This window comes from Zwartia sp., assembly GCF_049655405.1.
Classification (GTDB): domain Bacteria; phylum Pseudomonadota; class Gammaproteobacteria; order Burkholderiales; family Burkholderiaceae_B; genus Zwartia.
This window is the reverse complement of the sequence record NZ_JBASJR010000005.1, coordinates 1-57,671: the sequence shown is the minus strand read 5'-3', so window position 1 is coordinate 57,671 and position 57,671 is coordinate 1. Positions and strand designations below refer to the sequence as shown.

Annotated in this window: 50 protein-coding genes, 1 tRNA gene and 1 pseudogene (1 of these 52 running past the window's edge); 32 read left to right on the top strand and 20 right to left on the bottom strand. The window is 50.0% G+C overall.

Translation table 11 applies throughout. The features are described 5' to 3' along the window. Positions 1-435, top strand: partial view of a quinone oxidoreductase family protein gene (locus tag WBJ47_RS03075; protein ID WP_422245354.1) — the final stretch only. It extends 552 nt beyond the left edge of the window; only the last 435 of its 987 coding nucleotides appear in the window; its start codon lies off the left edge, out of view; it ends in the stop codon at positions 433-435. Between the two features lie 119 nt (positions 436-554). On the opposite strand, the gene WBJ47_RS03070 is transcribed toward WBJ47_RS03075, so the two are convergent. After that, on the bottom strand, positions 555-1,571 hold the full coding sequence (locus WBJ47_RS03070) for a class 1 fructose-bisphosphatase (protein WP_422245353.1): 1,017 nt from the start codon (positions 1,569-1,571) through the stop codon (positions 555-557). A 50-nt stretch (positions 1,572-1,621) separates the two neighbouring features. Further along, a complete protein-coding gene (pepN, locus tag WBJ47_RS03065) occupies positions 1,622-4,330 on the bottom strand; it encodes an aminopeptidase N (RefSeq protein WP_422245352.1) in 2,709 nt (902 codons plus the stop codon). A 126-nt stretch (positions 4,331-4,456) separates the two neighbouring features. On the opposite strand from pepN, the gene WBJ47_RS03060 reads away from it, so the two are divergent. Together WBJ47_RS03060 and WBJ47_RS03055 are read left to right on the top strand one after the other, a co-directional pair. Beyond that, positions 4,457-5,293 carry a TauD/TfdA dioxygenase family protein gene (locus tag WBJ47_RS03060; protein ID WP_422245351.1) on the top strand — a complete coding sequence of 279 codons (837 nt, stop codon included), beginning with the start codon at positions 4,457-4,459 and terminating at the stop codon, positions 5,291-5,293. Positions 5,294-5,372: 79 nt separating this feature from the next. Further along, positions 5,373-6,362, top strand: a complete 990-nt coding sequence (locus tag WBJ47_RS03055) for a Bug family tripartite tricarboxylate transporter substrate binding protein (protein WP_422245350.1) — start codon at positions 5,373-5,375, stop codon at positions 6,360-6,362. Positions 6,363-6,519: 157 nt separating this feature from the next. Here WBJ47_RS03055 and WBJ47_RS03050 read toward each other — a convergent pair whose 3' ends face one another. Continuing rightward, positions 6,520-6,891, bottom strand: a complete 372-nt coding sequence (locus WBJ47_RS03050; protein ID WP_422245348.1) for an H-NS family nucleoid-associated regulatory protein — start codon at positions 6,889-6,891, stop codon at positions 6,520-6,522. Between the two features lie 248 nt (positions 6,892-7,139). Between WBJ47_RS03050 and WBJ47_RS03045 the strand changes: the two genes are divergently transcribed. From WBJ47_RS03045 to glcF, 7 genes are all read left to right on the top strand, one after another. Next, a complete protein-coding gene (locus WBJ47_RS03045) occupies positions 7,140-8,000 on the top strand; it encodes a carbon-nitrogen hydrolase family protein (RefSeq protein ID WP_422245346.1) in 861 nt (286 codons plus the stop codon). Continuing rightward, on the top strand, positions 7,997-9,454 hold the full coding sequence (gene tldD / locus WBJ47_RS03040; protein ID WP_422245344.1) for a metalloprotease TldD: 1,458 nt from the start codon (positions 7,997-7,999) through the stop codon (positions 9,452-9,454). Before WBJ47_RS03045 ends, tldD begins: the two co-directional genes overlap by 4 nt. Before the next feature lie 81 nt (positions 9,455-9,535). Then, on the top strand, positions 9,536-10,609 hold the full coding sequence (aroG, locus tag WBJ47_RS03035; RefSeq protein ID WP_422245342.1) for a 3-deoxy-7-phosphoheptulonate synthase AroG: 1,074 nt from the start codon (positions 9,536-9,538) through the stop codon (positions 10,607-10,609). 5 nt (positions 10,610-10,614) lie between these two features. Next, a complete protein-coding gene (locus WBJ47_RS03030) occupies positions 10,615-12,030 on the top strand; it encodes an FAD-binding oxidoreductase (protein WP_422245340.1) in 1,416 nt (471 codons plus the stop codon). Positions 12,031-12,090: 60 nt separating this feature from the next. Then, the gene (locus tag WBJ47_RS03025; RefSeq protein ID WP_422245338.1) at positions 12,091-13,587 is read left to right on the top strand and encodes an FAD-linked oxidase C-terminal domain-containing protein; all 1,497 of its coding nucleotides are present in this window, start codon (positions 12,091-12,093) and stop codon (positions 13,585-13,587) included. 3 nt (positions 13,588-13,590) lie between these two features. After that, a complete protein-coding gene (gene glcE, locus WBJ47_RS03020; RefSeq protein WP_422245337.1) occupies positions 13,591-14,691 on the top strand; it encodes a glycolate oxidase subunit GlcE in 1,101 nt (366 codons plus the stop codon). Between the two features lie 10 nt (positions 14,692-14,701). Then, positions 14,702-15,931 (top strand): glycolate oxidase subunit GlcF, encoded by a 1,230-nt coding sequence (glcF, locus tag WBJ47_RS03015; protein WP_422245336.1) that lies wholly within the window; start codon positions 14,702-14,704, stop codon positions 15,929-15,931. A 45-nt stretch (positions 15,932-15,976) separates the two neighbouring features. Here the strand turns inward: glcF and WBJ47_RS03010 are convergent, their stop codons facing one another. From WBJ47_RS03010 to WBJ47_RS03000, 3 genes are read right to left on the bottom strand one after another with little or no spacing between them, the layout of a single operon-like run. Then, entirely contained in the window at positions 15,977-17,425 is a 1,449-nt protein-coding gene (locus WBJ47_RS03010; RefSeq protein ID WP_424585279.1) for an NAD(P)(+) transhydrogenase (Re/Si-specific) subunit beta, read from the bottom strand. Next, on the bottom strand, positions 17,422-17,763 hold the full coding sequence (locus WBJ47_RS03005; protein ID WP_424585278.1) for an NAD(P) transhydrogenase subunit alpha: 342 nt from the start codon (positions 17,761-17,763) through the stop codon (positions 17,422-17,424). The genes WBJ47_RS03010 and WBJ47_RS03005 overlap by 4 nt, the downstream gene beginning before the upstream one ends. Further along, complete coding sequence (locus WBJ47_RS03000) at positions 17,763-18,881, bottom strand: Re/Si-specific NAD(P)(+) transhydrogenase subunit alpha (RefSeq protein WP_422243279.1); 1,119 nt, start codon at positions 18,879-18,881, stop codon at positions 17,763-17,765. The genes WBJ47_RS03005 and WBJ47_RS03000 overlap by 1 nt, the downstream gene beginning before the upstream one ends. Before the next feature lie 133 nt (positions 18,882-19,014). Here WBJ47_RS03000 and mnmA point away from each other — a divergent pair, with 133 nt between their 5' ends. Then, positions 19,015-20,112: a tRNA 2-thiouridine(34) synthase MnmA gene (gene mnmA / locus WBJ47_RS02995; protein WP_422243278.1), complete on the top strand. Its 1,098-nt coding sequence runs from the start codon at positions 19,015-19,017 to the stop codon at positions 20,110-20,112. Here the strand turns inward: mnmA and WBJ47_RS02990 are convergent. Then, complete coding sequence (locus WBJ47_RS02990; protein WP_422243277.1) at positions 20,102-20,713, bottom strand: glutathione S-transferase; 612 nt, start codon at positions 20,711-20,713, stop codon at positions 20,102-20,104. The two genes, mnmA and WBJ47_RS02990, sit on opposite strands and share 11 nt — an antisense overlap. A gap of 240 nt (positions 20,714-20,953) precedes the next feature. Here WBJ47_RS02990 and purB point away from each other — a divergent pair, with 240 nt between their 5' ends. Together purB and WBJ47_RS02980 are read left to right on the top strand one after the other, a co-directional pair. Beyond that, complete coding sequence (gene purB / locus WBJ47_RS02985; protein WP_422243276.1) at positions 20,954-22,330, top strand: adenylosuccinate lyase; 1,377 nt, start codon at positions 20,954-20,956, stop codon at positions 22,328-22,330. An 86-nt stretch (positions 22,331-22,416) separates the two neighbouring features. Then, complete coding sequence (locus WBJ47_RS02980) at positions 22,417-22,821, top strand: c-type cytochrome (RefSeq protein ID WP_422243275.1); 405 nt, start codon at positions 22,417-22,419, stop codon at positions 22,819-22,821. Here WBJ47_RS02980 and pcaD read toward each other — a convergent pair. Then, positions 22,811-23,584: a 3-oxoadipate enol-lactonase gene (pcaD, locus tag WBJ47_RS02975; protein ID WP_422243274.1), complete on the bottom strand. Its 774-nt coding sequence runs from the start codon at positions 23,582-23,584 to the stop codon at positions 22,811-22,813. The two genes, WBJ47_RS02980 and pcaD, sit on opposite strands and share 11 nt — an antisense overlap. A gap of 78 nt (positions 23,585-23,662) precedes the next feature. Next, positions 23,663-24,382 (bottom strand): cytochrome b/b6 domain-containing protein, encoded by a 720-nt coding sequence (locus WBJ47_RS02970; RefSeq protein WP_422243273.1) that lies wholly within the window; start codon positions 24,380-24,382, stop codon positions 23,663-23,665. 152 nt (positions 24,383-24,534) lie between these two features. Here WBJ47_RS02970 and WBJ47_RS02965 point away from each other — a divergent pair, with 152 nt between their 5' ends. From WBJ47_RS02965 to WBJ47_RS02915, 11 genes and pseudogenes are all read left to right on the top strand, one after another. Continuing rightward, entirely contained in the window at positions 24,535-25,554 is a 1,020-nt protein-coding gene (locus tag WBJ47_RS02965; RefSeq protein ID WP_422243272.1) for an ABC transporter ATP-binding protein, read from the top strand. A 44-nt stretch (positions 25,555-25,598) separates the two neighbouring features. After that, a complete protein-coding gene (locus WBJ47_RS02960; RefSeq protein ID WP_422243271.1) occupies positions 25,599-26,879 on the top strand; it encodes an ABC transporter substrate-binding protein in 1,281 nt (426 codons plus the stop codon). A gap of 68 nt (positions 26,880-26,947) precedes the next feature. After that, complete coding sequence (locus tag WBJ47_RS02955; protein ID WP_422243270.1) at positions 26,948-27,823, top strand: carbohydrate ABC transporter permease; 876 nt, start codon at positions 26,948-26,950, stop codon at positions 27,821-27,823. A gap of 77 nt (positions 27,824-27,900) precedes the next feature. Next, positions 27,901-28,680 (top strand): carbohydrate ABC transporter permease, encoded by a 780-nt coding sequence (locus WBJ47_RS02950; RefSeq protein ID WP_422243281.1) that lies wholly within the window; start codon positions 27,901-27,903, stop codon positions 28,678-28,680. Beyond that, positions 28,677-29,531: an endonuclease/exonuclease/phosphatase family protein gene (locus WBJ47_RS02945; RefSeq protein WP_422243269.1), complete on the top strand. Its 855-nt coding sequence runs from the start codon at positions 28,677-28,679 to the stop codon at positions 29,529-29,531. The genes WBJ47_RS02950 and WBJ47_RS02945 overlap by 4 nt, the downstream gene beginning before the upstream one ends. Before the next feature lie 219 nt (positions 29,532-29,750). Then, positions 29,751-31,124, top strand: a complete 1,374-nt coding sequence (locus WBJ47_RS02940; protein ID WP_422243268.1) for a CmpA/NrtA family ABC transporter substrate-binding protein — start codon at positions 29,751-29,753, stop codon at positions 31,122-31,124. Positions 31,125-31,126: 2 nt separating this feature from the next. Continuing rightward, positions 31,127-31,969, top strand: a complete 843-nt coding sequence (gene ntrB, locus WBJ47_RS02935; protein ID WP_422243267.1) for a nitrate ABC transporter permease — start codon at positions 31,127-31,129, stop codon at positions 31,967-31,969. A 20-nt stretch (positions 31,970-31,989) separates the two neighbouring features. Next, a complete protein-coding gene (locus tag WBJ47_RS02930; RefSeq protein WP_422243266.1) occupies positions 31,990-32,787 on the top strand; it encodes an ABC transporter ATP-binding protein in 798 nt (265 codons plus the stop codon). A 65-nt stretch (positions 32,788-32,852) separates the two neighbouring features. Further along, positions 32,853-33,296, top strand: coding sequence for a cyanase (cynS, locus tag WBJ47_RS02925; protein ID WP_422243280.1), 444 nt, complete (start codon positions 32,853-32,855; stop codon positions 33,294-33,296). A 102-nt stretch (positions 33,297-33,398) separates the two neighbouring features. Further along, positions 33,399-34,634: pseudogene (locus tag WBJ47_RS02920) on the top strand (hydantoinase/carbamoylase family amidase); the annotation flags it as partial. A gap of 15 nt (positions 34,635-34,649) precedes the next feature. Beyond that, positions 34,650-35,897 (top strand): ArgE/DapE family deacylase, encoded by a 1,248-nt coding sequence (locus tag WBJ47_RS02915; protein ID WP_422243265.1) that lies wholly within the window; start codon positions 34,650-34,652, stop codon positions 35,895-35,897. On the opposite strand, the gene WBJ47_RS02910 is transcribed toward WBJ47_RS02915, so the two are convergent. Continuing rightward, positions 35,894-36,760 (bottom strand): amidohydrolase family protein, encoded by an 867-nt coding sequence (locus tag WBJ47_RS02910; RefSeq protein WP_422243264.1) that lies wholly within the window; start codon positions 36,758-36,760, stop codon positions 35,894-35,896. The two genes, WBJ47_RS02915 and WBJ47_RS02910, sit on opposite strands and share 4 nt — an antisense overlap. Positions 36,761-36,944: 184 nt before the next feature. Between WBJ47_RS02910 and WBJ47_RS02905 the strand changes: the two genes are divergently transcribed. Further along, positions 36,945-37,021, top strand: a tRNA-Met gene (locus tag WBJ47_RS02905). A gap of 144 nt (positions 37,022-37,165) precedes the next feature. On the opposite strand, the gene WBJ47_RS02900 is transcribed toward WBJ47_RS02905, so the two are convergent. The 5 genes from WBJ47_RS02900 to WBJ47_RS02880 all read right to left on the bottom strand — a co-directional run bounded on the left by WBJ47_RS02900 (position 37,166) and on the right by WBJ47_RS02880 (position 40,561). Further along, positions 37,166-37,741, bottom strand: coding sequence for a hypothetical protein (locus WBJ47_RS02900; protein ID WP_422243263.1), 576 nt, complete (start codon positions 37,739-37,741; stop codon positions 37,166-37,168). After that, the gene (locus WBJ47_RS02895; protein ID WP_422243262.1) at positions 37,698-38,198 is read right to left on the bottom strand and encodes a hypothetical protein; all 501 of its coding nucleotides are present in this window, start codon (positions 38,196-38,198) and stop codon (positions 37,698-37,700) included. Before WBJ47_RS02895 ends, WBJ47_RS02900 begins: the two co-directional genes overlap by 44 nt. A gap of 258 nt (positions 38,199-38,456) precedes the next feature. Beyond that, positions 38,457-38,693, bottom strand: coding sequence for a helix-turn-helix domain-containing protein (locus WBJ47_RS02890; protein WP_422243261.1), 237 nt, complete (start codon positions 38,691-38,693; stop codon positions 38,457-38,459). A gap of 90 nt (positions 38,694-38,783) precedes the next feature. Continuing rightward, positions 38,784-39,299: a hypothetical protein gene (locus WBJ47_RS02885; protein ID WP_422243260.1), complete on the bottom strand. Its 516-nt coding sequence runs from the start codon at positions 39,297-39,299 to the stop codon at positions 38,784-38,786. Continuing rightward, positions 39,296-40,561, bottom strand: a complete 1,266-nt coding sequence (locus WBJ47_RS02880; RefSeq protein ID WP_422243259.1) for a tyrosine-type recombinase/integrase — start codon at positions 40,559-40,561, stop codon at positions 39,296-39,298. The genes WBJ47_RS02885 and WBJ47_RS02880 overlap by 4 nt, the downstream gene beginning before the upstream one ends. A 535-nt stretch (positions 40,562-41,096) precedes the next feature. Between WBJ47_RS02880 and WBJ47_RS02875 the strand changes: the two genes are divergently transcribed. Together WBJ47_RS02875 and WBJ47_RS02870 are read left to right on the top strand one after the other, a co-directional pair. Next, the gene (locus WBJ47_RS02875) at positions 41,097-41,834 is read left to right on the top strand and encodes a Crp/Fnr family transcriptional regulator (RefSeq protein ID WP_422243258.1); all 738 of its coding nucleotides are present in this window, start codon (positions 41,097-41,099) and stop codon (positions 41,832-41,834) included. 123 nt (positions 41,835-41,957) lie between these two features. Beyond that, complete coding sequence (locus tag WBJ47_RS02870; protein WP_422243257.1) at positions 41,958-42,632, top strand: Crp/Fnr family transcriptional regulator; 675 nt, start codon at positions 41,958-41,960, stop codon at positions 42,630-42,632. Between the two features lie 199 nt (positions 42,633-42,831). Here WBJ47_RS02870 and WBJ47_RS02865 read toward each other — a convergent pair whose 3' ends face one another. From WBJ47_RS02865 to WBJ47_RS02855, 3 genes are all read right to left on the bottom strand, one after another. Then, positions 42,832-43,119, bottom strand: a complete 288-nt coding sequence (locus tag WBJ47_RS02865) for a hypothetical protein (RefSeq protein ID WP_422243256.1) — start codon at positions 43,117-43,119, stop codon at positions 42,832-42,834. 3 nt (positions 43,120-43,122) lie between these two features. Next, positions 43,123-45,363: a TonB-dependent receptor gene (locus tag WBJ47_RS02860; protein ID WP_424585277.1), complete on the bottom strand. Its 2,241-nt coding sequence runs from the start codon at positions 45,361-45,363 to the stop codon at positions 43,123-43,125. A gap of 135 nt (positions 45,364-45,498) precedes the next feature. Beyond that, on the bottom strand, positions 45,499-46,413 hold the full coding sequence (locus tag WBJ47_RS02855) for a LysR family transcriptional regulator (protein ID WP_424585276.1): 915 nt from the start codon (positions 46,411-46,413) through the stop codon (positions 45,499-45,501). 139 nt (positions 46,414-46,552) lie between these two features. Between WBJ47_RS02855 and WBJ47_RS02850 the strand changes: the two genes are divergently transcribed. The 3 genes from WBJ47_RS02850 to WBJ47_RS02840 are packed head-to-tail and all read left to right on the top strand — an operon-like array spanning position 46,553 to position 49,058. After that, a complete protein-coding gene (locus WBJ47_RS02850) occupies positions 46,553-47,620 on the top strand; it encodes an Ldh family oxidoreductase (RefSeq protein ID WP_422245734.1) in 1,068 nt (355 codons plus the stop codon). A gap of 19 nt (positions 47,621-47,639) precedes the next feature. Further along, on the top strand, positions 47,640-48,620 hold the full coding sequence (locus WBJ47_RS02845; RefSeq protein WP_422245735.1) for a Bug family tripartite tricarboxylate transporter substrate binding protein: 981 nt from the start codon (positions 47,640-47,642) through the stop codon (positions 48,618-48,620). Between the two features lie 27 nt (positions 48,621-48,647). Then, the gene (locus tag WBJ47_RS02840; RefSeq protein WP_422245737.1) at positions 48,648-49,058 is read left to right on the top strand and encodes a cupin domain-containing protein; all 411 of its coding nucleotides are present in this window, start codon (positions 48,648-48,650) and stop codon (positions 49,056-49,058) included. Between the two features lie 10 nt (positions 49,059-49,068). On the opposite strand, the gene WBJ47_RS02835 is transcribed toward WBJ47_RS02840, so the two are convergent. Both WBJ47_RS02835 and WBJ47_RS02830 read right to left on the bottom strand, forming a co-directional pair. Further along, on the bottom strand, positions 49,069-50,547 hold the full coding sequence (locus WBJ47_RS02835; protein WP_422245739.1) for a M81 family metallopeptidase: 1,479 nt from the start codon (positions 50,545-50,547) through the stop codon (positions 49,069-49,071). A gap of 1 nt (position 50,548) precedes the next feature. Then, positions 50,549-51,310: a TSUP family transporter gene (locus WBJ47_RS02830; RefSeq protein ID WP_422245741.1), complete on the bottom strand. Its 762-nt coding sequence runs from the start codon at positions 51,308-51,310 to the stop codon at positions 50,549-50,551. Positions 51,311-51,494: 184 nt separating this feature from the next. On the opposite strand from WBJ47_RS02830, the gene WBJ47_RS02825 reads away from it, so the two are divergent. Both WBJ47_RS02825 and WBJ47_RS02820 read left to right on the top strand, forming a co-directional pair. Continuing rightward, positions 51,495-52,787, top strand: a complete 1,293-nt coding sequence (locus WBJ47_RS02825) for an O-acetylhomoserine aminocarboxypropyltransferase/cysteine synthase family protein (protein ID WP_422245743.1) — start codon at positions 51,495-51,497, stop codon at positions 52,785-52,787. Positions 52,788-53,188: 401 nt separating this feature from the next. Further along, on the top strand, positions 53,189-57,671 hold a 4,483-nt coding region (locus WBJ47_RS02820), incomplete at its 3' end, for a DUF5801 repeats-in-toxin domain-containing protein (protein ID WP_424585275.1).

Genomic DNA, 57,671 nt, shown 5'->3' with positions numbered 1-57,671 from the left:
GCCCATGGTGCTTGGGAAGTCATTGATTACTCAAAGGAAAATGTCGCTGAACGTGTGTTGGAACTGACGGGTGGCAAGAAAGTCCCCGTGGTCTATGACGGCGTAGGCAAAGACACCTGGATGACTTCACTTGATAGCTTGCAGCCACGCGGTTTAATGGTGAGCTATGGCAATGCTTCAGGTCCCGTTGAAGGCGTCGCCTTGGGTATTTTGGCGGCCAAAGGCTCTCTGTATGTGACACGTCCTACTCTGGCCGTGCACGTCAACACACCTGAAAAAATGCAGGCTGCGGCTGACGAGTTATTTGAAATGGTCTTGGCCAAAAAGATCAAGATCCGTATTGATCAGCGTTATCCACTCGAGCAAGCTGGTGAGGCGCAAGCGGCCTTGGCCTCACGCAAGACAACAGGTGCGACCATTTTTACCTTGAACTAATCACGCACTCACTCGCGTCGCCAGACCCGAGTGTTGCGTAAAAAAGCCTGCCGGGATGTTCCTCCGGCAGGTTTTTTTACTGGTTAACACTTTGATTGGCGAAGTAGTCCCTTTTGGAGTTACTTGTTAGCCTCATGGTGGTAGCGGGTTACAAGCTCGACTTCATTTTTTGAACCCAAGACCACACCGACTCGCTGATGCAGGCTCGTCGGTTGAATATCCAGGATGCGCTGTGTGCCATCCGTCGAGGCACCGCCAGCTTGCTCGACCAACATACTCATTGGGTTGGCTTCGTACATCAAGCGGAGCTTGCCTGGTTTGCCTGGCTCGCGAGCATCCCAGGGATACATGAAAATGCCGCCCCGCGTAATGAGTCTGTGCACATCCGCCACCATCGCCGCAATCCAGCGCATGTTGAAATCTTTACCGCGCACGCCTGTTTTTCCAGCCAAGCACTCGTCAATATAGCGACGCACAGGCGCAGCCCAGTGGCGCATATTGGACATATTGATCGAAAACTCTTTGGTGTCTGCCGGGATCGTCATGTTTTCGTGGGTCAGAATCCATGAGCCCATTTCGCGATCAAGCGTAAAGCCGACGACGCCTTGGCCGATCGTCAGAACCAACATAGTTTGGGGACCATAAATCGCATAGCCTGCCACCACCTGGGTACTGCCAGGCTGAAGGAAATCTTCTTCAGTGATTTCGCGTCCCGAGGCGCTTGCAGGGGCGCGCAGGACAGAAAAAATTGTACCGATTGAGACGTTGACATCAATATTGGAGGAGCCATCCAAGGGGTCGAATAGCAATAAAAATTCGCCTTTAGGGTAGCGATTGGGGATCAGATGGATGGTTTCCATTTCCTCTGATGCCATCGCAGCGAGGTGGCCGCCCCACTCATTGGCCTCAAGCAATACTTCGTTAGAGATCACATCAAGCTTTTTTTGAACTTCGCCCTGAACGTTCTCACTTTCAAGGCTGCCTAGTACGCCGCCAAGTGCGCCTTTGCTGACAGCATGACTGATTGTTTTACAGGCTCTGGAGACAATTTCAATCAGCAAGCGGACTTCTGATCCTAGTGCGTGTTCTGCACGCTGCTGCTCAACGAGGTACTGGGTGAGTGTTTTGCGTTTCATGTTGTGATGTCGAAATGATGAAATGAGAGTGTAGGCTAGGTAGAAAAAGATTACAGCGCCAAGGCTTTGGAAACGATTTCAAGCGTATTGCGCGATAAGTGAGGATGCGAGGCCACGCGTTGAAGCTCGCGCTGCATTTGTTCTCGAACAGTGGGGACAAAGCGGGCCCAGTGATCAAAGGCACGCGCCAAGCGTGCGGCGATTTCTGGATTGAGCGCATCTAGCGCGAGCACCTGGTCTGCCCAAAAACGGTAACCACTGCCATCTTCGGCATGGAGACCCAAGACATTGGCGATGCAAAATTGAAAAATCACGGATCTTGCGCGATTTGGGTTGCGCAACGTAAAGGCCGGATGCGCCATCAGACCAAGCATGCCCTCGGCCGTGGCCAGAGGTGAAGAGGCCTGGACGGCAAACCACTTGTCGATCACAAGCGGGTCATGCTGCCAGTTTTCGTAAAACTGAATGATGGCGTCGCTAGTGCGCGCGCTGTGGGTCTCGTGTGTGAGCGCACTGAACGCGGCCATACGATCTGTCATGTTGGTGGCGTGATTGAATTGCTGAAACGCACAATCAATGGCTGCCGAGTCTTGGGCTGCGATCAGAAAAGATAAGGCGAGATTTTTGAGTGCTCTTTTGCCTGCGGGTCCTGGTGCCGGAGAATAGCCTCCGGGAGTGACTTGCTTTTGATAGGTCTCAAAAAGAGCCGCGCTGTAGTGTTGAGCGAGGATGCGTTTAAGTGCAGTTCGCGCATGTGATACGGCGACAGGATCCATCGCACTCATCCGCTCTAGGACGGTTTTTTCAGAGGGTAGGCTGAGGGCACGCGCTTGATAGCCTGCGTCGACCGAATCGTCGTGAAGCATGGCTCCCCACGCCTCGATCATGATGGGGTCTGGCGTGCAGACTTGACCCGTCTCTCGCCAGGCTGTGGCCATATTCAAAATTTGTCGCGTCGCAAGTTCTTGGCCAGATTCCCAACGGGCGAAAGCATTACTGTCATGCGCAGAAAGTCTGGCTAGCTCTTGATTGGTGTAGGGGTAGATGAGATTGACGGGGGCTGAAAAATCTCTCAACAGTGAAGGGGTTGGACGGCTTAAGACTTTCTCAAATATCCAGCTTTGTGAGGCCTGGGTGAGCTCAAGCATCCTCTCGGTCGGTGCGAGGCCCGCCTGATTCTGGTGCACAAGAGGCAGGGCGCATCCTTGGGCATCCAGTAAACCAATCGTGATTGGAATATGAAATGGAAGCTTGTTGGTGTGTGATTGCTTTTCAACGCCCACCGAGGGGCACTGCTGGGTCAAGGTAAGCGTACAGCGCTCTGCAGTCGCGTCATAATCCAACGTGGCTGTCACGCGCGGCGTACCCGCTTGGCTGTACCAGCGTTTAAATTGGGTCAGGTTTTTGTCAGGATGTTGACGCTGCAACGCCCAATCCATGGCATCAACAAAATCATCACACGTCACCGCTTGTCCGTCATGTCGCCGAAAGTACTCGTCCATCCCCGCACGAAAGGTGTGCTCACCGAGCAGGGTATGCATCATGCGAATGACCTCCGCTCCTTTTTCGTAAACGGTTGCGGTATAAAAATTACCAATCTCTTGATAGCTTTCGGGACGGATGGGATGCGCCATGGGGCCGCTATCTTCTGGAAACTGGGCCGATCTCAAGGTGACAACATCATCAATGCGCTTGATCGCACGGGCACTTTGAGCCGCAGATTCGCTCAGGCCTTGCGCCATCATGTCGGCAGTGAATTCCTGATCGCGAAAGACGGTGAGGCCTTCCTTTAAGCTCAGTTCGAACCAGTCTCGGCAGGTGACGCGGTTGCCTGTCCAGTTGTGAAAATACTCGTGCCCGATCACCGCTTCGATCGCTTGGTAGTTCGAGTCGGTCGCAGTGTTGGGATTGGCCAAAACGTAGGCTGCGTTGAAAATGTTCAGCCCTTTGTTCTCCATCGCACCCATGTTGAAGTCTCTGGCTGCCACAATCATGAAGCGATCTAAGTCAAGCTCCAGACCAAAGCGCTGCTCATCCCAGCGCAGTGAGCGCTCGAGCGACTCCATGGCCCATTCTGTTTGGTTTTCAGAACCAGGATCACTGTAGACCTGCAATAAAACTTTGCGACCACTTTTTGTTGTGGTTTGGTGCTCTCTGCAAGCGAAATCGCCGGCGACGAGTGCAAACAGGTAACTCGGTTTGACAAAAGGATCATGCCATTGCACTTCGTGGCGCTGATCCTCTAACTCTTTTTTGAGGACAAGATTGCCGTTTGAGAGCAGCAAAGGGTAGGTCGCCCGATGACCGCGCAGGGTAACGTGATATTCGGACATCACATCAGGGCGGTCTGGAAACCAAGTGATTTTTCTAAAACCTTGGGCTTCGCATTGCGTAAACAGGCTGTTTCCAGACACGTAAAGACCTGAAAGACTTGTATTTTTTGCAGGTTGGCAGGTGCTCACGATGACGAGTTCTGCTTGATCGGGAAAATTAAGCACCGTGAGGTGTGATTCAGTCAGGGTGTATCGGGCGCTCTCGAGCATCTCCCCATTGAGATGGATCGAAATTAATGCAAGGTCCTCACCATCCAAGACCAGGTCGCCATTACTTGAAATATCTTTTCGGCGTTCGACCAGCATTTGAGCGCGCACCCAGGTCAAGTCAGCCTCTAACTCGAACTCAAGGTGAACAGATGGAATACGAAAGCCGAAGGGGCGGTAGTCTTCGCGTCGAATGGTGGTGCCGGTCTCTGTGCGCATGCTGTCGTCCATAATGAATCTCTTACATTGTATGAGTCTTGCGGAGAAAAACCTGACAATCTCAGCGATGAAACATTGATTCTGTCCTATGATTGAGGTTCGTTTGTTTCAAATGACTTAGACGCTATGAATTCAAAACTAGAAGTGAGACCGCTATCGGGTGCCGTAGGTGCAGAAATCCACGGTATTGATCTGCAAGGCAATGTCAGTGATGATCAAATCGCACAGATCCGTGAAATTTGGCTGAAATACGGTGTGATCTTTTTTCGTGATCAGCCACTTGATTGCGCAACCTTTCAAAATTTTGCGATGCGCTTTGGTGAGGTCGTGGAATATCCGTTTGTCAAAGGGTTACCGGATTTTCCTTTGATTATTCCCGTGCTGAAATTGCCACATGAAAAGCATAATTTTGGCGGGGTCTGGCATACGGACACCACTTATTTGAAAGAGCCGCCAATGGCGACGATGTTGATTGCGCGTGAGATCCCGCCCTATGGTGGTGATACTTTATTTTCTAGTAATTACTCGGCGTTTGAGTCTCTTTCGCCAGCTTTGCAAGAAACGCTTAGCGGTATGTATGCGGTTAACTCCTCCGCAAAAGCTGCCGTCACAAAAACGCGTGAAGATCGTCTGGCTGACTCAGCTAAGACCTCTGAGCGCGAAGATTTGAGTGCTGAGCATCCTGTTGTTCGTGTTCATCCAGAAACAGGTCGTCGCGCGCTCTACGCCAACCCGGGTCACACTACGCGCTTTGTGGGTTGGACCGAAGAGGAAAGCGAGCCGCTTCTTAAGTATTTGTTTGCTCACCAAGTCAGACCGGAATTTACCTGCCGTTTTGCTTGGAAAGTGGGGTCAATCGCCTTGTGGGATAACCGCTGTGTCTTACATAACCCGATTAATGATTATCACGGGCACAAGCGTTTGCTGCATCGCATCACCTTAAAGGGTGATAAACCAAAATGAGTATTAATAAATAATTAAAAGTAATATGCATTACAAGTATTGAAAATAATCGCTATTCATTGAGTGTAAAGAGAACATAATGAAAAAAAACTTCCGCCAGCTGACGACATCGATTTTTGGTATGTTGGCCTTATCGCTGTCATTAAACGCTTTGGCTCAAATCCCATCAGAGCTCGTGGGTAAATCAATCAAAATTATCGTCCCACAGGCTGCAGGGGGAGCGTCTGATGCCATTTCGCGTCTGATGGCCGCAGAATTAAGCCAGCGCTGGAACACCACCATTGTGGTTGAGAATCGTCCGGGTGCGGGCGGCAATATCGGTAGCGAGGCTGTTGCAAAATCTCCAGGTGATGGTGCGACATGGTTGATGAGTTATTCAGGTACCCACGCGATTAATCCTTCTCTTTACAAAAAAATGTCTTTTGACATGGTCAAGGATTTAGCTCCGATTGCCTCGCTTGCCACTTTGCCTTTTGTTTTAGTCGTGAATCCCGCTTTGCCGGTTAAAAATATTGCTGAATACGTTGCGTATGCAAAAGCGAATCCAGGCAAAATTAATATCGCCTCGTCCGGTAATGGTTCAGTCAATCATTTGTTGAATGAAATGTTAGGTTTGGCTGCTGATATTAAAACCACGCACGTTCCTTATAAAGGTGTTGCGCCAGCGTTAACTGATGTGATGGGTGGGCAGGTGCAGGGCGTGTATGCAAGCGCCCCATCCGTGATGAGCCAGATTAAGAGCGGTGCGGTAAGACCCTTGGCGGCTTCTGCGACTCGCCGCTCTGAGGCATTGCCTGATCTGCCGACCTTTGGCGAGGCGGGTTATCCTGCTTTGGCGCTAGATTCTTGGTTTGCCTTTTTTGTCAGTAGTGCAACGCCGATGGCATTACGCGAAAAGATTCATGCAGAAATTAATAAAGTCTTGGCGGAGCCCAAAGTCGTGGACCAGTTGCGTGCACGGGGTGCCTCAACGCTAATCACAACGCTGCCTGAGTTTCAGAAAGTGATTAATAACGACTTGGAGCAATGGGGCAAGGCAGTGCGTGCCTCAGGTGCCACCATTGACTAAGTAATACTATTTATACAAATGAAAATGGCCGAGAGTTTTAAATTCTCGGCCATTTTTTTAACCAAACAGATATGTTTGATTAAAAGTGTTTTTGATTAAAAGTCGGATTAAAACTAGATTAAAACTAGATTAAAACTAGATTAAAACTAGATTAAAACTAGATTAAAAACTGCTGGCGTGTTTGCCCGTTTTTCTCGGCTTCAACGATCCAAAGAGGTGCTTTGCCTCGGCCAGTCCAGGTGGCTGAGGTTGCAGGGTGGCGATACTTTGGGGCGACAGGCTTTTTAGTGCCCGAGGCTTTTGCCACCTTAGGTGCCTTGCTCAGGCCTGATGCGTGTGCTTTTGCACCTGGTTTGCCGTAGGCGGCTGAAATTTCCTCAGGGGTAATGCCATATTCTTTCATGGAGCGCAAAATACTTGAGATGACGGGTTTGCGCTGCTTGCTTTGCAAAAGCTGAGCCTGTTTGTTGAGGCGTTCGATTTCTTTTTGAATTTTTGCTTGCTGGTTTGCGTAATTTTGTCGTGTCATATCCTGCCCTGATGAAAAAAATGATAGGTAATTTTAAATAAACAAATAGCTTAAACATAATAAACTTAATATTGAACATATGGTAAACGATTATGTTTGCGGTCAGGTTTAATTAAAAATATTTTTGTCATATCCTGATGTTTATTTATAAAACCAAATGGCGATAACTGACATATCTGTATTATTTATTTTTGTAAAGACTTGAAGAAGATATTCAAGATTTATTTATTGTGAAATTGGAAATTAATATGTTGCATTCAGTTTCTCTCAAAGCGCCCTTTTCAGATTGCTTGCCTTCACCATTTAAAGTCGCAGCGATTCAGATGGTGTCTGCATCGACCGTTGAGCGCAATTTAGAAACAGCAGGCAAGTGGATTGCACGCGCAGCCGCGCAGGGTGCGAGATTGGTAGTTTTACCCGAGTATTTTTGCTTGATGGGTCGTCAAGAAACCGACAAGCTGTCGGTCGCTGAGCCAGAGGGCAGTGGCCCCATTCAAACGTTTTTGTCAGCTGCGGCTGCGCAATATGGCATTTATTTGTCTTCGGGGAGTATTCCGCTGGTTTCCCCAGATGCAGGTCGAGTATTTAATACTCAACTTGTTTATGGCCCTGATGGCAAACAGCTCGCACGTTACGACAAAATACATTTATTTAGTTTTGCGCGCGGAGAGGAAAGCTATGACGAGTCACGCGCGATTTTGGCGGGGGACCGTATCTCTCGTTTAGAGACGCCGGATATTACGCTTGGCTTATCTATTTGCTATGACTTAAGATTTCCTGAGCTTTATCGGTCGATGGGTCAGGTGGACTTAATTTTGGTGCCTTCGGCTTTTACCTACACAACCGGTCAGGCGCATTGGGAGCTTTTGTTGCGGACTCGTGCGGTTGAAAACCAGTGCTATGTGTTGGCACCCGCTCAGGGAGGCTTTCATGAGAATGGTCGTCGAACCTGGGGGCATTCGATGTTGATTGACCCATGGGGGGATATCCTAGAGGTGTTACCCGAGCATGAGGGTATCGTAAGCGGTACGATAGAGCCTAGTCGTTTAAAGGAAGTGCGGCAATCCTTGCCTGCACTGATGCACCGAACATTATTTACCGATAAATGAAACTGATTGATCCTGCCATTGCATCACTCTCCACAGCTAAATCACTGCTGCTGGATCCCTGGGGCTTGAACGAGTCTGACCTCAATCGTGCCATTGGTGAAATATTCACGCACAAGGTGGATTACGCCGACTTGTATTTTCAATATACGCGCAGCGAAGGCTGGAGTCTCGAAGAAGGTATTGTCAAAACAGGTAGTTTTTCTATTAGTCAGGGTGTTGGCGTCCGTGCGGTAGCAGGCGAAAAAACAGCTTTTGCTTATTCAGACACCTTATCTGCAGAGGCTCTTCTGTCCTCGGCCCATGCTGTTCGCAGCATCGCGCGCCAGGGTGCTGGTAAGGCACGCGTGCAGGCAGCCAAGGGCGAACGCAATCTTAGTCTCTACCAGCCAGTCGATCCATTGTCGACGATGGCCGCCCCTGAAAAGGTGGGACTGCTCGAGCGGGTGGAAAAAATGGCGCGCGCGAAAGACCCGCACGTCAAACAAGTCATGGCCAGTCTCGGCATGGAGTATGACGTTGTCATGATTGCCGGTAGCGATGGTCGGTTGACTGCCGATGTGCGTCCCTTGGTGCGTTTATCCCTTTCGGTCGTGGTTGAGAGGGGCGGGCGCAGAGAGACGGGTCATTCTGGAGGCGGGGGGCGCTCTGGACTTGAGTATTTCTCTGATGAAAGGCTTCGGCAATATGTTGATTTAGCTGTCCACGAAGCCATGGTTAATCTGGATGCGCGTCCTGCGCCCGCAGGTGAGATGACGGTTGTGCTTGCTGCGGGATGGCCGGGGATTTTGTTGCACGAAGCCGTTGGTCACGGACTTGAGGGTGATTTCAATCGCAAGGGTTCGAGCGTGTTTTCTGGCAAAGTGGGCCAGCGTGTCGCGTCCAAAGGTGTGACCGTGGTGGACGATGGCACGATTGAAGGCCGACGCGGCTCCCTCAATGTCGACGACGAGGGCAATCCCACTCAACGCAATGTTCTGATCGAAGATGGTATTTTGCGTGGTTATCTACAAGACACGCTCAACGCTCGATTGATGAAAACAGGTGTGACTGGCAATGGTCGTCGCGAGTCGTTTGCGCATTTGCCGATGCCCCGCATGACCAATACCTTTATGCTGTCTGGCAAAGAAGATCCGGAAGAGATGATTGGATCAGTCAAAAAAGGGATTTATGCCGCCAATTTTGGTGGTGGTCAGGTGGATATTACTAGCGGAAAATTTGTGTTTTCAGCCTCTGAGGCCTATATGATCGAAAACGGCCGCATCACGTATCCGATCAAAGGTGCCACTCTGATTGGTAGTGGGCCAGAGGCAATGAATCGTGTCAGTATGATTGGTAACAATATGAAACTCGACAGCGGTGTGGGAACGTGTGGCAAAGAGGGACAGAGCGTACCAGTCGGTGTAGGTATGCCCACGATCAAGATGGAAGGCTTGACTGTCGGCGGTACTGCATAGATTCCACAAAAAAGTAAGCGCTGAGCGATTCGGCGGTGATTAAATTTTCAATTTATACGTTTATTGTTTTAGGAGTGAGTTGTGCCACACAATACCGATGACCTGCGTATCCGCGAAATCAAGGAGCTAGCGCCTCCTTCGCACGCCATGAGTGAGAATCCCTGCACGCCAGAAGTGTCGTCACTTGTATTTGAAACGCGGCAAGCGCTGCATCGTATTTTGCACGGCATGGATGATCGCTTGGTCGTCGTCATTGGACCTTGCTCGATTCACGATACGAAAGCCGCGATTGAATATGCCAACAAACTCAAAGCGCAGCGTGATCGTTTGAGTGGTGAGCTTGAGATTGTGATGCGTGTGTATTTTGAAAAGCCACGCACAACGGTGGGTTGGAAAGGTCTGATCAATGACCCAGAGCTTGACGGTAGCTTTAACATCAACAAAGGTCTGAGAACTGCGCGAAGCCTTTTGCTCGAAATCAATGCGATGGGCTTGCCTGCCGGTTGTGAGTTTTTGGACATGATTACCCCGCAGTACATTGCTGACTTGGTGTCTTGGGGCGCCATCGGCGCGCGCACGACGGAGAGTCAAGTCCACCGTGAACTGGCCTCTGGTTTGTCGTGCCCCGTGGGCTTCAAAAACGGTACAGACGGAAATGTCCGCATTGCTGTCGATGCAATGAAAGCAGCTTCGCAGCCGCACCACTTTTTGTCAGTGACTAAAGCAGGGCATTCCGCCATCGTGTCAACCTTGGGGAATGAAGATTGTCACGTGATTTTGCGCGGTGGCAAAGCGCCCAATTACGATGCGGCGAGTGTTCAGGCTGCCTGCGAGGAAATGGCCAAGGCTGGTCTGGCGCAGCGTGTGATGATTGATGCAAGTCATGCCAACAGTAATAAAAAACCTGAAAACCAACCTGCGGTCTGTGCAGAAGTGGGCGCGCAAATTGCTCAAGGCGAAACTCGCGTCATGGGTTTGATGATCGAGAGTCATCTGGTGGCCGGTCGTCAGGATTTGGTGGCAGGACAGCCACTTGTTTATGGACAAAGTGTGACGGATGGCTGCATTGACTGGGATAGCTCCTTAAAGGTGCTGGAGTCACTCGCAGAGTCTGTGCGCGAACGTCGTCGCAGTCTGCTTAAGAACGAGCAATAAGTCACATGAACGCACCACACGATATTCAGTCTTTGCGCTGTCCACTTCCAGAGGAGATGATCCTCGAGTTGAAAGCTCAGTTTGGTGAGCGGTTCTCTATGGCCAATGCCGTTAGAGATCATCATGGTCGCGATGAGTCACCTTATCCGTCGATGTTGCCTGACGGCGTGGTGTTCGCTGAAAGCACTGAAGAGGTCGTTGTCGTGGTGCGTTTGTGCGACAAGCACGGTATTCCGCTGATTCCTTATGGTTCCGGCTCCTCTTTAGAGGGGCATATTTTGGCAGTGCAAGGTGGTATCAGCCTGGATTTAACCAGAATGAACAAAATAGTTGCTTTGCACGCAGAGGACCAAACGGTCACAGTTCAGGCTGGCTTGACGCGTAAACAACTGAACGAGCAAATTCGCGACACGGGTTTGTTTTTCCCGATTGATCCGGGGGCAGATGCCTCGCTGGGCGGAATGTCGGCGACACGCGCTTCTGGGACCAATGCTGTGCGTTACGGCACAATGCGCGAAAACGTGGTGTCTCTCACGGTAGTGACCGCTCAGGGCAAGGTGATTCGGACGTCGCGTCGCGCAAGAAAGTCCTCGGCAGGGTATGACTTGACAAGACTGTTTGTAGGTAGCGAGGGAACTCTTGGCGTCATTACTGAAGTGACGGTCAAGTTATATCCTCAGCCCGAAGCCGTCAGTGCTGCAGTCTGCAATTTCCCCAGCGTGCACGAGGCGGTAGCGTGTGTGATTCAAACCATTCAGCTGGGCGTGCCAGTTGCACGGGTGGAGCTGATGAATGCAGATGCTGTGCGTGCGGGTAATCTCTACAGCAAGCTGACATTGCGCGAAACGCCTCTGCTGTTGTTTGAATTTCACGGCAGTGAGGCGAGTGTCAAGGAACAAGCTCAAACGGTGCAAGAGCTCGCTCGTGATTGCGGTGGCATGGATTTTGAGTGGGCTGAGCGTCCCGAGGACCGCAATCGCTTATGGACAGCGCGTCACAATGCCTATTTTGCGGGCTTGCAATTGCGTCCGGGTTGTAAGGCGAGCACGACTGACGTCTGTGTGCCAATTTCTCGCTTGGCCGAGTGTATTGATGCGGCCACCGATGCGCTTTCCAAGGTGAGCTTTCCCAGCACGATCGTGGGGCATGTGGGAGATGGTAATTTTCACGTGCTGATGTTGCTGGATCCCAACAGCGAAAGTGAGTGGCAAGAGTCAGAGCAGCTGAACTATCAACTCGTGACACAAGCGATTGATGCAGACGGCACCTGTACCGGAGAGCACGGTATTGGTTTGCATAAAAAGCAATTTATGGCGCGTGAGCATGGAGAGGACGCGCTGGACTTGATGCGTGTGCTCAAGCTTGCTTTCGATCCGAACAATATCCTCAACCCTGGAAAGGTCATTGACCCCAGATCTTAGGGCAAACATCGGGTAAGTCCTGTCCTGCGCAAAGTTGTCTTCCGCGCTATTGTTTGCCCTATGAATGCGATCATCGATACTGGCTTGTCTCCTTTAATCGTTCCACCCAAAGAAGAGGTGGTACTTGCTCTGCGGGCGGTGGTTCCGCCGCATTGCGTTCTGAGCCGCGAAGAAGATACGCGCCCTTATGAGTGTGACGGTTTATCCCTGTATCGGTCGTTGCCGATGGCGGTGGTGTTACCTGAAACTGAAGCGCAAATCCAAAATATTTTAAAGGTGTGCAAGCGACTCAATGTGCCGGTAGTCGCCCGCGGAGCCGGCACAGGTCTCTCGGGGGGGGCGATGCCTCACGCTCAAGGTGTTTTGCTTGGACTGGCCAAATTTAATCAGATCAAACATATTGATGCGATGGCTGCGACAGCTGTGGTTCAGCCTGGCGTTCGCAATTTAGCGGTCTCTGAGGCTGCGGCCCCTTATGGTTTGTACTATGCACCCGATCCCTCGAGTCAGATTGCTTGCACGATCGGAGGAAACGTCGCTGAAAACTCTGGTGGTGTGCACTGTCTGAAATATGGTTTGACCATTCATAACGTCCTCAAGGTCAGAATGGTCACTATGGACGGCGACGTGGTGGAGCTCGGCTCTCTTGCGCCCGATAGTCCTGGTCCTGACCTACTCTCTGTTTTTGTTGGCTCTGAGGGCATGCTGGGTGTCGTCACCGAGGTGACCTTGCGTCTCACCCCCAAACCCGCCTTGGCAAGCGTGATCATGGCGAGCTTTGACGACGTTGAGAAAGCAAGTGATGCGGTCGGCAAGATCATTGGCGCAGGCATCATTCCCGCCGGACTCGAAATGATGGATAAACAGGCGACTCAAATGGTGGAGCCTTTTGTCAAAGCAGGGTACGACATGAATGCAGAGGCAATTTTATTGTGCGAGTCTGACGGCACGGTAGAAGAGGTTGCCGAAGAGTTGCAGCGCATGGAGCAGGTGTTCCAGCGTGCAGGTGCTACGCGTCTGCAAGTATCAACAAGTGAAGCGGAGCGCTTGCGTTTTTGGGCGGGTCGAAAAAATGCCTTTCCTGCTGCAGGTCGAGTGTCACCCGATTATTACTGCATGGATGGCACGATCCCGAGGAGACGCCTAGGTGATGTGCTCAAAGCGATTCAAACCATGGAAACGCAATTCGGACTTCGTTGTGCAAACGTTTTTCATGCAGGCGATGGCAATCTGCACCCTCTGATTTTGTTTAATTCCAATATCGAAGATGAAGTGCGTCGTGCCGAGGATTTTGGGGCAGCGATTCTTGAGTTGTGTGTCGAAGTCGGTGGAACCATCACGGGCGAGCATGGTGTTGGGATGGAGAAAATTAATCAGATGTGTGTGCAGTTCAGTCGAGATGAGCTTGATGTGTTCATGGCAGTCAAGCGCGCGTTTGATCCTGCCTGTCTGCTTAATCCTGAAAAAGTCATCCCAACCTTGGCCCGTTGTGCCGAATACGGCAAGATGCATGTGCATGGCGGAGCGATTGCGTTTCCAGATCTGCCGAGATTCTGACACATGACAAACTACGAAATTTCACAGTTGATTGATCAAGTGCTCGCTGCACGGGCAAGTTTTAAGCCCGTGTTGATTCGCGGAGGCGGTACAAAGTCCTTTTACGGCAATCCTTTCGATCGTCGGGGGGATGCCCCGGTGACGCTTGATATGCGCAGTGTGCGAGGGATCGTCAACTATCACCCTTCTGAACTTGTGATCACAGCCTTGGCGGGTACACCCCTTCATGAAATTGTGGAGACCTTAGACGCTGCAGGACAAATGCTGGCATTTGATCCTCCCGCCTTTGGTATTGAAGCGACGATAGGCGGCTGTGTCTCTGCAGGACTAGCCGGGCCTGGTCGACTGGGTGCGGGGCCCGTCAAAGATTACGTGCTTGGTGCGCATCTGTTGGATGCTCAGGGCAGGGTCTTGAAGTTTGGTGGGGAGGTCATGAAAAACGTAGCGGGCTATGACGTTTCTCGGTTGTTGACGGGCGCGATGGGGATGTTTGGCGCCTTGACACAAGTGTCTGTCAAAGTTGCCCCTAAACCATTTGAGGTGTGTACGCTTGAATGGGAGTTGGATGAAGCTGCGGCCTTGGCTCAATGTTTAAGTTGGCGTGCAAAACCACTACCCATTTCAGCAACCTCTTGGGAGTCTGTCGGCGGTGCAGGTCGTTTGCGTGTACGTTTGGCGGGTTCCGCCGCTGCACTGTTAGCGGCTCGTCACTCAATGGCTGGAGATGTGGTTGATCTTGCTGAAGCGACCAAGTACTGGGTTGCTCTACGCGAACATTCGCTTGATTTTTTTGCGACTCCTTTGTTGTGGAGAGTGGCATGCGCGCCGGGAACGCCTGTGCTGGAGTTGGGGCCCACGCTGACGGAATGGGCTGGCGGTCAACGTTGGATTGCCGCAGATTGTGATCCTCAGCACATTCGTAATGTCGCTGAGAGAGCGGGTGGGCACGCAACTTTGTTTAGACAGTTGACGGAGCAGCCGCTGCCTCCTCAAGGTGTTTTTCATCCTCTGAATCAAGGTGCGGCGACCATCGTCAGGCGACTTAAATTAGAGTTTGATCCAAAGTCGGTCTTTAATCCTGGTCGCTTGATTGCCGATCTATAACGAGATAATCATGCAGACCAATTTGGCGCAGTGGGCACGTGAATCGAAACTCGGGCAAGAGGCCGACGACATTTTGCGTCGTTGTGTGCATTGTGGGTTTTGTACCGCGACCTGCCCAACCTACCAAGTGCTTGGAGATGAACTCGATGGTCCCAGGGGACGCATTTATCTGATCAAAGAGGTCCTAGAGGGCAAGGAACCTACTCAGGCGACACAGCAACATCTTGACCGTTGTTTGACGTGCCGTAACTGTGAAACGACGTGTCCTTCTGGTGTGGAGTATGGTCATCTGGTCGACATCGGTCGCCAACTCGTCGAGGAAAAGGTCAAGCGGCCTTTGGCTCAGCGTGTGCAGCGTGCGCTTTTGCGAGAGGGGCTGACATCGCGTTTTTTTGCGCCTGCTTACAAGCTCGGTCAATCCTTACGCGAATGGTTGCCTGAAACCTTGCAGCGCAAAGTGATCGCGCCCCGTCCGGTTGGTCCACGTCCCGTGACTTCTGGTCATGCACGGCAGATTTTATTGTTATCTGGTTGTGTCCAGCCGACCATGATGCCTTCAATTGATGCTGCGACGATTCGCGTATTGGATCGTTTGGGCATTGGTACGCAAGTCGTGGCGGGTGCGGGCTGCTGTGGTGCCCTGAGTTTTCATTTGGATGACCAGGAGCGCGCACGGGCCCAGATGCGTTTAAATATTGATGCGTGGTTGCCGTATGTTGAGTCAGGCAAGATCGAGGCAATTGTCATGAATGCAACGGGGTGCGGTGCGATGGTGGCAGAGTATGCCCATCATTTGCGCGATGATCCTGTTTATCTCCCAAAAGCCGAAAAGATAGTTTCTTTTGTGAGAGATGTCGCACAGGTAGTGTCTCCCTATGCCCAAGAGCTCGTCAAACACGTAGATGCCTCAAAGCTTCCAAAGAGGCCGGTTTTTCATCCTCCTTGCACGCTGCAACACTGGCAAGGCTTGCGCCCTGAAAGCGAGCAACTCTTGACTGCACTCGGAATGTCTTTACAAGCGTTCAACGAAAGTCATTTGTGCTGCGGCTCAGGAGGCGCTTACTCCGTTCTTCAGCCAGAGATTTCGACTGCCTTGCGCGACCGTAAGCTTGAACATCTCAATGCCTCCGAACCAGACATGATGCTGTCGTCAAATATTGGTTGTATCGGCCATCTGCAAAGTGGTACTGATACGCCTGTGCGTCATTGGATCGAAGTTGTAGATGCTGCTTTGAAATAAGCCGTGACAAGCTAAGTTGTCACGGCTTTAGTTTTGTTGCAGTGATCAAGAGTTCTCGACTGCTTTCACCAAATCTTCGATGACTTTTTTAGCATCGCCAAACACCATCATGGTTTTGTCGAGATAAAAAAGCTCGTTGTCCAAGCCTGCATAGCCGGAGGCCATGGAGCGTTTGTTGACGATGATGGTTTTAGCTTTGTAAGCCTCAAGGATGGGCATGCCAGCGATGGGCGACTTTGGGTCATTTTTAGCTGCTGGGTTGACCACATCATTCGCACCTAACACCAAGACAACGTCTGTCTGCGCAAACTCGCTGTTGATGTCTTCCATCTCGAACACTTGATCGTAGGGGACCTCTGCCTCGGCTAACAAAACGTTCATGTGTCCTGGCATACGACCTGCGACAGGATGAATGGCGTATTTGACGGTCACGCCATGCTCAGTGAGTTTTTCTGCTAGCTCCTTGAGCGCATGCTGCGCGCGCGCCACGGCCAAGCCATAGCCAGGCACGATCGTGACGGTTTCCGCGTTGGTGAGCAAGAATGCTGCATCATCCGGACTGCCTGAGCGCACATTCCGCTGTACGCCTGAGCCAGCGGCTGGGCCAGCATCTGTCGCACCGCCAAAGCCACCCAAAATCACATTAAAGAAAGACCGGTTCATGGCCTTGCACATAATGTAGGACAGAATAGCGCCAGAGGAGCCGACCAATGAGCCCGCAATGATCAGCATTGGATTGTTGAGTGAAAAGCCAATACCTGCCGCAGCCCAGCCCGAATAGCTGTTGAGCATGGATACAACCACGGGCATGTCTGCGCCACCAATCGGAATGATGATCAGCACGCCCAAAATAAAGGCGATGATGGTCATGATGACAAAAGGCGTCCAGTCCTGTGTCAGCATGAACCAGATGCCGCAGCCGAGCATGGCAAGTGCCAGTGCAAGGTTGACCATGTGCTGACCAGAAAATACAACGGGTGCGCCTTGAAACAAGCGGAATTTGTATTTACCAGAAAGCTTGCCAAAGGCAATGACGGAGCCTGAAAAGGTAATCGCGCCCACAAAGGTGCCGATAAACAGCTCAAGGCGATTGCCGACAGGAATCGGTTCACCTTTGGCCGCGACAATACTGAATGCTTGGGGCTCAGCAACAATTGCAACGGCGATGGCTACTGCGGCTAGACCAATCATGCTGTGCATGAAGGCAACAAGCTCCGGCATTTTGGTCATTTCAACGCGTTTGGCCATCACGGTGCCGATTGAGCCTCCGATCAACAAGCCCAGTAACACCCAGCCTAGACCCACTCCAGCTTGGGCCTCTCGGGACAGGCTCACGATGAGCGCCGCAGTCGTGAGAACCGCAATCACCATACCTGCCATTCCGAAGGCGTTGCCTAGGCGTGAGGTAGTGGGGTGAGAGAGACCTTTAAGGGCTTGAATAAAGCACACCGAAGCGACCAGATATAAAAGCGTGACAACATTAATGGAAATCATGCATGGCTCCCACTCTTGGTGGCTTTATCTTTTTCCGCTTTGTCTTTTGGCGGTTTCTTTTTAAACATCTCTAGCATTCGTCGCGTCACCAAAAAGCCACCAAAGACGTTGACGGCGGCAAGTGCGACGGCAAACACACCCATGCCGCGAGCCAAGCCACCTTCAGTGAGTGCCGCAGCCAGCATGGCGCCGACGATCACGATCGCAGAGATCGCATTCGTGACAGCCATGAGTGGGGTGTGAAGTGCTGGCGTGACGTTCCAGACGACGTGGTAGCCGACGTAGATTGCGAGCACAAAAATGATCAGGTTAACAAGGGTAGGGCTAATCGCATCCATTATTTTTTCCTTAGATTTTTGCCATCTTCACAGACGAGGCAAGCCACAACAATGTCATCATCTCGCGCAACGGCCAGCTTGGCTTCTTTGTCGATAATGAGCTTGAGAAAATCCAAGACGTTGCGGGCATAAAGCGCAGAGGCATCTGTTGCTAACATGCCGGGTAAGTTGGTGAGTCCGACTAGCGCCACACCGTTTTCGTAGACCACGAGGCCTTTTTGCGAAAGTGGACAATTTCCTCCACGTTCAACGGCGAGATCGACGATGACGGAGCCTGGCTTCATCGCGCGAACTGTCTCAGCTGAAATCAACGTTGGAGCAGGACGTCCAGGGATCAGCGCGGTTGAAATCACGAGGTCAGCTTGTTTGCAGCGTTCTGAGACTAACACCGCTTGACGTTGCATCCAGCTTGCCGGCATGGGACGTGCATAGCCGCCGACACCCTGAGCAATTTCACGCTCCTCGTCAGTTTCAAAAGGCACATCAATGAATTTTGCACCGAGTGACTCCACTTGCTCTTTGGCAGCAGGGCGGACATCAGAGGCCTCGACTACCGCGCCGAGACGTTTGGCCGTGGCAATGGCTTGTAAGCCCGCGACACCAGTGCCCAGAATCACGACACGTGCGGCTTTGATCGTGCCTGCAGCGGTCATCATCATGGGAAACATGCGGCCGTAATAATGAGCGCCAAGTAAAACGGCTTTGTAGCCGGCTAAGTTGGCCTGTGAGGACAAGACATCCAGGCTTTGTGCACGCGTGGTACGTGGGGCCGCCTCCAGCGCAAAAGCGGTCAGACCCGCTTGTGCCATCGCATCAAGTCCTGCTTCGTCAAAGGGGTCGAGCATGCCCACCAGGGTGCTTCCTGCCTGAATACCCAAAAGCTCTGAGGTACTCGGGGCTCTAACCTTAAGGATGAGCGCAGAGGCAAGTGTCTGTGCCGCATCGACGATCTTGGCACCCGCCTGCTCGTAGGCCTGATCACTAAAGTGCGCGGCTAAGCCAGCGTCTTTTTCGACGAGCACCTCGTGTCCTGCGGCGACGTATTTTTTGACTGTTTCCGGTGTTGCGGCAACACGTGTTTCGCTATCGCGAGTCTCGCGCGGAATTCCGATTCGCATCGAGCGCTCCATTGGTAAGATGATGAATCCCTAGGTTATACACCACCTGCGGGGCTTAATACTCGAGATTTGACTGTTGCAGAAGCTGTATGCACTCCGGTTGTTGCCTGAGAGCGACTACAATTTGAATAATATGAATACATCCAAAAAGCGTGTGGTAGTGGGCATGTCAGGTGGCGTTGACTCATCGGTCACCGCTTGGCTGCTAAAAGAGCAGGGTTACGAGGTCATTGGCCTGTTTATGAAGAACTGGGAAGATGATGATGACTCTGAGTACTGCTCGACGCGTCAAGATTGGCTAGATGCAGCAAGCGTCGCGGATGTCGTGGGTGTGGATATCGAAGCGGTTAATTTTGCCGCCGAATATAAAGACCGTGTGTTTGCAGATTTCTTGCGAGAGTATTCGGCAGGCCGGACACCCAACCCGGATGTGCTTTGCAACGCTGAAATTAAATTTAAAGCTTTTCTTGATCATGCAATGACGCTTGGGGCAGACCATATTGCGACCGGTCATTATGCGCGTGTGCGTCAGGCAGGTGATCGTTTTGAGTTACTCAAAGCACTCGACCACACCAAAGATCAGAGCTATTTTCTGCACCGTCTCAATCAGGCCCAGTTGTCGCATACCTTGTTTCCTTTGGGGGAGATCAATAAAACCGAGGTTCGGCGCATTGCGCTTGAGCTTGGCTTGCCCAATGCCACCAAGAAAGACTCGACCGGGATCTGTTTTATTGGCGAACGTCCCTTCAGAGAGTTTTTAAACCGCTACTTGCCCACCCAGCCAGGACCGATTTTGACGGAAACAGGTAAAAAAGTAGGGGAGCATCATGGGCTTTCTTTCTATACCTTGGGTCAGCGCAAAGGACTTGGGATTGGCGGCGTCAAAGGCCATCAGCACGCAGACGGTACGGGGCCGGTCTGGTATGTGGCGCGCAAGGACATGACGACCAATACGCTCTATGTTGTGGAAGGTCACGATCATCCGTGGTTACTCTCTCAGCAACTGTCCGCGGATCAGGTGAGCTGGGTGAGTGGTCATGCCCCCGGAGCCGGTCAATATGCAGCAAAGACGAGGTACCGCCAGCAGGACTCCGTGTGTACGCTATTGCCAGAGTCGGAGGCGAGCGGCTTTGGAATGAGTTTTGAACAGCCTCAATGGGCCGTAACTCCCGGTCAGTCCGCCGTTTTATATGACGGGGACATATGTCTAGGGGGAGGGATTATTGCTTAGGCGGCTCAGTGTCCAGGAAACTCTGGCGCTGGCTAAGTTTGGTATAGAGTCGATCTAGATTGTGCGACTCTGCGCGCCAATCAATGTGTGGAAAACGAAAATCCAGATATCCCAGCACGCAGCCTACCGCTACATCTGCAAGGCTAAAGTTCACGCCCATACAAAAGCTTTTTGTACCTAAGTCAGCTTCCATGGCTTTGATGGCAGCATGAATTTTGCCGTATTGGCGGTCAATCCATTCTTGGCTTTGTTGCGCTGCGGGCCGCTGCAATTCTTTGACGATGGTGATAGCTGCGTCTAATGTGCCGTCAGCCAAGGCTTCCCAGCATTTTGCAGCCGCGCGATCACGACCGGTTTTTGGAATGAGCTGGCTGACTGGGGATAAGGTATCGACATACTCGGCAATGACGCGCGAATCGAACAGTCGGTTGTCATCTTCGGTAATGAGGCAGGGAACCTTGCCTAGAGGGTTGAACTCTTGCATCACCGTGTCAGCGGCCCAGACATTCTCTATTTGCATCTGATAGTCGAGTTTTTTCTCAGCCATCACGATTCGGACTTTGCGGACATAGGGACTGGTGAGTGATGCGATGAGTTTCATGTGCTTTTTGACTTTACGACAATGCTTAATTTACAACAATGCTCAAATTGTATTAGTTTTGCTAATCAACTCTTAAGATCTGAGGCAAGCGGTTCTTAGCTCCGCAAGCTAATGGGCGTACTAATCAGTACTTCGTTACCATACCCTGATAAGCGATAGAAAGGGAGTTATTACTCTTGAAACGGGGGTGATAAACTCAATCCAATCCATTTTGTCGTTTTTTTGTCAGCTTTCTCTCCTATGCAAACAAATCCTGCTTTGACTGTATTAAATGCCGTTTCCCCTTTGGACGGCCGTTATGCCTCGCGTTGCGATGCGCTCAGACCCTTACTTTCCGAAGCGGGCTTTATGGCGCATCGTGTTGAGGTTGAAATTGCCTGGCTGATTGGTTTGTCTCAAGCAGGTTTGTCCGAACTTCCTGCTTTTTCACCCGCAGCGACTCAGTTGTTACGCGGTTTAGTGACAAACTTTTCTGAGGCGGATGCAGATCGGATCAAGCAGATTGAGCGTACGACCAACCATGATGTAAAAGCGGTCGAGTATTGGCTCAAAGAAAAGGTCGCAGGTTCGCCAGAGCTTGAAAAAGCAGGTGAGTTTATCCATTTCGCCTGTACGTCTGAGGATATCAACAACACTTCTCATGCTCTGATGCTAGGTCGCGCACGCGAGCAGGTTGTCGTACCCCAGTTGCAAAAGGTGTTGGTTTCGCTTCAGCAAATGGCTCAGTCGCAGGCTGCACAGCCTATGTTGGCACGTACGCACGGTCAACCGGCCACACCCACGACCCTCGGTAAAGAGTTCGCCAACGTGGCGGCACGGTTGCGTGACGCGATTACGCATATTCAGGCGGTCGTACCTCTCGCAAAAATGAACGGCGCCACAGGTAACTACAACGCGCATTTGTCTGCGTATCCAGAGTTGAATTGGCCTGCTTTTAGTGCGGGAGTACTCAAGGAGCTTGGTCTCAAGCAAAACCCACATACGATCCAGATTGAACCGCATGACTGGATGGCGGGTCTGTTTGATGCGATTGCGCGCGCCAATACTATTTTGATCGACTTAAATCGCGACATCTGGGGTTATATCGCTCTAGGTTATTTCAAACAGCGCCTTAAGGACGGTGAGGTTGGTTCGTCAACCATGCCACACAAGGTCAATCCGATTGATTTTGAAAATGCCGAAGGCAATCTCGGACTGGCCAATGCCGTATTGCGTCATTTATCCGAAAAATTACCTATTTCCCGCTGGCAGCGTGATCTGACTGACTCGACTGTCCTGCGTAACTTGGGCGTGGCACTTGGTTACTGTTTGGTTGCCTATGATGCGTGTTTGCGTGGTTTAGGCAAGCTAGAGGTCAATGCCGCCGCGATTGATGCGGATATTGACAGTAGCTGGGAAGTGCTTGCTGAGCCCATCCAGACGGTGATGCGTCGCTATGGTTTGCCTCAGCCTTATGAGCAACTCAAAGCGTTGACGCGTGGTAAGGGCATCACCGAGCAGGCTTTAAGAGAGTTTATTAGTGGCCTGGATCTACCGGCAGAGGTACGCGCACGCATGCTCGCCATGACACCGCGTAGCTATATTGGTTTGGCGCAAGACCTCGCAAAGACGGTATAGTGAACTGATTAATCTCTAAAAGGAGTACGACCATGAAAAAGCTTTCGATTCTGTTGGTATCTGGTGCTTTGTAGTCTCCATTGTGGATGTCTACGGCAAGCGCCCAGTTTGCAAAGCCTGAGGATGCGATCAAATATCGTCAGTCCGCCCTCGTGGTCTTGGCGTCTCAGTTTGGACGGATGCAGCCAACGATCAAGGGACAAGTTCCCTATGATGCGGCTGCTATCAAGGCCAACGTCGCATTGGTACAAACCTTGTCGACGTTGCCTTGGAGCGCTTTCGGAGCAGGCACACAAGGCAATAGTTCAGCCAAGGCAGAGGTCTGGTCCGATGCGGCAGGCTTTAAAGCCGCACAGACCAAATTTGAAGGCGCAGTGGTCAAACTCTCGGCTGCAGCCGATGCAGGTGATTTAGATAAGCTGCGTGCAGCTTTTGGAGACGTGGGCGCGAGCTGTAAGGCGTGCCACGACTCCTATCGCGTCAAGAAATAAAGGGCAATACCGCCGCCAGGTATTCTGTTGGAACTTCTGGCGGTGCGATGTGCGCACTTTTGACTTGAACCATGCGCGCGTCTTTGATGCGATCCACCAAGGCTTGGCCACGGGCTTGTGGTGTCGAGAGATCAAAATCTCCTACGACGACGAGCGTTGGAACTTGGATGCGCTCCAGGCGCGGGTAAAGATCCATATCTCGAATGGCACCGCAGCAGGCCGCGTAGCCCTGGGGTGCTTGAGAAAGAGCAATGTTGCGAATGCGTTTGAGGTTGACATTGTTTTTAGCAACAAAGTCAGGCGTAAAGAAACGGCCAATCACGCCGTCAATAATTGCCGCCATGCCACCGTTTTTTAATGCTGCGATGCGTTGGTCCCAGATGCCGGGGTCAAACTCCGCTGCTGTATGGCTCAGTACAAGCTTTTTAAGACCTGTTGCCCGTCGTGCAGCGAGCTCCATCCCGACCATGCCGCCCAAAGAAATCCCCCAGTAGTGGTAATTGGAGAGGCGAGCAGCCGCGATGACGGCTTGGGCATCGTCGGCCAGCTGGTTGATCGAGTATGGCCCGGGAGGCGCCTCAGACCCGCCATGTCCGCGTGCGTCAAAGCGCACGACGTAAAAATGGCGCATCAGCTCTTCGAGCATGGGATCCCACAGCGTCAGGTCTGTTCCAAGCGAGTTACCCAGCACCAACGCAGGCAGTTGGGTATCCCCATCACCGCGCCAATATATCTTGCAGTCACCGTTGTTTAGGATAGGCATGTTGTTGTTCCCCAAGTCATTTTTTATATTTAGTGGTGCAGCATTATTCACTAAAAGTGAGCAATTGAGTGAGGTCTCTCAGCTAAAACTCATGGGGGCATTAAAAGCAAGATCCCAGAGCCACCAGGCCAAGGCGCCAAGCGCGAGTGCCAAGACGAGCGCGCCGAGTCTGACACGCCAGTCATCACGGGCGCTTTGGGTGCCTGAGGGGAGTGTGTGTTTAGGCACATCACCGGTCACCATCGGCTGAATTAACGCCTCACCTCGTAGGCTATAAAAGGCGATCGCGCCCAAATGGAGAGCGAGGATGGCATACAGCAAATATTCGCTAAAACTATGTATGCGGGTGAGTAATGCGACGGTGTCATTACTGACAAACTGTGCCAGAGGTCCTTGAGTCATCACGTCGTCGTTGGCAAAAAGACCTGTCGAGCTTTGAAATAAAAATAAAAATAACATCGCCAAAACGGACCATGCGCCGAGGGGGTTATGGCCCGCGTGTCGAGAGCCAGCGTCGCGACGAAGATAAGCGATTGTTTTGGCAGGGGTCGTGACGAACTGGCTAAAACGGGCATAGCGCGGACCAATCAGGCCCCACACCACACGAAAGAGTAGCAACACAAAGCTCGCAATGCCGAATCTGACATGCCATTCCATCCACCCACCGCCGAGATTGATCGTGATGAGTGCACCGGTAATGCTTACAGCGAGCAGCCAATGAAAGAGGCGGGTAGGCAGATCCCAAATGCGAAGCGTGGGAGCTGTTTTGTTGGGTGGTCGTACTTGATAAGAGGACATTCTGTGTGACCTAGGGTGATCCATTTTTCAATTTATCACCCTTTTACAAAAGACAGGCGTTGTTTGAAAAGGATAGGTTGTCATCGAACTTAAATAAAGTTAAGTTAATGTGAGAGACAAACAAAAAAACAAATAAGCGAGTTCCCTAAGATATGAACGCTGTGCAATTTGATCAGGCCGGTAAAAGCTGGGGCGCCACAGCTGCGCTTCACCCGACGGACTTGCAACTCGAGCAAGGGCAGTTTTCTGTATTGCTCGGACCTTCTGGTTGTGGCAAGACCACAACCTTGCGTTTGATTGCTGGACTGGAGATGCCCACGTCAGGACGGATCCATATCTTTGGCCGTGACGTGACCCATACGCAGCCTGCTCAGCGGGGCGTATCGATGGTATTTCAGAACTATGCCTTGTTTCCTCATCTGTCGGTTGCTGAAAATGTAGTGTTTGGCTTAAAGGTCAGGCGCGTGCCAAGGGCAGAGATCAATGAGCGTTTGCGTAAAACACTCGATCTTTTGAGCTTGTCGCAGCTTTCCGACCGAAAGCCTGGCGAGCTGTCAGGTGGTCAACAACAGCGTGTGGCGCTCGCGCGTGCATTGGTGGCAGATAGTCAACTTTGTCTGATGGATGAGCCTTTGTCGAATTTGGACGCACAGCTTCGCCAAGAAATGCGCCACGAACTGCGTGCTTTGCAGCGCAAGCTGGGCTTGTCTGTTGTCTACGTGACGCATGATCAGACAGAAGCGATGAGCATGGCGGATCGTGTGATTTTGCTCAAAGGGGGGCGCGTTGAGCAGGTGGCGACGCCCACCGAAATCTATCAACAGCCTCGCACACTCTTTGCCGCGCAGTTTATTGGGAGTGCGAGAATGAATGTGCTGGAACTAGAGGGCTCACGCATTGCCGGCACGAATATTATTTTAGAAGCACCTGCAGGCGCAGTGCGCGTGGGACTTCGGCCAGAGGATGTGCGCTTGGGTGGTGCGCATCGCTTGCCATTGCTTAGAACCGACTTTACAGGCGCAGATCTGATGCTGCACGTGGCAGTTAGTACCCAGGTATTGGTCGTTCGCGCCGAAGGTAAGCATGCGCGTGAGGTGCAGGGTGAGATTGCGTTGGGTTGGGAGCCGTCAAGCCTGCATTGGTTTGATCAAAATGGTCTGCGTATCAATTAAACCGCTTAATTAAACCGATTACTTAAACCGTTAAGGAGAAGTGCATGAATAAACTCTTGAGTCGCGCAGCGTTGGTGGCTGCAGGTGTTTGTCTGAGTGCGACTGCATTCAGCAAAACCGAGGTGTCGTTTTATTTTCCAATCGCTGTAGGCGGGCCGATCACAAAGATCATTGATCAGTATGCAACAGATTTCAACAAAGCCTATCCTGACTATAAAGTCACGCCTGTTTACTCTGGCACCTATCAGGAGACCATTGTCAAAGCCTTGACGGCGCACAAGGCAGGCAAGCCGCCTACCGCGGCGATTTTGTTGTCAACGGATACCTTTACGCTTGCCGATGAAGGCGCCATCACGCCGATCGACAAGTTTGTTAAAACAGATGAAGACCGCGCTTGGATGAAAAGCTTTTTCCCAGCTTTTCTTTTAAATGGTCAGTTCGACAACAAGACTTGGGGTATTCCGTTTCAGCGTTCTACAGTTGTCTTGTATTGGAATAAAGAGCTGTTCAAAGAAGCGGGTTTAGACCCAAATACCCCGCCTAAAAACTGGGCTGAAACGATCAGCATGGGACAAAAGCTCACTAAAAAAGATGCCAGTGGAAATGTCACGCAATGGGGCATTCAGGTGCCTTCAAGTGGCTTCCCCTACTGGTTATTTCAGGGCTTCAGCACACAGAACGATGCGATCCTTGCAAATGCATCAGGCAATCAGGTCAAGTATGACGATCCTAAGGCTGTAGAAGCTTTGCAATATTGGGTCGATCTGTCCAAAAAATACGGTATCCATCCACCCGGTGTGGTGCAGTGGGGCACGACTCCCCGCGACTTTATGGAAAAGAAAGCCGCTATGATCTGGACGACGACAGGGAATTTGACCAACATCCGTAGCAATGCAAAGTTTGACTTCGGTGTAGCCATGTTGCCTGAAGGCAAGCGCCGTGGTTCGCCTACTGGTGGTGGAAATTTCTTTATTTTTTCCAAAGCCTCGTCTGCTGAGCAAGAGGGCGCTTACAAGTTTGCGAAATGGCTCACACAGCCAGAGCGTGCCGCTCAGTGGAGTATTGACACTGGCTATGTGGCAGTTTCTCCTGCAGCCTATGAAACACCAGCATTGAAAAAATATGCTGCTGAGTTTCCACCTGCGCTGGTGGCGCGTGATCAACTGCCGTTTGCCGTCGCTGAGTTGTCGACTCACGACAATCAGCGGGTGACTAAAGCACTGAACGATGGCTTGCAAGCGGCATTGACCGGAGCCAAAACGCCTGCACAAGCACTTAAGGACGCTCAGGCTGAAGCAGATCGTTTGCTGCGTAAATATAAGTAATAAAAAAAGGGGGGCGATCATCATGTGCGCACGATGATCGCCTGAGCCGCCTCAGCAAAATTTTAAATATGACTATTTCCTCACGTCACATTCACGCGTATTTATTGTTATTGCCTGCCTTCGTTTTTTTGGTGGGCTTTACGCATTACCCAGCAATCGGGACCTTGATCGATAGTCTGATGTCGACACCGCGTGCGGGGCGAGCGGCAGTTTTTGTGGGAATCGAAAACTACCAGGTGATGATGGAGGATCCTAATTTTTGGAAGTCTTTATTCAACAATCTTTGGTTTGCAATGGCCACCATTCCTGTGTCGATGGGGCTTTCGATTGCAATGGCGTTATGGGTCAATGAAAAAATTGCCGGACGTCAGTTTTTACGCTTGTCATTTTTTCTACCTACGATATTACCCATGATTGCCGTGGCGAATATTTGGATATTTTTTTATACGCCCGGATATGGATTGATCAATCAAGTCCTGGGACTGTTTGGCTTTGCCAGTCAAAATTGGCTCGGAGATCCGCAGTTAGCACTTGGTTCAGTGATTGTTGTCGCCATCTGGAAGGAAGCCGGATTTTTTATGATTTTCTATTTGGCTGCTTTGCAGACCTTGAGCCCAAGCTACCAAGAGGCTGCTCAAATCGAAGGGGCGAGTCGGTGGTATTTCTTTCGCAGAATACAGTGGCCGTTATTGATGCCCACCACAATCTTTGTCTTGGTTAATGCTTTGATCAATGCGTTTCGAATGGTCGACCATATTATCGTGATGACTAAGGGTGGTCCGGATAATGCGACCTCATTATTGTTGTTTTACTTGTACGAGGTAGGATTTAGTTTTTGGGATCGTGGTTACGCATCTGCACTGACTGCAGTGCTGCTACTGATTCTTGCGGTGGTGGGGTTGCTGCAGTTTTTCTTACTTGATCGTCGGGCGCATTACAGATGAACGCAATGACTTCACCCGCTATACAAAGCCGACAGACAACGACTGCGCTGGGGCAGCCTGCCGGTTTCCTCTCGACGATGGGGGCATGGATACTGGCAATCTGTTGGATTTCGCCGTTGCTTTATGCGTGTTGGGCCGCATTTCATCCTTCAGAGTTTGCGACTAAATTAATCTGGGACGCACCGTTGACCCTTCATAATTTTGTTGCTGCTTGGGAGGCAGCACCTTTTGCGCGATATTTTTTAAATACGACCTTGCTTGTCACGCTGATCTTGTTGATTCAGTTAGTGTTGTGCACCCTCGCAGCGTATGCTTTTGCTCGGTATGAGTTTTTTGGAAAAAATATTCTTTTTTCGCTGATGCTTGTTCAGCTCATGGTGATGCCTGAAATCTTGATCGTGAGAAATTACCAGACGCTCTCTCAGCTAGGGTTGGTTGATACGTTGTTTGGTATTGGATTGCCATACTTTGCCTCAGCCTTTGCAATTTTTTTACTGCGTCAGACGTTCAAGACAATTCCTAAAGAGTTGATTGAGGCCGCTCAGATGGAGGGGGCCACTGCACTGCAGGTGCTACGCCATGTTTATATACCTTTGGCTAAACCGACCTATCTCGCATTTGCACTCGTATCCGTCAGCTATCACTGGAATAATTTCCTCTGGCCATTGGTGGTGAGCAACTCCGTCGAGTCACGTCCTCTGACTGTAGGTTTGCAGGTGTTTTCTTCTACCGATCAGGGAATCGACTGGTCCATCATTACTGCGGCAACTTTGCTGACCTCTGCGCCACTTTTGTTGGGATTTTTAATTTTCCAGCGCCAGTTTGTCCAATCTTTTATGCGGGCGGGTATTAAATGAAAATCCTAACATGGAACGTCCAGTGGTTTAAGGGGCTTGACGGAGTGGTCGATATCGAGCGTGTTTTGGAAAAAGCACGTGAAATTGGAGACTTTGATGTGCTGTGCCTGCAGGAGGTCAGCGTCAATTACAACGCACTGACGGGTGAAACGCCTGCAGATCAAGTGGCGCGAGTGCGTGCGTTGATGCCAGGTTATGAAGTGTTCTTTGGTGCCGCAGTCGATGAGTTATCCGCCTGCGGGACTTATCGTCAGCAATTTGGCAATCTCATTGCCTCCAGGCTGCCTGTTCGCTTGGTGGAGCAGATTTTATTGCCTGATCCTGTTCACATGGGTGAGACAAATACGCCGAGTATGCGACGGATATGCTTGGTGTGTACCGTGCAAGCTGCATGGGGTCCCGTGCGCGTGATGACCTCTCATCTTGAGTACTACAACGCGACTGCGCGCCTCGCTCAGGTGAGTGCCTGTCGTGCAATTCATCTCGATGCCTGCGCGCTGGCATCGCATCCCCCTGAAGTCATCGCAGGTAGTCCATATCAGGCCAAGCCCCACACCATGGACGCAGTCCTATGTGGGGACTTTAACTTTGAATCTTCGAGTGTTGAGCACGCGACGATGACAGCGCCTAGCGAAGTGGGGCGCTTTATCAATGCTTGGAGTGTTTTGGATTCCTCAAAGCCTTATCCTGCAACGTTTAGAATTTTTGATCGCACGTACGGGCCTGAGCCGGTGGGGTGTGATTTCTTTTTCTTAAGCCCGACTCTTTCAACTCGGGTGCAAGCGTTGATCGTCGATCAATTGACACAGGTATCTGATCATCAGCCTGTTTTGTTAACTCTGAAAGACTGATTGAGTGAACCCGATCCCATGTTTCAGCACTAGATTGGCGTTTTAGCGCCATTGCGGTGCTTCACCTTGCCTTGTGTCGGGCCTGCGCACTGTCCTGGTGCCAGGGCAACGAGTCATTGAGTCAATGTTGCGCGAAAGCGCTCTTTTTTAAGAGCGTGAGTGCTTGGCACGCATCTTGCTTGAGTCCCTGTACCGAGTTTCTACACAGGGGTGCTCATTATGTCGATCTTCTCTAATCCATTTGATTCAAAGCTTCGCTTGCGTTGTTCTTGCGGTCAACATGCTTCAGCCGCAGAGCATGAGGCGAGTCACTCTGCGTCGAGTGAAATGCGTGATCGCTCTTCCGAGGCATTGGGTGACCGGGTCGTTGAGCAAGCTGTCATGCGTGCGATATTTCCTCAAGACGACATGCGCCGTCGATTTTTGCAAGCCGTGGGTGCGCCGACTGCACTTGCTGCGATTTCTTCGATCTTTCCTCTGGCTTTTGCGAAAGAGGCCTTTGCTCAAGGTGGGAAATTAGAAAAAACGAATTTGAAAGTCGGCTTTATCCCGATCACGTGCGCGACCCCCATCATCATGGCAGATCCCATGGGCTTTTATAAAAAGCAGGGGTTGAATGTTGAGGTGGTTAAAACAGCCGGTTGGGCAGTTGTGCGTGATAAAGCGCTCAACAAAGAATACGATGCGGCGCACATGCTTTCGCCAATGCCACTTGCGATTTCAATGGGCGCAGGTGCAACGCCCACGCCTTATACCGTTCCTGCGATTGAAAATATTAACGGACAAGCGATTACGCTTGCGATGAGGCATAAGGACAAGCGCAATCCCAAGGACTGGAAAGGCTTTAAATTCGCGGTGCCATTTGATTATTCGATGCATAACTATTTGCTGCGTTATTACTTGGCGGAAAACGGTATTGATCCCGATCGCGATGTGCAGATTCGCGTGGTGCCGCCGCCAGAAATGGTCGCAAATTTGCGTGCGGATAACATCGATGGCTTTTTAGCACCAGATCCTGTGAATCAGCGTGCGGTTTTTGATGGCGTTGGCTTTATTCACATCTTGTCTAAAGAGCTTTGGGACGGTCATCCTTGTTGCGCCTTTGCTGCGAGCAAAGAATTTATGACGGCGAACCCAAATACCTATAGCGCTTTGTTGCGTGCGATTGTTGAGGCGACAGCGTATGCCCAAAAAGCTGAAAATCGTAAGGAAATTGCCGCAGCGATTCATACCCCTAATTATCTGAATCAGCCCTTAACTGTCGTCGAACAGGTCTTGACCGGCACGTATGCTGACGGCTTGGGTAATGTGAAAAAAGTACCGGATCGCATCGGTTTTGATCCAATGCCCTGGGAGTCTTTCGCTGTCTGGATCATGACGCAAATGCAGCGTTGGGGCCAAGTCAAGGGAGAGGTCGATTATCAAAAAATTGCACAAGACGTATTTTTAGCGACCGATGCGCGCCGTGCAATGGAGCAGGCGGGTCTGGCAGTGCCTGCGCCAGGGAGCAAGAAAATCATTGTGATGGGCAAAGTATTTGACGCCAGCAAACCCCGCGAATACCTCAATAGCTTTGCGATCAAGAGGGTATAGAAATGATACGTCACGAACGTACGAGAGCTTTGGTGTTGTCGGTGCTGGTATTGGCGATTTTCCTCTTGTTTTGGCAAATCGCCACCATGCCAACGCAAGGTGCTCAAGTCGTAGATGAGGAGTATGCCAAGCTTGTTGGAGCCGCCGCCGCGACGGGTCAAAAGTCTACCTTCCCTGGTCCGCTCGATGTGGGCGCCAAGCTGGTTGAACACTTGTCCGATCCTTTTTACGACAGAGGCGCCAACGATAAGGGCATTGGCATTCAACTTGCATGGTCAGTGTCTCGTGTGGCGCTTGGCTTTGGACTCGCGGCGCTTGTTGCGGTACCTCTGGGTTTTTTGATTGGAATGTCTCGGTTGTTTTTTCAAGCACTCGATCCTTTCATCCAGATTCTCAAGCCCATTTCGCCGTTGGCCTGGATGCCTCTCGCGCTCTTTACGCTCAAGGACTCGAATGTGTCGGCTGTGTTCGTGATTTTTATCTGCTCAATTTGGCCAATGCTGATTAACACGGCCTTTGGTGTGGCCTCTGTGCGCAAGGAGTGGATCGATGTCTCACGCACGCTCGAAGTGAGTCCTTTACGAAAAGCATTTTTCGTCATTTTGCCAGCAGCGGCGCCCACCATCATGACGGGTATGCGGATATCGATTGGTATTGCATGGCTGGTGATTGTGGCCGCTGAGATGCTAGTGGGGGGGACGGGGATCGGTTATTTCGTTTGGAATGAGTGGAATAACTTATCGATCGCCAATATTTTGGTGGCAGTCTTGATGATCGGCGTGATTGGTATGTTGCTTGATCTCTGTTTTGCGCGTCTGCAAAAAGCTGTGACATATAAAGATTAAGTGTGAAAGGAGTGCGCGCAATGCAAAATTTTCTTCAAGTACAAGGACTGCGCAAGGCCTTTCCGGGCGTGGGTGGTGCAAATGAGCTCGTCGTTTTTGATGATGTGAATTTTACGATTGATCGGGGTGAATTTGTCTGCATCATCGGTCATTCGGGATGTGGCAAAACGACGATTTTGAATGTGCTGGCAGGATTAGAGGCCCCGACAGGCGGTCATTCCTTTATTGATGGCCGTGAAATCAACGGACCAAGCCTGGATCGCGGTGTTGTGTTCCAGTCCCACGCGTTGATGCCCTGGATGACTGTGAGCGGCAACATTGCTTTTGCTGTGCGGTCGAAATGGCCGGACTGGTCACGCAGCAAAGTGGATGCGCATGTTCAGCAATTTATCGACATGGTGCATTTGACTGGCTCTGAGGATAAAAAACCTTCTCAGCTTTCGGGTGGCATGAAACAGCGGGTGGGTATTGCACGTGCGTTTGCGATTCAACCCAAGATGCTGCTGCTGGACGAGCCTTTTGGTGCGTTGGATGCGTTGACCCGCGGCAATATCCAAGACGAGCTTGTCACAATTGTGCGCGGGACCCAACAAACCGTGTTCATGATTACGCACGACGTGGATGAAGCAATTTTGTTATCAGACAAAATATTTTTAATGAGTAATGGTCCGCGGGCCGTACTCGCCGAGATTGTCACAAATCCTTTGCCTAAAGATCGCACGCGCGCCACGATGCATCACGACCCAAAGTTTTATGAGCTGCGTAATCATCTGATTGATTTTCTTGTGCATCGGTCCAAGACCTATGCGGCTGCTTAATTTTTTTGATTGTATTTATTCACACGGAGTAGGACATGGCAACTTCTAAAGCAATTGCAAAACCAATGACCCGAGAAGACGTGACTGATTTGATTTATTCGGCCAAAGTTCAAAAGGGCTTGAAATGGGCAGATGTCGCGAAAAAATTGAAACTTTCCAAAGAGTGGACAACTGCCGCATGTATGGGGCAAATGACGTTGACCAAAGCGCAAGCCTTGGTGATTGGTAAAACGTTTGACTTGCCCGCTGAAGCGATCGCCTTGCTGCAAGTCGTGCCTTATAAGGGTTCTTTGCGCAGCTCCGTTCCAACAGATCCTTTAATTTATCGTTGGTATGAAATCGTGAGCGTGTATGGCACCACGATCAAGGAGTTGATCCATGAGGAGTTTGGCGACGGCATCATGAGCGCGATCGACTTTTCGATGGATATCAAGCGTGAACCAGACCCGAAAGGTGACCGTGTCAATGTGGTTTTGTCGGGCAAATTTTTACCTTATAAGTCTTACTAGTCCTCCAAAAACCCCTCAAGTCCAGATTAAACTGTGAGAGACACCTGTTAGGGACAGGTGCGACGTTTCTCACAGGAAATCGACATGGCGGTTTTACAAGAAGTCGGTCAAGAAATTATGCAGTGGTCGGAGCGTCTGGCCCTGCATAGTGAGCCTGGCTGGGCCGAAAAAGGCCAGCTGACAGTGACATACTTGACCCCTGCGCACTTAGCAGTGGCGGACACGCTTAAAACATTGATGCAAGACGCTGGTTTTGATCAGATTTCGGTCGATGCGGTTGGTAATGTGGTGGGTGTCTACCATGGTGCTGCAGCTCATTCGCCATTGCTTTTGACAGGTTCTCATTACGACACTGTTCGTAATGGCGGTAAATATGACGGCCGACTCGGTATTTTGATACCGATTGCGGTGGTGAAGTCTTTATCCAGTCAAAAGCGTCGTTTGCCTTACGGTATCGAGGTGGTAGGCTTTTCCGAAGAGGAAGGTCAGCGTTTTCGTGCCACCTTTTTAGCTGCGGGGGCTTTAACGGGTAGTTTTGACCCCGCCTGGCTGACTCAGCAGGATGCGGATGGCATCACGATGGCGCAAGCGATGCAAACCGCGGGTTTGCCCGGAACGCTTGCTTCCATTCAGGCAATTAAACGTGATCCTAAAAAATATCTCGGCTTTGTCGAGGTGCATATCGAGCAAGGCCCGGTTCTCTGCGAAAAAGCGCTGCCACTCGGTGTGGTGACCTCGATTAATGCAGGGGTGCGTGCAACCTGCAAAACAATTGGTCTGGCTGGGCATGCAGGTACAACGCCGATGTCGATGCGCCAAGATGCGATGTTGGCTGCCGCTGAAATCAGTCTGATGGCTGAGCAGCGCGCACGCGCTGACGAGGGGTCGGTGGCGACGGTCGGCCAGATTCAGGTGCCTGGCGGTTCAATTAATGTGATCCCGGGCGAGTGTGTCTTTACTTTGGATATGCGCGCGCCCACAGACCCGCAGCGTGATGCGTTGGTGACTGATATCGTCAAAGAAGCGCATGCGATTGCTGCCCGCAGACAAGTCCAGTTCGAATACACCGAGGTGATGCGTGCGAGTGCCGCGCCTTCTGACCCAGCCTGGCAGGCTCGCTGGGAGAGGGCGGTCACCAAAATCGGTCAACCCGTGTTTAAACTGAACAGTGGTGCTGGTCACGATGCCATGAAAATGCATACCATCATGCCTCAGGCGATGTTGTTTGTTCGCGGTGGCAATCGTGGCATCAGCCACAATCCTCTTGAGATCATCACGGCCCAAGACGCAACGCTCGCGACTCAGGCTTTTGAAGCCCTTTTAGATCAAATCAACTAATCACACTCCGACATCATGAAGAACAACAATCACGCCGAACTCTATGCAAAGCTCGACCAATGGATCGATGCGCACTTTGACGAACAGGTAAAGTTTTTGCAGTCGGTGATTCAAGTCCCGACCGATACACCGCCAGGCAATAACACTCCGCACGCGCTGCATGTTGCTAAGCTGATTGAATCCTTCGGTATGCAGGCTGAACAGCATGCTGTGCCAGAGGCTGTGGTTCGCGAGGCTGGCTTAGAGTCGATTACGAACCTGATCGTCAAAAGGCAGTATGCAGAGGGTGGCAAAGTCTTGGCGCTCAATGCGCACGGCGATGTCGTGCCGCCAGGCGATGGCTGGACACATCCACCCTATGCCGGCGAGATTCATGAGGGGCGGATTTATGGCCGTGCCGCAGCCGTGAGTAAGTGTGATTTTTCGACGTACATTTTTGCTGTTCGTGCGCTAGAGTCACTTGGAGTGCCTCTCAACGGCCGTATTGAACTGCAGTTCACCTACGACGAGGAATTCGGCGGAGAGCTTGGCCCAGGCTGGTTGCTAAAAAACAAGCTCACCAAGCCTGATCTGGCAATTGCTGCGGGCTTTAGTTATCAAATCATCACTGCCCATAATGGATGTTTGCAGTTTGAGGTCACGGTCAACGGGAAAATGGGTCACGCAGCGGTTCCCACTTCAGGTGTCGATGCGCTGCAAGCCGCGGTTAAGATCATGAATGCGTTGTATGGCTTGAACGAAACCTACAAGTCCGTCAAGAGTCAGGTGCCAGGCATCAATCATCCCTATCTGAACATCGGATTGATTCAAGGCGGTACCAATACCAATGTCATCCCAGGAAAAGTCGTCCTCAAGCTTGATCGTCGGATGATTCCCGAAGAGGATCCTGCTCAGGTCGAGGAGAGTATTCGCGCGACGATCGACGCGGTCTGGAAGCAAATCCCAGGCATCACTGCTGAAACCAAGCGTATTTTGCTGGCGCGTGCACTCAAGCCTCTGCCAGGCAGTACCGAACTGGTCGAGGCACTGCAAACCCATGCAGAAAAACAGTTTGGAGAAAAAGTGCCTGCTTGCGGTACACCGCTTTACGCCGATGCGCGCTTGTATTGCGAGGCAGGTATACCGGTCGTGTTGTATGGTGCAGGTCCACGCACCGTCGAGGAAAGTTGCGCAAAACAGCCCGATGAGCGTCTGGAGCTCGAAGATTTGCGCCGGGCGACCAAAGTCATCGCCCGAACCTGCCTCGATATGATGACTATTTAGGCTGAAAAGCGATACAGCTTTTGCGGGTTATCCACCATCAGTTGTTGCAGTAACGCTGGTTCAGGCGCGATCTGAGCCAGCGAATTGATCAACACGCCGTCGTCTGGAATATGTGTATGGTTGGGGTGAGGCCAGTCCGAGCCCCACACACAGCGATCTGGGTAGGTCGTGACAAGGTGTCGGGCAAAGGGAATCCCTTGCTTGTAGGGTGGTTGTGCGTCGATACGGTCGATGCCGCTGACTTTGACCATGAAACCTGGTAGCTCCAAGAGGCGGCAAAAGGCTTGAAAGTGCTCGTGCCCCAATCCAAGCGTGGCATCAACGCGGCCCATATGATCCATGACAACAGGCACTGCGGATTGCTTGAGTAATGGCATCATTTCTTTGGCATGCATCGCGTGCAACTGAAGCTGGAGGTGCATGCCCAAGGGCTCAAGTCGGCGGGTCAGGGCGATCACTTGTTCGGGCGTGTAGTCGATTTTGTAGCCCGGCATAAAGTGAAACCTCAGTCCACGAAAGCCCACAGAGGCCAGGCGCTTGAGCTCTGCGTCACTCAGATCCACGGGGGTGAGTGCCACGCCTAAATACCGACCTTCAGCCGCACGCATCGCATCCTCCACCACGCTATTGTCAAAGCCGTGCAGGAGTGTATTTACAATGACACAGCGGTCGATACCGAGTTTTTTGTGTAGGGCAAACAGGGTTTCCTTGGGAGCATCTGCGGGAGTAAACCCGCGGGTTGCGGCATAGGGAAACTTGTCGCTTGGGCCAAAGACATGGACATGGGAGTCGGTCGCACCTCGGGGAAGCTTAAAGGTCGCTGGACTGGGTTCAGGCATAAAAGTTTGGATGATTTCGGGCATCTTGGTCGTCTCTGTCATGGTTTTGTATGATGTCTTTCGCTACTTAAGCGTATTTTGACATGTTGATATGTTGGCATTGGCGTATGACTCGGGTCAACTTGTCTGCAGAGACTTTAAAAAAATGCTAGACTTTCGCCTCTTGGTTAAAAGTCAGTGTTTCAAATAGTTGCTTTTAGTCATAGGAGGCGCATTAGCTCAGCCGGTTAGAGCGACGGAATCATAATCCGCAGGTCCCCTGTTCGAATCAGGGATGCGCCACCAGTATTTAAAGGCTTCTTGAGAGATTTCTCCAAGAGGCTTCTTCTTTATAAGAGTCCGTGACCCCTTTGTGCCCCCCTCAGCCACGATTAAAAAACAACGCTTAGAGGGCAGGGCGGGCTAATGCTTAAAATGCAGATTCGAAGCTCAAGCTATCTCCTGGGTTCTTGTTATGTAATCTCTGTGAATCCCCTCACCGGCATCTGATTCAATATCACCAAGAGCAATTTTTAATAATTTTTCGTCTCGTCTTTGCGCTTTCTGAATTAATCGCAATCGCCTTTCGTGCTCGATTGCTGCCTCTGGATAAAATTTGCGCAAATAGCCCAGTCTTCCCTTATTCTCTGTGAGGTATGCCGTGCATTGCATGCAGTCAGGAGAAGGGAGCCCGTAGGAGTACCACCTAGGGAGATCAATATTTATGCTTTTCAGATAGATCATTACCTGATCGCTGGTCCAATTCTCTAAGGGCAAAAGGCATTCAATGCCATCGTTAATTATTGATCCAGAGGTGATCGGAGCAGTTAATCCCTCGGCGGCGCGCTGACCCATAACTTTTAAAGTAATCCCCATCGCAACAAGTTCGTTATGCAAGGGAAACCAGAAATTTTGTGAGCAGCACTGGTAACGACTTTGCAGAACAAATTTATCTTCAGACTTCTCACACACTCGCCCTACATCAGTCGCTGATACAGGAACCATATCGCTGGGGTACCAGCTCATTGCCGGCTTCTATTGTTGTCCCTACCGGAAGCGCAAGCTGTGCCCTGAGATCGTGTAAGAGGGAGGTCGCAGCCGAGAGTCTTTGGCTCTCGTGCTGATCCCGCAATGCCTCAACCATTGCCTTGGCTACATCAGGTGCAACCTCGCCTCGCGCGATCGCGATGTTGATCTGCTGGCATGCTCCATCGATGTCGCCGCGTTCGATACACTCTGCGGCGCTTGGAATCTCGACCGCCTCGAACTGACTCTTTAATGTCGGAGTAATAATGCTCATGGCCATCTGCAGCGCGGCTGTGTCGCCTGCTTTTGCTTTCTTGATCAGCTGATCAACGATGCCCGCGCTGGCGGCTAGAATCCTGCGGCGCGCGCTCGCGCCTTTGCCTAGGCATCCGACAGGCCGTCCTTTTGGGTTTCCACTAAACCCCGGCACAAACCGTTTCGTCGTCGAATCACGCATCTTCTAAAGGATTTCCATAAATAACAGGGTTTTTTTATCAGGATTAACAGGTCTAATATTGCCCTGTCTGAACCTGTTATGTCACCCCCTGGGAAAAACTCTTTCAGCAACTTTATCTCTTGCTGATTATCTGCTGCCCCCAACGCACACGCAAGGAGATGGAGTATCCTCGGCAATCAAAAGTCTTGCGATGCGCATCTGATTAAATGCCTTACACGCGCGCGTGATCGGTTGCTGCAAATTGTTCATGAAATCTCCTTATGTGAGAGGAACCAGGGGTGCACCTACGAAACCTGATGCCAGATAGGCCTCGATATCTGATTGGCGATAAAAGACCTTGCGCCCGATCTTTAGAAAGGGAATACGGCGCTGCTTGGAGCGATCGTTGTGCAGAGACTGTGGATGCAGATGCAATATTTGCGCAGCCTCGATGGTTGAAAGCAGCGGCTCTTTTGCGCTGATGCGCGGGGATGCCTTGACTTCAGTTTTCTTCATAGAAACTTCCTCATTAAAAAGTAAGCAAGAAATTAAATATTTTGAATCAAAAAAATGCGGCGATGCAGCTGCCGCATGTACTGCTTGCTGCTACTTCGGAAATAATTCCTTTCTGCGTCTGAACCAATGCAGGGCGGTCTCTGCGCTGCAATCGAATTGCACTGCGCACTCACGCGATGCCGCGGCCTGACTTAATCCTGAATCGACTAGCGCGATCATCTTTCGCACTAGCTCAAACCGATCCACCACACGCCCGCGCCCCATCTCATTGAGTTGTAGCGCCTTGAGCAAGTCTTGGGGATCAGCACCGTCCCAATCGTTCAATACGCGCAGGAACCACAACCCTGAGACGCCGTCGGGTGTCGGATTCTGTTCAATGAATCGACCGATGCGATACAGGGCGTCTATTACCTCTTGCTTAGTCCCAAATTTAAAGTCTTGGGATGCAAATTTTTGCAGGCGCGCAATTTTGACTGAAGCGGCCTCGAACATTGGGCGAATGACGTTTGGGACATTGCTGGGCTCAATACGCGCGACAGACTGGGCTTCAGTGAGCCTTCGCTCCAGCTGAGCAATGCCGCGTTTGAGATTGAATTTATTACTCATGCCGATTTCCTGTGGTGATCTAAGTGGATAACTTTAGCGCCGGGCGGCGCATAGAGATCGGCTACCCGTTGCCATGCATCTCGCAGCATGGCGGGGCTGGGGCGCGCGTAATGCGCGTGCGTCACATCTGCGCTGCCTGGTGCGTGATTCAAACAACCCTTCAGCGCTGGATAGGGAACATTAAGATGCATGCATGAAAGCGCAAAGAATTTTCTTAAACCATGCGCCGTGATGTGAATGCCTATTTTTTTTGACAGGTTCGCCATTAATTTCTTTGGCTCGCCGCAATGGCTAAATATAGGCTGATCTGAAGTCTTGTCTTTGATGGCCTCAGTCACAATCGCAGTGAGCTGATCGCTCATCAGAATCTTGTGATCGGTGCCGTTTTTGGTGTCGCGAAAATTGATGGTTTTTGTTTTCAGATTCACATCAGAGACCAGGGCCTCGGCCAGCTCGCCACGCCTCGCGCCGGAAAGCATAAGCGCCTTGACGTAATCCCTTGAGGTGTCTGATCTAGATTGCCCAAGCAGCTGCCAGAGCTCTTGGCCGTGGCCCATGCTTGGATCAAGATCGGTTGTGCGCGGTGCGGTTTTTATCCAGGGGAACTTGCGCCTGCGATGTGCGCGCCAGTCCTGACAGCCCTGGGCATGGAAGAGGCAGAGAGCACGAACCAGGCGAACGGCATGATTCGCCCGTGAGCCGTTCTTGCCCCGGCCCGTCTCGATCAGGCGATCCTTTATTTCATGGATCATTGCCTCAGCTTTCTGGCGGTCGATATCCTTAAGCTGCAGGCTGCAATAGGGAAGCAGCTCACGAGTCAGGAGAGCCCGGTAATCCATCTGGGTGCGCTCTTTGAGGGGGACCTCAGCGAGGTATGCCGTGAGCGCGTCCTCTAGCGTGATGCTGGCAGCCTTCGCCTGAGCTTGACGCTCAAGCTCCTTTTTGTGTGCCTCTCTGGGATCTGCGTTGCTTTTGAGCAAGGATATGAGTGTCTCGGCTTCATCGCGTATCTGGGCGATAGAGGCATGCGCGAGGATGAACCCCTTGTCACCATCCATATTCTCGGCCTTGATGCGATCCTCGATAGCGCGTTCATACGAGCGCCCTAGGTGCTTGAATCGGACAAAGAATGTTTTCGTTGACTTGGTGACGCGCAGGGCGAGATTCGGGCGCACGCTATCCCAGTAGATTTTCTTACCGCTGGCCGGATGTGGCAGCTTGGCGATAAGCGTCTGAGTAAAGTTGATTTTGCCGTTTTCCATCGATCCCCCCGTGTGCCCCCTTAATAACTGACAATTAAATTATATCCTAGTAATTAATTTATACCAAGATATAGGGATTATCTAGCTTTCGGGGCAGGGTGGGGTGGATAACGAGGATGGGAAAGGGGGCTAAAAAGAAATCATAATCCGCAGGTCCCCTGTTCGAATCAGGGATGCGCCACCAGTAAAATCCACAAAATTCTATTGAAATCCAAATGCTTGGCTCTACTCCATGGCTCTACTCCATTAACGGGGGATGAGCAGTATTCGGCTCTACTCCATTAACGGGGGATGAGCAGTATTCATCAAATAGCAGGCATGCTTACGCCAACTTTAATCAGTTGGCGTTTTTGTTTTTGCCAAGATAAAAAATTGATGGCTGAGTTTGCTCGCGGGTCGTCATGAAACATCATGCTTTCAATTTTTAAGCATTGATAGCTTTTATGACTTTCGATCAATATTGCAAATTGACAGAAAGTATTAACGTTTTCAAAAGTACGTTAACTGTGTCGAATGGGTTTGCAAAGGAGTTCTCATGGTTGAATCTTACGCAGAGAGACTCACTCCACCATCACCGAAAGAAAATTATTTGTTGGCGGGTTTACCAGAAAGTCACTGTCTGCCATTTGTTCAAAAGCTTTCAGTTATTTTTCTGCCGCGAGGAGAGGTTCTTTACGAATCGGGTGATGAAGAAGAGTTTGTGTACTTTCCAACGAGCGCAATCATTTCCTTGCTTCACATGATGAAAGATGGTTCTTCTGTAGAAGTCTCCGTGGTGGGCAATGAGGGGATTGTTGGTGTGGATGTATTTATGGGAGGATGCAGGACACAAAGCCGTGTCGTGGTGCAAAGTGCTGGTTTTGCGTACCGATTAAGCGCAGCGGCATTAAAGAATGAGTTTAATCATCACGGTCCCTTGACGACACTGCTTTTAAATTACACACAGTCATTGATCACACAAATGGCGCAGACCTCCGCTTGTAACCGATATCATTCCATTGATCAGCAACTTTGCCGTTTACTGTTGCTCTCCTTAGATCGTTTGAATAAAAACACGTTGACGATGACGCAAGAAATCATTGCCAGCATGCTGGGGGTTCGACGCGAAGGCGTGACGGCGGCGGCGGGTAAGTTGCAGAAGCGAGGTGTCATTAAATACGCAAGAGGGCACATCACCATTATGAATCGCCCGGAGCTTGAACACTTGAGCTGTGAATGTTATGCCTTGGTAAAAAACGAAGCGCGTCGTTTGCAACCCTTTTTTAGGAACTAAAGTTATAGTGAAGTAATGACTGTTTTGCCTCTTGTTTGTTCGCTATCGCACATACTGCTTGTACCCATCGCGTCACACTGACTATACCGTCTTGGTGAACAACGAATAGATGGGAGAACAACAATGATGATGGTGAATCACATTCTCGAGGAGATGCCTGCTGCAGTATTGAGCCGCTGGCATGATGAGCTCGAAGAAGTCAGCTTAAAGCGCGGGGATGTGCTGTATCAGGCCGGAAGCAAAATGCACTATGGCTATTTCCCTGTCACAGCCATTGTGTCGATATTGTCTGATCTTGAAAATGGATCTTCTGCCGAAGTTGCAGTCATTGGCAACGAAGGCGTCATAGGTGCGAGCATTTTTATGGGTGACTCACTGACTTCGCATTCGGCTGTGGTCTTGAGCGCTGGACAAGGCTATCGGCTAAAAGCGTCTTTGATGCGTGAGGAGTTCAACCAATCGAACGCCGTGATGCAAGTATTGCTCTGCTATATGCAAACGCTTATTGCGCAAATGTGTCAAACGGCCGCCTGCAATCGTCACCACACCCTCAATCAACAGCTCTGTCGTCTCTTACTTTTAATCAATGATCGAATGGAAGGGAATGATGTATTGATGACACAGGAACTCTTGGCGCGGACTTTAGGCGTCAGGCGTGAGGGGGTGACGGAGGCAGCCTTGTTATTACAAAAATCAGGTTTGATTCGTTACTCCAGAGGTCGCATTGAGATACTCGATCGGGCGGGCATTGAAGACCGGTCATGTGAATGTTATGTGAGTGATAAAAAACGCGCTTAAAGGTCGGGTGTTAAACCACTCATCACTGCGATTAGTCTGTGCGATGACGCACAGACCAAGTGTACCGACGCTATTAGTCTTTGCTGATGATTGCAGTTCTCCTGAAAGGAATTCTATGCTTGATACCAAAATCGACTGGGTAGCCAAACGCGGTGATCTCAGGACAACTGCAGAGGCGATGCTATCTAGCGTTGGTAAATTACCCGTAGCTTTGGTTTTGCGCATCGTAACGATTGATGCGTGGACGTAATATTTTTCGAGGTAGTGCTGCGGAGAGAAAGAGTGGATGACGATTCAGCCCCGCAAGCACAAGTGACTGAATCTCTGCTTCTTCGGAAACGTTTTTTGGTAATTGCAGGTTTGCTTTTACCTGAACCGCTTGCGCGCCTGCCGAGAGTCGACCATCCTCCCATTTGGCATGGCAGAGAAGATCTTTGACTATTTTCAAGTCATCCAAACTCAGCACTTTAGAAAGAACGATTTTCATATTTTAGAAATTCAACCTTGTTGTCAACATATAGGTTCGTCCGGCGCCAGGTGAGTAGTGGCCAGAATAGAGAGCTTGTGCGTAGAGTTTGTTGGCGACGTTGTTGACGTTGAATTGAAATGCAATAAAGTCGTTTGGTTTGTACTCGGCCATGAGGCCGACTATGCCGTAGCCAGGAGCTTCCCAGCCAGGATTACGGTTAGGTGATTGTCCACTCATTGCGTTCAAGCCGGCTCCGAGACGTAGTTCTGGTAAGACTCGATAAGTCGTCCAGATGCTGCCCTGACTGATCGGGGTCAAAGATGGACGCTGACCTTGGAGCTCTCCGGCAAGGGATTCTGCGGATGTCGTCGCACCTTCATCGATGACCGCAATAGGAGTCCACGCGTAGGATACGAAAACATCCCATTTCGCAGTGATTCTTCCTGCGGCTTCCATTTCTAAGCCTGCGGCATGACGTTTTCCTGAGAGTAGATACGCGGTATTCGCACTTTCAGGGTCGCGGTTTCGTTCGTTAAATTTGGTAGCATAAAATGCTGATACACGCGCGCTCACACGTTTGCTTGGGTGTTCCCAACGGGTGCCGATTTCGAAGTTTTGGCTTTTTTCTGGTGGGGTGTTTGTGCCCAGTGCGTCGTATTGATACGCATCTCCTGAGGTATTAAAAGAATTTCCCCAGGACCCGTAAAAAGACCATTGCTCATTCGGCTGATATATCGCACCTAGCCTGCCACTCCAGACGCCGTCTGCTCTGTCTCTGCGTGCCTCGGCGGCATTACCTATTGCGGCCTGCCAAAAGTTTCCTTTGAAGTAGTCGTAACGTATACCACCCAAAACCTTGAATGTGCTTGTGAGATGAATAATATCTTGCGCGTATATACCGATTGTTTGAGCCTTGAATGTTCGTCCGTTAGTGAGGTCTCTGAGAGACTCGTTGATCCATGCTCCGTCATTCGGTGTTCCGGCCAAGGTGTTTGGTTTGGCTAACGAAACACCTGGTGGTGTCGTCGCATTCTTATTTAAAAAATCTTCTTGTCCAAGATCAATGCCCGAAAGGATTTCGTGGCGCATTCCAAGCAACTGAACGTCATTTTGATAGTCGATCTGTATCGCGCCGACATCAATCGTCTGGATTTTGTTGTTAGTCCCACGACGAAAGACAGTGCTATCGCTAAAGTTGCTCAGTGTTGTCGGACTACCAAATCTAATAGCACTGGCGCGCTGGTCTCGATCATAGGTCCCGTAGCGGACTGTTGAATTGAGTGTGCCACCATTTTCAAAGGTATGTTGCCAATTTAGCGTTCCATAAGTTGCGCTACTCTGGTTATAGTCGCTTCTCATTCCATAATAGTTTTTAGGATCAAGTGGCAATAGTTGCGTGTCAGATATAGGTGCAGAGGTATCGGATCTCGCCCAGGGGATGCCGTAATTGATGCCGTTATTGCTTTCCAAGGCAAATATAGATGCAGTAATTTGATCTTTTGTGTCTATACCCCAACGGATACTTCCTGCCAGCCCTCTTGAGCTCAAGCTGTTGCCGGCGCCATCGTTTTCTGCGCCGTTGTACATGATGTTGAATCGTGCTGCGGTAGTCTGGCTGAGCTGTTTGTTGAAATCGCCAGTGCTTCGGAAAAACCCATAAGAGCCGACAGTGAGATCAATTTGGTTAAAGTCAGCGAGAAGGGGAACCTTGCTGACTTGATTGACGACACCACCTGTAGACCCCCGACCGAACAACATTGATGCGGAGCCGCGCAGAATCTCTACGCTACTAAAATTGAAAATATCTCTGTTGTAAAACGCTGGGTCGCGAAGTGCATCGACGTAAATATCACCCGATCCCGCGAGAGAAAATCCCCTCAGTCGGATGTCTTCCTCACCGCCTTCACCTGCAAGAAAGGTGACACCTGCCGTATTTTTTAAGACATCTTTCAAGGTGAATAGGTCTCGATCAGCCATGAGCTTTTCAGTAATGATCGTGATGGATTGAGGAATATCTCTAAGCTCTTGGTTGACCTTTCCAATTTTGGAGCGATTGATATATAGGTCATCACGTGAGTCGGGCGCTTCAGTACTTCCTTTGACTGTGATGGGGGCAAGTGTTTGAGCGTCAGGTTTCGAAGTGGCAGCTTCTTCGGCAGAGTTTTGTGGTGGCCGAGAGGTCGTCTGTCCGATTGATTCCGCGTGATAGGTAATACTTCCTGCCAACATGATGGCTGCCAAAGATGCGCTATTGCTATTCATGATTCGTTAATTTCTTGTGAAATATGATTCAAGAAATGTAACACAAATGAGATTGATTCGCATTTGCAATAAAAGCGAGATTGATATTGGGTCATTCTTGTTGCACAAGATGGACTCAGTCAGAGATGACTTGTGTCAGTGGCGGTAGCTAGACAAGCCAAAAGCCCCAACGCGCGCAAGACGTGAAAATTCTGATTCGATCAGTTGTTCGACCATGCTGAAATCTGTAGCCTTGTCACGTTCGCGTCGCTGGGCGAGCACAAGGGTTCTGCTGAGCTGCACGCCAGATATTTGTGTGAGGTGGATGGTTTGGCTATCCAGGTCATCTTTAAATACAGAGACTGGCATGATAGTGGAGTGGCCTCGCTTGATGACCAGTTCCCTGATGGCATCGACAGAGTCGATGATCCCCTCGATTTTCAGGCTGAGATTGAGTGCGCGTAGCTGCTGATCAACAATTCGGGAGTGCAGGCTCGTCATTAAAACAGGGAGTTCTGACAGTTGCTCAACACTTAGGAACTGCGGCTGCCCCTTTTTATAGGTTGAGATTAAGGCGAATGGTTCGTTGATCAATGGTCTGAGTGAAAATTTTCGACCAGATGGAGGATTGGTCACGATGGCCATATCCACGACACCACGCTCAAGCCACTCTAGCAATGCAGGAGTAAAGGCTTCGCGTGCGCGCATTGGCAGAGCGCCTGGGAGCTGCAGACAGCTTTCAAAGAGACCGGGTAATAGCACGCGTCCAAGGGTTGGTGGCACACCCAGGCTGACGCTTGCTGTTTCACTTAGCCCATTTCGTAAGTTTTGACTAACCCGGTCTGCCTCACTCAAGATGCGCTGGGCAGCCTCGTATAGCGTGACACCCGCGGCGGTCATTCGAACCCCCCTAGGGAGGCGTTGTAGCAATTGGGTTCCAAAGCTCTCTTCGAGTTCACGAATTTGACGCGTTAAGGCGGGCTGCGCGATAGCAATTGCTGTGGAGGCCGACGTAAAGCTCCCTGCATCAACGACAGCAACAAAATATCTTAAGGCTTTTAAATTATTCATGTGCTTAATATATCAAAATGATATGGCAGTTGAAAAATTTGATATTGGACTGTTAGGCGACATATTTCTAGAATAAATGAAATCGTTCAGGTTTTTAGGTAAATTAGTTGCAAAGACCGAAAATTTAGTCTCAAAAAAAATGACAATACATAACAATTCAGTATCCGTTCCGTTTGACGTGCTCTCCGCGTTTATCGCTCGTGCATTTGTTGCAGTTGGCATTTCTGATGACGATTCAAAAAAAATCGCCCGTTTAATGGCGAGCGCAGATCTTCAGGGCTCCGACGGACACGGCGTGATTCGCTTGCCCCAATACGTCAAGCGGATTTTGGCGGGCGGCATCAACAAGCATCCGAAAATCGAGGCTCACTCCACGGCTCAGGCGGTAGCGGTTGTCGATGGTGACAATGGCATGGGTCATCTGGTAGTGTCTAAGGCTGTTGACCTGGCGATTGAAAAGGCCCGTACTCAAGGTGTCGCATGGGTTGGCACACGCAATAGCAATCATGCGGGTCCTGCTTCTCTCTATGCAACGATGCCTGTCAAGCACGACATGATCGGTTTGTACTTTGCGGTGGGAAATGCCAATCATTTACCGCCATGGGGTGGGATGGATATGCTGTTGTCCACCAATCCGATTTCTGCCGGCATTCCTGCAGGAAAGGAAAATCCAATTGTGCTTGACATGGCCACCACTGTCGCGGCTTATGGCAAGGTCAAAGCAAAAGCAAAAGCCGGTCAAATGATGCCTGAGGGCTGGATGATTGATCGCCAGGGGCAGCCGCTGCTCGATCCCAAACGTTCAGAAGAGGGATTTTTGTTGCCAATTGGCGGGTACAAGGGCTATGGCCTTGCGCTCATTGTTGGCATTTTAGCGGGGACCTTGCAAGGCGCAGCGATGGGCAAGGATGTCATTGATTTCAACAAAGACCATGTGACGCCGACTAATACTGGTCAAGCGATTTTGGTGTTGAATTTAGCCGCGTTTGGTGGTTCTGAGCTGTTTAAGGGTGCGATAGACACTTTGATCCGTGACATCAAAGGATCACAACGCCTACCAAATGTGGAACGTATTTGGTTGCCGGGTGAGCAAAGTCATGCGCGACGCATGGACTATGCGGAGCACGGTATCCCGATTGCAGCAGGTGTCGTCAAAGAACTGGCTTCGCTTTCAAGTGACTTAGGCATTCCTGCTTTGTCAGTTTAAAAATTAACTGGAGAAGACAATGAAAGTATTTAAATCCGTTGCATTGCTTGTACAAGCTGTCGCACTGACCGTTGCCTCTTGGGGCGTCAGCGCTCAGGCCAATTACCCTGACAAACCGATTCGCATGATTATTCCTTTAGCGACGGGGAGTGCTGTGGACAATGCCTTACGCTTAGTTGCTCAAAACATGGCTGCCAGCATGGGTCAGCCGATTGTCATTGAAAACGTGCCTGGATCGTCTGGTTTGATCGGTGCGGATCGTATGTTGAAAATGCCTGCAGATGGTTACACCATCGGCGGTGTGAATGACAGCATCCTCACGATGGTGCCACACATTAATCCTAATACAACATTCAATACACTCAAGGATTTTGCACCAATTTCGTTGCTCGGGACGATTGAGTGGGGCGTTGTCGTCAAAACAGACTCACCCTTTAAAACGATTGAGGATCTGATCAAATTTGCTAAAGCCAACCCTGACAAGCTGACCTTTGGCTCAGGTGGCGTGGGTAGTCCCCAGCATATTGCGATGGCGTTGTTGATGCAGCGTGCAGGTATGAAGCTCGTGCATGTGCCTTACAAGGGTGCAACACAAGCAGCAGTCGGTGCGGCAGCAGGCGAGGTGGATGTATCGTTTCAAGGTTTAGGGACAGCAGCAGCGCTGATCAATGGCGGCAAGCTGCGTTTATTGGCGTTGTCCACACCAGCACCGTTGCCACAGTTCGCGGGTGTCCCCACGATTGATCAATCCGCTTTGCCCGGATTTTTCTTTAATTCATGGGCTGCAATGGTCGCTCCAGCAAAAACACCTAAAGCCATTGTTGAAAAGCTTTCAGCCGAAGCGCGCAAGGCAATGGATAACGCTGATATTCGCGAGCGTTTCACCAAACTGGGCATCACTATTCGCGGCACGACACCTGCTGAGTTCGAGGCGGCTTTAAAAAAGCAGTTTGAACTGTATGGCAAAGTGATCAAAGACAACAATATCAAAGCTGAGTAATTTGAATACTGAATAAGGGTGATTAAAATGACTGAAACTTTAAAACACGCAGTCTTGCGTCCAGATCAAATCAAGAGTCATGATCGTGGGGGTGGCGCGAAGACCATCCCTCTCGTGACAGCGGCTACGGGCGCGAAAGCGTTCATCAATGGCATCACGGAGTTTGGACCCGGTGCAGAGATTCCATTTCATAGCCATAACTGTGAAGAAAGTGTCATCCTTCTTGAAGGAGAAGCGTTCCTTGATATCGCGGGTGAGGTGCACGAAGTCAAGGCGCACGACACAACATGGATTCCACCCAATGTGTCTCACCGATTCCGCAACAAATCCAACACACAGGGCATGAAGATTCTGTGGACGTACGCGTCACCAATGGCGACACGTACGCTCACGGAAAGTGGCGAGACGCGCTATATCGCGGCTGAGCATAACAAGTAAAGCCAAAGCTTCAAGACCATGCGGTATCCATCTCAAAGGGATAGACAGGGCGCGTGAGTTTTGTATAGGGAAAACGGGTGTGATCCGCGCCCGTGACACCACCGCCATCGCACTCCACGAGTGCTTTGGCGAGTGGAGCAAAAACGGGACGACAGTACATCCGTGATTTAAGCAAAACAAAGCGATGGCTCGGCGCATCAATGCCGATATGAGAAAAAATCCCTAAGTCCCAATGCTCTTGAGGCGTCTCTGTAATCATAATTTTTGCTTGAGGAAGATCCAAGCAAACGGTGCGACCCATATGGATACGCTGTCCCGTATAGGTCGGGCCCGATACAATGTATTGTCCATCAGAGATCGCTGACACGACACCCGTCAAGGGTCGATGTGGGTGAGTGATACCAAGTTGTGTCAACGGAACCTTGTCACCAATCTGCAGCGTTACGGTTGCCTTGAGTCCAGCCTTGATGAGTAAATCAACGGCTTCAGGATCACATATCGGACCGACGACAATGTCTTCTAACCCTTGTTTGAGGGCTTCATGCAAAACATTCATGTCGTCGCAAGTTCCGCCTGACATGCAATTGTCACCATGATCCAGCAATAAGACGGGGCCAGAGCCCGGTTGTGCGGCGAGATTTTTAGCACGTGCAATCGATGTCGCAAGAGGTTCGTTTTTATAGATGAAATCGCTGCGAGCTGACCAGATAAAGTCTGCAATGTTCTGTGCAACGGCATCGGCTGCTTGAGGGTCATTGTCACTCACGACCACCACGCTAATGCAGGGGGCTGCAATATCGGCGAGAGAAAAGCCGGCCAGCACAGAGACGCCGAGCATCCCTTTTGCTTCAGCTTCTTTAGCGAGCTTGACGGCCTCGTGCATTGGGCCGATGTCCGTTCGGCTACAAAGCGTGTTGAGCATCAAAGGTAAGCGGCGCCAGGCGAGTGTAGGTTTGATTTTCTGATTAAGCATCTCAATCAGCAGGCGTCCGGCATGCGCGCCGGTTTCATACATATCGACATGCGGATAGGTTTTAAAACTAATCACGATGTCGCTATTGTTGATGATCTTGTCGGTCATCTTGCCATGCAGGTCAAAGGCGACAGCGATGGGTGCGTGAGGCAAGGCAGTGCGCACACGCTCAAGTAGGTCGCCTTCTCCATCATCAGAGTTTTCGGCAACCATGGCGCCGTGCAGGTCTAGGGCGACCGCATCGCAACCCTGTGCAGCAGAGACGATCGTGTCGCATAGGTGCGTATAGGCAGCAGCACTCACGGTACCACTTGGGTTTGCCATCGCACTACAGGCGACAACCACTTCATGTCCCGCTTGCTCTAAGACATCAATATAGGCCGCGATCCCTGTTCGCGTATTTTTTAATGCGCTGTATGCCTCGGCACTATAAAGAGGTTCAAACGATGCCAAGGGCGTGGCGATCGGTGAGAAAGTATTGGTTTCGTGATTAAGCCTAGCGACAAGGATTTTCATATCAGTTCAGAATAACCTTAAGAGAGGAATACATGAGGCCTAGTCCGGTGGCGAGGAGCAAGGCTGTCACTAATAGTTGTGCGACTCTGCGACTCAAGTTCACAGGGTATTTGAGTTGCAAGATGGTGGCGATGGTGATGGCGGGGAAGGCAATGGCAGAGAGAATGATTGCATTCATTGTCAACTCACCCGTCAGGAGTGCGATGACGAGACGGGCTGCAGACGTCACACCGAAAATAATAAAAAGATAATGTCGAACCAGATCTTTGTCGAGTGGCTGACTATAGAGGTGGTACACCAAGGGCGGTCCTGGGGTTGCAAACATACCGCCAAGAATACCGGTTAAAAAGCCTGCAGTCAGCGTCGAGGATTTACTTGAATTTTTACGCGCATTTGTATTGATCATAAATAGCGCGATGGCCGAGGCAAAAATACAGATGCCAAGAATCAGTCTCAGTGTTGTGATGCCATTGTCTGTAAACCAGGATAAAGAAATAAAGCCAACGACTAAACCGATCATGCTTGAGATGAGCATTGGTTTTAGAAGCGGGCCGATCGAGATACGTGGCGATTTGCTCAAGTAAACAAGGTTGTTTGCGATCGACAGGATGCATGCAATATTGGCAGCATCTGCAATAGAGATAATTTGCAGTGCACCAGTGAGTCCAACCAAAATTAAGCCAAAGGCAAAACCAGTGAGGTTTTGACAAAAGGCGGCAAGGAGAGCGATGGAGATAAATGCGGCATATTGCACGAGTGACATGATCTGTTGATTCCTGACTGCTTACCAAAAATAGCTTAAAAATCTTACCTTTGAGACTTTAAACGATTCTATTGATATACACGTTAGGATTGGCATAAGCTCAATTGAAAAATATCTTTAGAACACGTAAATATGCGTCTAAATGATGATATTTTGGAAGTTAAGTTAACTTAAGGAGTGAAATATGACGGATCATAAAAAAAACTGGAAGCTTGAAACAGTCGCTGTACACGGCGGATACAGCCCAGATCCCACGACACGTGCTGTCGCGGTACCCATTTATCAAACCGTTGCCTTTGCTTTTGACAATACCCAGCACGGTGCTGACCTGTTTGATTTGAAAGTGCCAGGCAATATTTACACGCGCATTATGAATCCCACGCAAGATGTGTTGGAACAGCGCGTGGCAGCCCTGGAGGGTGGTATTGCGGCTCTGGCTCTGGCTTCTGGACAAGCGGCGGTGACGTATGCCATCCAGACCATTGCTGAGGCAGGAGATAACATCGTTTCCTCTAGCACGTTGTATGGCGGGACTTACAACCTTTTTGCACATACCTTGCCACTTTCTGGCATCACAACGCGTTTTGCAGATCCGCGTGACCTCGCATCTTTTGAGCCACTCATCGATGAGAAAACAAAAGCAATCTTTGCTGAGTCAGTGGGTAATCCCCTTGGTAATGTGACGGATATTGCGGCCCTTGCTGAAATCGCGCATCGTCACGGCATCCCACTCATTATTGACAACACTGTACCGTCGCCATATTTGTTGCGTCCGATTGAACACGGTGCGGATATTGTGGTGCAGTCACTGACCAAATATCTAGGAGGTCATGGCACAAGTTTGGGCGGAGCCATTATTGACTCAGGTAAATTTCCTTGGGCGGAGCACAAAGTGCGGTTCAAGCGTTTAAACGAGCCTGATGTGAGTTATCACGGCGTTGTGTATACAGAGGCGTTTGGACCTGCCGCCTATATTGGCCGTGCACGGGTGGTGCCCCTTCGCAATACTGGCGCTGCGATTTCGCCCTTCAATGCCTTTCTGATTTTGCAAGGGATTGAGACCTTAGCCTTGCGAGTGGATCGTATTACAGAAAATGCGATGAAGATTGCTCAATATCTGAAGACCCACAAAAAAGTGGACTGGGTGAGTTTTGCAGGTTTACCTGAGCATCCTGATCACGCTTTGGTAAAAAAATATCTTTCAGGAAAAGCCCCCGGCTTGTTTACGTTTGGGGTCAAGGGTGGACGAGAGGCGGGTGCACGCTTTCAAGATGCTCTCCAACTCTTTACTCGGTTGGTCAATATTGGTGATTCAAAGTCACTTGCAACACATCCTGCTTCTACGACGCATCGTCAGCTCAATCCAGAAGAGCTTGCACGCGCTGGTGTCAAAGAGGAAACCGTGCGGTTGTCGATCGGGATTGAGCACATCGATGATTTGATTGCTGATTTAGAGCAGGCGTTAGAAGCTGTTTAATGATTAAGGCCCCCCTTCTATATATTTATGGGGGGCAATAGATTGAACCTGATTTTTCGGTAAAAATTGTGGAGATTCATTAACCTTTAGGTAATTTGTTTCCATGAACATTTTATTTATTGCTGCTACTAGTTAATCAGCTGATCTATACGTATATTTACCATTAGATATGTCGTCACGATCAGTGCATGATCTTGATTTTATATACATAAATATTAAAAATAATATATCTATTCAAGATATCCCTCAGATATTTACAACTCTTCATAGGTTGGATAGTCTCAAATAGAGTCCTTGAGCATGATGAAGGCTAGTGAGTCATATAAGTTTTGAGCTCATCCTAGCGAATTCATCATTGTCAGTAGCCATATTTAAAAGCTGCTGTTCTCAAGGAGCATGACATGTCAAAAAAATCAAACTCTTCGCGCCTGAAGTCTGCAAATAAACTGATCCAAGACGAGAGCAGCGTCATTTCAGAAAACCCGTTTGCAGAGAAGTTGCAGTCGTCTGGTAGCGCGCGTACTAAAAATGCTGAGAAATCAAAATCTGTTAGTGTGGAAGATCAGGTAATTTCTAATTCTGATGAAATTAAAGATGATTTAACCAACGATATCTTTACACCTGATTTACCCAAAATTATTTCTACTCAATCCGAACCCATCGCTATGAGTTCTGTTGTGGCAAAGAACGGTAATCAATCTGGATCGTCTGGAAATGCGGATTCAACAAGTAATGAATCTCCACCTCATGAGTCGTCCCATAATGACTCAACTCACAATGGTTCGAACAGCAATGGTTCCAACAGCAATGGTTCCAACAGCAATGGATCAAATAACAGTGGATCTAGTCATGACGATTCAAATCATGACGATTCAAATCACAATGAGACCAATGACGGTTGTGAAACCGAAGAACCAGAAATCTGTGTTGAGCAGCCCGTTTGTGAGGACAATCCAGATGAATCCTGTTCACTCGCTGTGTTAACGGGAGTTTCAGTCAGTCTTGATGAGTCATCCGCTCTACAAAATGCAGCAACTTCAATTGTTGTTGGTGATAGTGATGATAATGATATCAGCGTGAGTAAATTACCCGCTGCGTTTGCATCACGCTTAACTGCGCTAAATGTTGGCTCACCACTCGAGTCAGCGTTGAGTGGCTACGATGGTGCCGCGGGTAAAAATGTTTTCAATTTACCCTCTGGGGGTCTTGTTGCTGGCATGTCGTTAACGAACGCATCTGGTGCTCTGTTAGTAGGTGAGGATAGTGGATTAAAAACTCTGTCTGGTGAAGCAATTTATCTATCTAATGATGAAATAAATACAGACATCGTTCTTGGCAAAACGGAGTCTGGCGAAATTGTTTTTGCGGTGTATTTGGAGCAAACCTCCTTGCCTGTTCAGGGCGGCGCCTTATGGACTGTTTTATATGAACCTCTGTTCCACAACGACTCGACAAATCACGATGACCAGTTAAGTTTAGATGGTCTCGTTTTTGTGAAATTAGATTCTTTAGGATCTGAACTTCTTGATACAGCTACACCTGGTCAGCACCTGTTTTTTATGGTCGGAGATGCTGATGCGGGATATGTCGTAACAGGACGGGATCCCGCCAATCAGTCTGAAGGCATCAATCCAAATAAAGGCGATCGTGTCAATGTGAGTAATGGAGGAGGTAGTGGATCAATTGGTGTAAATAACCAGATGATTGATCCACCAGCAAAGTCAGGGAGTAGTCAAAATAACTCTGGAGAGGGAGTTGTTTTTACTTTTGTGACAAATCCTAATGCCTCTTTTACTGGTGAAAACCTGAGTCAGACAGAGGCTGATGTTGAGGCGAATATACGCTTTGGTGGATTGAGTAATGTTGAAACGGCAACATTTACAGTCAGTCAGACTCAGCCAGTTAAAGCCGCTACTGTAAAAATTTCTGCCTACACAACAAGTGTTGAGACAGGTGCTGATTATATTGATGGTTTGCTAGATGATGATGTTTCAGTGGACGTTATTGGTGTAAAAGTATTGAATAGTCTTGGTGTCGTGCTTGCTAATTCAGATGGTTCGGTTGTTAACCCACTGATTCAAATTAGCTTTAATGATGGTTCTGCAATCGTTAAAGGTGTAAAAGCAGATTATCAGATTGAGTATGAAACCTCTGGAACTCACAATCGAGTGCTGATAGAGAACCCAGGCTCTTCAGATAAAAATTTCAATTCTGCATTTGATATCGGTAGCTTTAGCTACGAGCAGCCATGCACTGAAATTATTAGTGTTGGTGAATTCATTGTTTTTGAAGATTCCGGACCTTCGACGGGTTTCAATCCAGTTGCTTATTTAGATGATGATGCATTGTCGGGTGGCAATGCAGGAGGCATTAGTGATGCCTCACCAAATCAACAAAATACTTCAGGCGTGCTTGCACATCTGTTTGGCACTGATGGTTCTGGATCGATTGCATGGTTAACGTCAGGCTCGCCATCAGGATTTGACTATGTGTCAGATGGTAACAGTTTGTTGATTAAACAGGGTGCTACTACTGTTTTGACGTTGACTCTTAATACTTCTACAGGCGCATATGTTGTCACTCAAAATGCAGCTGTTGATCATGATCCAGGCATGAATGAAAATGATCAGGTTTTTGTCGTGGGCTATCGCGTCTCAGACGGTGATGGGGACGAAGCCGAGGGCAATTTATTGTTGATGGTCGATGATGATACTCCTGTTGTGATTCAAAATACCATTGTTCATCTTGATGATGATGCGTTGGAAAATGGAAATCCAGGTGGTGTGGGGGATGCCAATCCGGATGTACTAAATGCAACAGGTTCTCTAGGTATTAGTTTCGGTGCAGATGGTCCGGGATCTGTTTCTTGGTTTACGACGGGCGCCCCTGCCGGCTTTACCTATGAGTTATCAGATGATGATTTATTGGTTAAGCAGGATGGCGTCACTGTCATGACTGTTTCTTTTGATTTAGAAACCAGTTCATATTCAGTGACACAGAATGCTCCAGTGATGCATGCTTCTGGTCTGGATGAAAATGATCAAAATTTTCAAATTAGTTTTGCCGTTACAGATGCAGATGACGACACGGTTCGCGGCACTTTGTCTATTCGAGTGGATGATGACACGCCAGTTGTGGAGTGTTTGCCTATTGTTAAGCTAGATGATGATGCTTTGCCAGTTGGCAATCCTGGTGGTATTGGCGATGACAGTCCTGATGTTGTAAACGCCACAGGTATGTTGGTGAGTAGTTTTGGTGCGGATGGTCCTGGTTCCATAGAATGGATTTCTTCTGGGGCACCAGCAGGTTTCACTTATCAAGTATCGGGTGATAGCTTGTTGATTAAACAAGGCGTTGTCACTGTTATTACCGTATCCATGGATCCTATTTCAGGTTCTTATACGGTGGTACAAAACGCTCCAGTCATGCATCCGCCAGGAATGAATGAAAATGATTTGGCGCTGCATGTGAGTTATTCAGTCACGGATGCCGATCAAGATTGTGTTATTGGTTCAATGTTGATTTGTATTGATGACGATACACCTGTAGTGAGCTGTAGTCCTGTTGTGCATTTAGATGATGACGCATTGCCTGGTGGAAATCCAGGTGGAATTGGTGATGCTGATCCTGATGTTTCGAACGCATCTGGTGTTATTACTGTGAGTTTTGGTGCAGATGGCTTGGGATCATTAGATTGGATTGCTAGTGGAGCACCTGTCGGATTTACTTATGAGGTTTCAGGGGACACATTATCGATTAAGCAAGGTTCAACGACCGTTATTACAGCGCTGTTAGATTCTGAAACTGGTGCTTATTCAGTTGTTCAAAATGCTCCAGTGATGCACGCACCCGGTTTGAACGAGAATGATCAAAATTTCCTCTTGTCTTATCGTGCAGTTGATGCAGATGGTGATTCAGTTACTGGGTCTATTTTTGTTGTTGTTGATGACGATACTCCTGTTGTGGCATGTCTTGTAACTGCTCAATTAGACGATGATGCATTGCCAGGTGGTAATCTTGGCGGCATCGGTGATGTATCACCAGACACTGCTAATACATCCGGTACTCTTGTATTTAGTGTTGGCGCAGATGGACTTGGATCCATTAATTGGCTTACAACAGGTGCTCCAGTTGGCTTTACTTACGAAGCCAGTGGCGACGACCTCTTGGTCAAGCAGGGTGCGGTCACTGTTATGACACTCTTGCTGAACACAGAGACAGGTGCCTATACGGTCACACAGAACGCCCCGATCATGCATGCTGAAGGACTGGACGAGAATGACCAGGACTTTAGCTTCGCTTACTTAGTCACTGACGCTGATGGCGACAGTGCGACTGGTGAGCTGATGGTCTCGGTCGATGATGACACCCCTGTGGTGACTGAGAATGCCCTTGTCCAGCTCGACGATGATGCACTGGCAGGAGGCAACCCTGGTGGCTTCGGTGATGTCAATCCTGACACCGCCAACACCTCGGGCACACTGGGCTATAGCTTCGGTGCGGATGGTGCCGGATCGTTTGCTTGGCTCACCACAGGTGCACCTGCAGGCTTTACTTACCAAGTCAGTGGCGACGACCTCTTGGTCAAGCAAGGTGCAGTGACTATGATGACTCTGGCTCTGGATACAGAGACTGGTGCCTACACGGTTACCCAGAACGCACCGATCATGCATGTTGAAGGTCTGGATGAGAATGACCAGAGCTTTAGCTTCGCATACTTGGTCACTGATGCCGATGGCGACAGTGCTGCAGGTCAGCTGCTGGTTGCAGTGGATGATGACACGCCTGTCGTGGTGGAGAACGCGATTGTTCTACTCGACGATGATGCGCTGGCAGGAGGCAACCCTGGCGGTATTGCAGATGCATCTCCTGATACACAAAACA

Coding starts and splice junctions, on each gene's coding strand:
- WBJ47_RS03025 (WP_422245338.1), top strand. CDS start 12,091: ATGAATGCGATCATCGATACTGGCTTGTCTCCTTTAATCGTTCCACCC.
- WBJ47_RS02855 (WP_424585276.1), bottom strand. CDS start 46,413: ATGAATAATTTAAAAGCCTTAAGATATTTTGTTGCTGTCGTTGATGCA.
- WBJ47_RS02835 (WP_422245739.1), bottom strand. CDS start 50,547: ATGAAAATCCTTGTCGCTAGGCTTAATCACGAAACCAATACTTTCTCA.
- WBJ47_RS02965 (WP_422243272.1), top strand. CDS start 24,535: ATGAACGCTGTGCAATTTGATCAGGCCGGTAAAAGCTGGGGCGCCACA.
- WBJ47_RS02830 (WP_422245741.1), bottom strand. CDS start 51,310: ATGTCACTCGTGCAATATGCCGCATTTATCTCCATCGCTCTCCTTGCC.
- WBJ47_RS02915 (WP_422243265.1), top strand. CDS start 34,650: ATGAAGAACAACAATCACGCCGAACTCTATGCAAAGCTCGACCAATGG.
- WBJ47_RS02930 (WP_422243266.1), top strand. CDS start 31,990: ATGCAAAATTTTCTTCAAGTACAAGGACTGCGCAAGGCCTTTCCGGGC.
- WBJ47_RS02825 (WP_422245743.1), top strand. CDS start 51,495: ATGACGGATCATAAAAAAAACTGGAAGCTTGAAACAGTCGCTGTACAC.
- WBJ47_RS03060 (WP_422245351.1), top strand. CDS start 4,457: ATGAATTCAAAACTAGAAGTGAGACCGCTATCGGGTGCCGTAGGTGCA.
- WBJ47_RS02885 (WP_422243260.1), bottom strand. CDS start 39,299: ATGAGTAATAAATTCAATCTCAAACGCGGCATTGCTCAGCTGGAGCGA.
- WBJ47_RS02960 (WP_422243271.1), top strand. CDS start 25,599: ATGAATAAACTCTTGAGTCGCGCAGCGTTGGTGGCTGCAGGTGTTTGT.
- WBJ47_RS02950 (WP_422243281.1), top strand. CDS start 27,901: ATGGGGGCATGGATACTGGCAATCTGTTGGATTTCGCCGTTGCTTTAT.
- WBJ47_RS02840 (WP_422245737.1), top strand. CDS start 48,648: ATGACTGAAACTTTAAAACACGCAGTCTTGCGTCCAGATCAAATCAAG.
- WBJ47_RS02860 (WP_424585277.1), bottom strand. CDS start 45,363: ATGAATAGCAATAGCGCATCTTTGGCAGCCATCATGTTGGCAGGAAGT.
- WBJ47_RS02870 (WP_422243257.1), top strand. CDS start 41,958: ATGATGATGGTGAATCACATTCTCGAGGAGATGCCTGCTGCAGTATTG.
- WBJ47_RS02850 (WP_422245734.1), top strand. CDS start 46,553: ATGACAATACATAACAATTCAGTATCCGTTCCGTTTGACGTGCTCTCC.
- WBJ47_RS03050 (WP_422245348.1), bottom strand. CDS start 6,891: ATGACACGACAAAATTACGCAAACCAGCAAGCAAAAATTCAAAAAGAA.
- pepN (WP_422245352.1), bottom strand. CDS start 4,330: ATGCGCACAGAGACCGGCACCACCATTCGACGCGAAGACTACCGCCCC.
- mnmA (WP_422243278.1), top strand. CDS start 19,015: ATGAATACATCCAAAAAGCGTGTGGTAGTGGGCATGTCAGGTGGCGTT.
- pcaD (WP_422243274.1), bottom strand. CDS start 23,584: ATGCCTATCCTAAACAACGGTGACTGCAAGATATATTGGCGCGGTGAT.
- WBJ47_RS02865 (WP_422243256.1), bottom strand. CDS start 43,119: ATGAAAATCGTTCTTTCTAAAGTGCTGAGTTTGGATGACTTGAAAATA.
- WBJ47_RS02910 (WP_422243264.1), bottom strand. CDS start 36,760: ATGCCCGAAATCATCCAAACTTTTATGCCTGAACCCAGTCCAGCGACC.
- WBJ47_RS02895 (WP_422243262.1), bottom strand. CDS start 38,198: ATGCGTGATTCGACGACGAAACGGTTTGTGCCGGGGTTTAGTGGAAAC.
- WBJ47_RS03070 (WP_422245353.1), bottom strand. CDS start 1,571: ATGAAACGCAAAACACTCACCCAGTACCTCGTTGAGCAGCAGCGTGCA.
- cynS (WP_422243280.1), top strand. CDS start 32,853: ATGACCCGAGAAGACGTGACTGATTTGATTTATTCGGCCAAAGTTCAA.
- WBJ47_RS02955 (WP_422243270.1), top strand. CDS start 26,948: ATGACTATTTCCTCACGTCACATTCACGCGTATTTATTGTTATTGCCT.
- WBJ47_RS02940 (WP_422243268.1), top strand. CDS start 29,751: ATGTCGATCTTCTCTAATCCATTTGATTCAAAGCTTCGCTTGCGTTGT.
- WBJ47_RS02845 (WP_422245735.1), top strand. CDS start 47,640: ATGAAAGTATTTAAATCCGTTGCATTGCTTGTACAAGCTGTCGCACTG.
- WBJ47_RS02990 (WP_422243277.1), bottom strand. CDS start 20,713: ATGAAACTCATCGCATCACTCACCAGTCCCTATGTCCGCAAAGTCCGA.
- WBJ47_RS02900 (WP_422243263.1), bottom strand. CDS start 37,741: ATGAGCTGGTACCCCAGCGATATGGTTCCTGTATCAGCGACTGATGTA.
- WBJ47_RS03010 (WP_424585279.1), bottom strand. CDS start 17,425: ATGATTTCCATTAATGTTGTCACGCTTTTATATCTGGTCGCTTCGGTG.
- WBJ47_RS02880 (WP_422243259.1), bottom strand. CDS start 40,561: ATGGAAAACGGCAAAATCAACTTTACTCAGACGCTTATCGCCAAGCTG.
- WBJ47_RS02980 (WP_422243275.1), top strand. CDS start 22,417: ATGTCTACGGCAAGCGCCCAGTTTGCAAAGCCTGAGGATGCGATCAAA.
- WBJ47_RS03030 (WP_422245340.1), top strand. CDS start 10,615: ATGAACGCACCACACGATATTCAGTCTTTGCGCTGTCCACTTCCAGAG.
- WBJ47_RS02875 (WP_422243258.1), top strand. CDS start 41,097: ATGGTTGAATCTTACGCAGAGAGACTCACTCCACCATCACCGAAAGAA.
- WBJ47_RS03045 (WP_422245346.1), top strand. CDS start 7,140: ATGTTGCATTCAGTTTCTCTCAAAGCGCCCTTTTCAGATTGCTTGCCT.
- WBJ47_RS02945 (WP_422243269.1), top strand. CDS start 28,677: ATGAAAATCCTAACATGGAACGTCCAGTGGTTTAAGGGGCTTGACGGA.
- ntrB (WP_422243267.1), top strand. CDS start 31,127: ATGATACGTCACGAACGTACGAGAGCTTTGGTGTTGTCGGTGCTGGTA.
- WBJ47_RS03055 (WP_422245350.1), top strand. CDS start 5,373: ATGAAAAAAAACTTCCGCCAGCTGACGACATCGATTTTTGGTATGTTG.
- glcF (WP_422245336.1), top strand. CDS start 14,702: ATGCAGACCAATTTGGCGCAGTGGGCACGTGAATCGAAACTCGGGCAA.
- WBJ47_RS03000 (WP_422243279.1), bottom strand. CDS start 18,881: ATGCGAATCGGAATTCCGCGCGAGACTCGCGATAGCGAAACACGTGTT.
- purB (WP_422243276.1), top strand. CDS start 20,954: ATGCAAACAAATCCTGCTTTGACTGTATTAAATGCCGTTTCCCCTTTG.
- WBJ47_RS02970 (WP_422243273.1), bottom strand. CDS start 24,382: ATGTCCTCTTATCAAGTACGACCACCCAACAAAACAGCTCCCACGCTT.
- glcE (WP_422245337.1), top strand. CDS start 13,591: ATGACAAACTACGAAATTTCACAGTTGATTGATCAAGTGCTCGCTGCA.
- WBJ47_RS02890 (WP_422243261.1), bottom strand. CDS start 38,693: ATGAAGAAAACTGAAGTCAAGGCATCCCCGCGCATCAGCGCAAAAGAG.
- WBJ47_RS03005 (WP_424585278.1), bottom strand. CDS start 17,763: ATGGATGCGATTAGCCCTACCCTTGTTAACCTGATCATTTTTGTGCTC.
- tldD (WP_422245344.1), top strand. CDS start 7,997: ATGAAACTGATTGATCCTGCCATTGCATCACTCTCCACAGCTAAATCA.